A 57,671-nucleotide genomic window follows, 5' to 3' on the forward strand; every position below is an offset into this window, starting at 1 on the left:
GGTTGGGCCTATCCAGGCCGGGCCGTGTATCGAAAGGTTCGGCAATGTAGGCAAAAATGGTATCGCCTACCTGTTCGAAAGCCAGTTTGAACTCCTGCTTCCCCTCTTCCAGTTCCTGCTGGCTCTTTGCCGTCAGTTCCTTGTCAACTTCAATGGTTACTTTACTGCCCGAAGTACCCTCTACCCGGATAAAACCGTTGATGTTATAAATGGCCAGGGTACTGGCTCCGGCGCTACCCGTCAGGGTAAATTCCCGGTTAATTTTCTCTTTGAACTCCTGCTTTTGCGCTCTGGATTGGGCACAGCAAAGTACCAGCCCCCACAGCAGGGGGAAAAATAGCTTTTTCATAGAATGTCTGGGTTTAAAGAATAGTTATACGAATCAGGAAAGGTCCCGAATGGTCTGCTCCAGTTTACTTTTGACCAGGTCGTTGGTATCCTCCCTTCGCAGCAGTTGCCGCATGGGTTTAATGGATTTCTTCTCCTGCAATTGTACCATCACATCCGCCAGGGCCACCTGTACCAGGGGCGACTCCTGTTTCGTGAGCGATTGGACCAGTCCTTCGCGTACGCGGGCGTCGTTGGCCAGCTCGGCCAGGGCTTCCAGCGTCACCAGGCGTACGTTTACGTTCGGGTCGTTGTTGAGGGTCGTGAGCAGGGCGTCTATTACGCGGCCGTCCACGTCCGTAATTTCTTTGGTGTAGCTGACCGCCCGCAGCCGTTCGGTAGCCGAGGGATTTTCCAGGAGTGAGAGCATCATCAGCTGGCGCATTTCCTCTACCTGCGTTGAGAGCGTGTCAATCTGCTGTTTGTAGGCCACTGTGGGTGTTTGCCGGTACTGCAGCCAGTAGCCCGCTACCGCGCCTACCCCCAGCAGCAGCAGGCTGTACGCCAGGCGCATGGCCTGTCGCGGCTCCCACCACTGTTTCAGTTGCTGCACCAGCCCGGCCCAGCTACTGCGATGGCTCGCTTTCTCTTCCTTTTTAAATTCATCCAGCATGGCGTAAAACCGGGTCTGCATTTCGGGCCGGGGCTCCGGTACCGGCAGGGTACCCAGCCGTTGCCACAGTTGCCGCGTAGCGCTCAGTTCCTGCTGACAGTTGGGGCACCGGGCCAGGTGAGCGTCCAGTACGGCCCTTTCGGCGGCCGGTAGCTGTTCGTTCAGCCATTCGGGCAGTTGTTCCTTCACGTTATCGCAGTTCATGCTATTTCTTTTTACTGTTCAATCTTTAAATAAATCTTTTTCAACTCATTCATGGCCCGGTGCACCCGTACTTTCACGGCGCCTTCGGTCGTGTCGAGTATTCTGGCAATCTCCTCATACTTCAACTCCTGAAAGCGGCTAAGTACCAGTACTTCGCGGTACTCGGGGCTCAGGCTTGCCAGCGCGTCCTGCAGGGTGGCCAGGTCCTGCTCTTTTTGCAGCGGCTCGTCAGCCGCTGTTCCGTCACCAATCTTTTCGGCGTATTCGACCAAGTCGTGGTGGTAGGCCAGCCGCTTGTTCTTCTGCGCCGTATCGACCAGTACGTTGCGCGCCAGGTGGTACATCCAGGAACGAAACGCGCCCTCGCCGGTAAAGGTGTGGCGGTACTTCAGCATCCGGTAAAACACCGTCTGCACTATGTCTTCACTTACATCGGGCCGTCCGCTCATGTGGTACAGGTAGCCGAACAACTCGCGGTGGTACCGCTCAAAGAGCAGCCCCATCTTGTCCAGGTCGCCCGCCCTGACCTTTAGCATCAGGGCATTGTCCGTTAGTGAGTTCAAGCGTGTAGTTGGTGGTTTAGGAATTTAGGGTGAAAACCGGCGTAACCGGTGGAGGTTACAGCAAAATCTGAAATTATTTTTTTGGTGGTATCAGAAATAAGTCAACAGGTTGTAGCTGCTACACCACCGACCTGACTAAAAGTAGCACTACCACCCCCAGATGTTGCATCAAAGCGGAAGTTTAACCAGACAGAGACCAATTACAGCGCCAATTGTCATTATAAAATTTATTGCAACATTGTTGCATTATAAATCTTTGGGCTATATTTGCAACATCGTTGCAGCTAATAACAACTACATCTATATGGTCCTGAGAATTTTACTTTCTGCTCTATTTGTCGCTTTTGCCCCAACGCTTTTCGCACAAATAATCCATTACCAGGGACAGGTCAGGTCCTCCGCCAATGCAGTACTACCGGGAGCTACCGTTCAGCTAACGGGACAGAACGAGCTTAGACAAGCTGTTAGTGACCAGTATGGTAGTTTTAGTTTTACAAATTTACAGAAAGGCATCTACAAGTTGACCGTTAGCTCTGTGGGCTTTGCTACCGGTGAGAAAGTCGTTGATTTACAACGTGGCGAATCGCTAACCGAAACGATAGTACTGACCGCTGCCGAACAGCAGCTACAGGCCGTAGAGATACTGGGTCGTCAGGAGCGGGAATACAATAGTACTTACTCTTTTTCCGCCACTAAAATTGCCACCGAAAACAGGAACATTCCGCAGGCTATCTCTACGGTTACCAAAGAACTCATTGCCGACCGGCAGGCTTTCAGACTGGGGGATGTGGTTAAAAATGTAAGCGGGGTGAGTCCCGTCAGTTTTTACAATCACTATGCCATCCGGGGCATTACCCAAAGCTCAAGCAGTATAGAAAACCGGCTGGTGAACGGGATGCGGACTTCCCAGATTTATTTTAACCAGCCATTGAGCAGCAATGTGGAACGGGTGGAGGTGATTAAAGGCCCCGCCAGCCTTACTTTTTCCAATACCGACCCCGGCGGTAGTATCAACATAATTACCAAGAAACCCCTGCCCGTGGACCGGAAAGAGATTAGCCTGTCGGTCGGTAGTTTTAATACCCTCCGCGGTGCGCTGGATTTTACCGGACCCCTGAACGAACAGAAAACCCTGCTTTACCGCCTCAACGCTGGCTACGAGGACGCGCAAAGCTTTCGTGACCTGCAATTTAAAAAGGCGCTTCTGCTCGCACCCTCTTTTTCGTACGTACCCAACGACAAAACCCAGGTCAATATCGAACTTACCGTTAGCCATGATAATTCCCGCCTGGACCGGGGGCAACCTATTTTTGGGGCCACAGCCGGAAAAACAGACCTGAACAGTACTCCGGTCAGCTTTGCCATTGGTGCTCCCAATGATTACAATAAAACCCAGGAAGTGACTCTGATGAGTAGTCTTACCCATGCTTTTAGCCAACAGGTAAGTCTGAACCTTTCTTTTATGAGACAGGCCTGGTTTGAGGATTTATTTGAACATCGTACTTCCAATACTTTTGCGGCTGACTCAAGCAGCAAACCTATTTCTACTCTTGTTCAGATGCAGGCTTACCAAAGACAACAGAAATGGTATACCAATAACCTGAACGCTTATTTTAGCTTTGATTTAAAGACCGGCCCCCTCAATCACCGGCTCGTGGTCGGCCTTGACCATATCCGGTTTGAAATAGTCCGGGGAGCGGCGCAAAGTACGGCGCGCGGCTTTATAAACGCAGCCGGAAACGGAGTCATAAATACCTACAATCCGGCCAACGCGGCTCTTTATCGGTACACAAACTACAATGGACAGAAGATACCAGTGCCTGGTGTTCCCTACTTTGATTTAAAGAATCCTACGTATGTAATTCGTGATAGGGGAGATTACCTCTTCGAGAGAAGCCAGATTCTACCGGCCAGTTACCAGGTGAGCGGGCTGTACCTGATGGACCAGATTTCGCTCGGAAAATTTATTGCTAACATCGGCCTACGGCAGGAATGGTATACTGACCTGGCTAACTATAAACTGGACAATGAAACAAGGGTAGAGCAAACTAAATTTTTACCGAGGCTGGGCTTAACCTTTACCGCTACCAAACATATCAATGTGTACGGCGTATATACAGAAGGGTATCAGCCCCAGAGCATAACCAGCCTTACTAATCCCGAAGCGGGTGGCCCCTTTGACCCGCTGAGCAGCAACATGTATGAGTTGGGGGCAAAAACCGAGTGGCTGAACGGGGGACTTACCCTCAATGCCGCCTACTTTAACATCACCCAGCGTAACATTCTGATTAGTGCCAATGACCCGGTCAACGTAAACCGATTGATACAAAGGGGAGCTGAAAACAGCCGGGGAATGGAGTTGGATATCACCGGTAAAATTCTGCCCTCCTGGCAGGTCAACTTCTCCTATGCGTACATTGACGCAAGAATTACCGATGATGTGGAAACCCTGAAAGGTCTGCGCAAGGAGAATACCCCCCAAAATAGTTTCAGTTTCTGGTCAAGATATGATTTTACTGCTCCTGCCCTGCGTGGATTGGGGGTTGGTTTTGGGGTGAATCATTCGGGCGAAAAAATCCCCTGGTTTACGCGTGACTTTATGATACCGGCCTACACGCTGGCCGATGCGGCGGTGTACTATAAGGTTCGCGATATTCAGTTTGCGGCCAACATCAATAACCTCTTTAACACCTCCTACTGGTTTGGGGCGATTAACTACACCCGGCTGTATCCGGGGACGCCCCGCAATACCATGGTTAATGTTACCTATAGATTTTAAATAACCTGATTTACATGATAAACCTGAAATTTATCAGCCTAAGTGCGAGACAGGAGTGGAACTCTGTCTTCCGGAGTAAAGCGCCGCTGGTCCTGTATTTTATCCTGCTTGTGATGAGCGTGCTGGCTACCTACACGGGCTGGCAGTATGTGAGCAGTTTTAATGAGCGGCAGGCCATAGCCCGGCAGGAAGTGCATGAGCACTGGATGAACCAGCCCGACCGGCATCCGCACCGGGTCGCTCATTACGGTTACCTGGTTTTCCGGAAAAAATCTTCCCTGAGTTTTTTTGACTTTGGGCTGGATAGCTACGTCGGCAACTCGGTATTTCTGGAAGCCCACCGGCAAAACACGGTCAATATGAGTGAGGCCGGTTTTTCCAATGGTATGCTGCGCTTTGGGGAGTTGAGTATGGCTCTGGTGCTGCAGTTACTGGTGCCTTTGTTCATTATTTTTACCGGCTTTCACACGGTAGCGGGTCTGAAACAAAATGGCGTACTCAAAATTCTTTTGTGCCAGCGCGCAACTTATTTCGAGCTACTGGCCGGTAAAACCCTGGGGCTGGCCGCCATTACCTGGGTCTTATTTCTGCCCCTACTGCTCCTGAGCCTCCTGCTCGGTATCAGCACGCTGCCTGCTAGCGATGGTTCGGGTCTACCAGTGCGCATAGGGCTGCTTCTGCTGAGCTATGGACTCTATTTCCTCATCCTGTCCCTGGTGGTAGTGGCTGTATCTGCCATCAGCAAGACCGCCAAAAACGCACTGATGCTGCTGGTAATGGTCTGGATGCTGCTGTTTATTGTTTTACCCAAAAGCGCCCAAACCCTCGGTAACAATCTGTATGAGGCACCAGATAAGATTTCCTTTGAGCAGGCGCTGGAAAAAGACATCAGCCAGGAAGGTGATAGCCACAATCCGAACGACCCGCACTATACTCAACTAAAAATCAATACGCTGAAAAAGTACGGAGTGGATTCCGTTCAACAGCTTCCAGTCAACTACGGAGCGCTGGTGATGCAGGAAGGGGAAAACATTACGTCCCGCATATTTACTACCCACTACAACCGACTGATACAAACCTACAAAGCGCAGAACTCAATCGCTGAGCTGCTGGGCTTTATGGACCCGTACCTGGCCGTACGCAACGTTTCCATGGTTCTGTGCGGGGTGGACTTTGAAACCTTCTCGGAGTTTCAAAGACAAACGGAGAAGTACCGCTTTGAAAAAACAAGAACTCTCAATGAGATTCATGCCACACAAATCAGCTACCAGAACGACCGCAACCAAAAGGTAAGCCAGGCTACCTGGCAAAAGCAACCTGAGTTCCAGTTTAAGCCGGTCGGCCTTGATGAAAGCCTCAGAAATGGTGCCTTTGGCTTTGCTTCGCTGCTGGCCTGGCTGCTGGGTAGCGGCCTGCTCCTACGCTATATTTCCTCCAAACCTCAATTCATGGTATGAGAATCAGTCAGAAGGTACTATATCTGGAACTAAAAAACTTCCTGTCGGGCAAAATGGTCCTGACAGGATTCATCGGGCTGTCGCTGTTTGCTTTATATGGCTACTTTCACGGCAGTCAGGTAATCAGTCGTCAGGAGAATACTATTGCCGTGGTGCCGGAGGTGCAGCAAGACCACCTGAGCCAGGTAGTGAAACAAGGCCGGGGAAAATCGGCCGGGACTACCGCCTACTACCCTTTTTTCTACACGGTTAATCCCCCCACGCCCTGGGCGAAGTTTACCATTGGGCAGCGGGATGTCAATCCTTTTACGCTCAAAACCAAAATGCTGGCCATCGAAGGGCAACTCTACGACGCCGAGCTGACCAACCCCCTGACCTTACTGGTGGGTAATCTGGACGGTGCTTTTGTGTTTGTTTTTCTTTTTCCGCTGCTTATCATTGCTTTTACCTACAATGTCATTTCCGAAGAGCAGGAAAACGGGGTCTGGAGCATGGTGCGCACCAGCACCGCCTACCCGGGTATTATCATTCTTAGCAAGCTCCTCATTCGGCTGGCGGCCATTCTGTTTACGTGTGTTATCCTGTTTCTGGCGGGAGTTATGTGGCTGAACCTACCTTTGTCTACCCCTACCTGGCAGCTGCTGGCTATAGTGCTGACCTATGTCACGTTCTGGTTTATACTCTGTACTGCTGTGCTGTCGCTGGGAAAAAGTTCTTCCTTTAACGCCACTACCCTGGTGGCCATCTGGATTTTTCTGTGCGTGCTGTTTCCCGGAATTGCCAATATTCTAATCAATAAACAGATTCCTATTCCGGAGGCGGCCGAGACGGCTATTAAACAGCGGGAAGGCTACCACGCGAAATGGGACCTACCCAAAAAGCCTACCATGGAACTATTTTATGCCGCTTACCCGGAATACCGGAAGTATGTCATACCGGAAGACCGTTACTCGGCAGGATGGTACTATGCCATGCAGTACGCAGGTGACGCCGAATCGCAGCTTTCCTCCCGTAACCTCTTCGACAAACTAGGTCAGCGACAGCGCCTGTCGGAGGTTTTCGGACTACTCAACCCGGCTGTTGCCACGCAACAATTGATGAACAAAGTAGCCAATACAGACCTGGCCAGCCATGTGCAGTACCTGCAGTCGGTCAGGCAGCACCATAGCCGTATCCGGGAGTATTTCTATCCCTATATTTTTGAGGAAACACTTACCGAAGACATAAACTGGACTGGCTTTGCGCCCTATACCCCCACCGGCTACACCCGGTATTCATTGACAAATGGTATACTGGCGGTACTTGCCTTTGGTTGCCTGCTGCTGCTTTTTTCAATCTTTTCTATTAAAAAGAATCTCATTCATCATACCTGGTAAGAATTATGCTGGAAGCTAAAAATTTAACAAAAAAATATGGCAGCCATACTGCCCTGAACGACCTGAATCTGACCATCCGGGAAGGTGAAATATTTGCCCTGCTGGGCCAGAACGGAGCTGGAAAAACAACTACTATCAACTTATTTCTTGGCTTTATAGAACCTACCAAAGGGGCCGCTTTTATCAATGAGATCCGGGTAGATGAGCAGCCGCAGGAAATAAAGAAACATCTGGCCTACATTCCGGAAACGGTCATGCTGTATCCGAACCTGACGGGTATTGAAAACCTTGACTTTTTTGCTTCCCTGGCTGGATTTGATTATTCTAAAAAGGAACTGGAAGACCTGCTACTTTCGGCGGGTCTGCAACCCCAGGCTTTCGATAAGCGTATGTCGGGGTACTCAAAGGGGATGAGGCAAAAAGTAGGAATAGCCATCGCAGTGGCCAAAAAAGCGAAGGTGCTGCTGCTGGATGAGCCTACCAGCGGACTTGACCCCAAAGCCTCGAATGAATTTTCGGAAATCCTGAAAACTCTTGCCGTGCAGGGGACGGCCATTCTGATGGCTACCCATGATATATTCAGAGCGCGGGAAGTAGCCACCCGGATTGGTATTATGAAGGAGGGCTCCCTGGAATCGGTCCTAAGTGCACGGGATATTTCGGCTAATGAACTGGAAGCCCTGTACCTGCAAACAGTATGAGTTTGAAAGGGGTAGCATCATATCAGCGAATCCAGTTCTTATTTACCAGTAGCAGGTTTGATCGTAAGATTGGCAAAATCACCTTCTGAGTTATTGCCGACCCACAGCCCCACCGAACCCGTCTGCTGGGTACTTAGCTTGTCCACCACCAGGCTGGGCTGTTCGGCTCCGTTGACAAATACGCTTACTTTGGGCGACGCGACCACTACTTTTACGTGGAACCAGCCGTTGGGATCGGGAGCGTTGGCCAGGGGTTGTTCGTACTTATCGGGGAATTCGCTGCGGAGTTTGGGCCAGTCGTAGCCGGGCATGGATATGTACTGCACGCTGTGGCTGCGGCGGACGGGGTCATCGGCCCGGAAATTGAAAGGGCGGAAATAAATGGCATCGTAGGCTTCCAAATCTTTTCCGTGGAAGGCTATCCCCGGAAAGCTCTGCTGCAAAACGTCCTTGCCACGTACATCAAATTCTATTTCGCCGTTGCTAAATTCTACGTCATTGAGCCAGATGATCCCTGCGCCGGGTTTGGCGTCCAGGTGAATGGCTTTCCTGGATTCGCCGGTCAGGAGAGTTGCCTGCCGGTTTTGGGCCTTAAAGCTATTGGAACTAAGTACTTGTGATAAATCCAGTCCTGTCCTTTTTTGGGCGGTGGCGGTCGGGACTGCCACCCATTGAACCAATGTGCAGAGTACTAATGCTGTCAGGAGTTTTTTCATGGCTAAGTAGTATATATGTTTATTTAATAGTTACTCTTTCAAGTACTCACACCTCTCCTTCCGCACGTACCTCCAGCCGGTACCCCACCCCGTGTACCGCTACGAGGCGGAGGCTGGGGTCAGGCTGTAACAGCTTGCGCAGCCGGGACACGAACACATCCACACTCCTACCCACGATGACGCCCTCATCCTCCCAGACCGATTTCAGGATAAAGTTGCGCTCAAGTAGTTGATTAGGACGTTCGGCGAAAAGGTGCAGCAGTTTCGATTCCCGGTAAGTGAGCGACTGGCGGGTACCAGCCACTTCCACCGACTGGTCAGCAGGATAAAAAAGAGTTTGTCCGATCTGTATGCCAGCCGGGCGGCTGTCATCAGAGGTAGAAGGAGCGGTAGCCGGGTCTTTCGTGCGGGTACTTCGGTACCATACCAGCCCAACGGCGGTTGCCAGTAAAAAGCCCAACGCGCCCGCCCACCACCTACCTACGGGTGGGGGCGTTGGCTCGGGCGCGGCGAAGGTTACCTGCAGCAGGTGACAACCGCCTACCTGCTGCCGACCAGTACAGGGTACTTCGCCGGTTTCGGTAAAGTCAATAATGTTGTAGCCCAGTTGTAATTCACCCTTTTCACAATCCAGCACGGCGACATTGTAGCCGGTGTTGATGTGGTGAAGCGTAAGTGACTCCTGCAGCAGGCCCGGAATGCGGTCGTAGTCAAAGGATTCTTCTAACTGAATGATGTAAGTCGTTTTACTGACGTGGCGTACCGGCGCTATGCGGGTGGTAGAGTCGCCTTTTTCCAGCAGCAGGTGGTGGGCTGTGCGCCGCAGGGCCAGGTCTGCTTTCTGCGCAAACTGACGTTCATCCTCCCGTCGATTATCTTCGGGAGCCAGTCCGACAAACTGCGCAAACAACAGCACCGACAGCAACAGCACAGTACCCACCACGACTTTATTCATACCTACGTAGTTATTAGCTATTAGTTTTTTTAAGTACTTACTAGATAGCGTCTTATATACTTATTCAGCTAATCATGTTGCTTGTCCAAAATCACTACCTGCTAGCACCCACCACCGGCGGATACCGGGCCAATCGGGAACCAATGGTAAATTCTATATCCTCCTAACTTTAATACCCGACGCGTTTGTTCGGCGTTCTCTCCGATGGACTTTATGATCAGTTCATCGTCCTTTTTGGCTCCTAGTAACAGCTTCCCGACTTCAACTTCATTTGCCGTCCTGCTGGTCCTAGTAGAAGCCTGATTGATGATCACATCGCCCCGTTTGATGAATGCCTGGAACGGAATCTTTTTAGCATTCACATCCGCCGGATCACCCTCTACCATAGCCAGTACGCCCCTGGCGTCGAGCAGCATGGTAGAGGTAGTTAAGGGCATATTATTAAACATAACCTGGCGTCGGGAAATATCCCCGGCTTCTTTCCTGGTAAAGCTGCTCTGGGCCAGGGTCAAGATACCCACTATCAGCAGGACACCTGCTATTTTTCTGCTAGTTGATTGATTTCTCATTGGACCAGAATTTCGTTGTGAGGTAATGCGTACTGGTTATCCACGGAAAGCAGGACAATGGAGTCGCCGCGCTTGCACCGGGTCAGTACCTGCTGAATATCAACCTGCTTAAAATCCTCTTTCGCGTACATCACCAGCGTTTGGGTCTCTTTATCCCGAATAGCGACTTTGAATGGGATTTCGGCCATTCGGCTGATTTTGTCAGCAGACAAATTAACGGTCTGGACGGTGAGGGTACCTACCGAAGTGGAGGGTAGTACGCACTTGCCTTTGGGGCTGTATTCATTCACTACCAGCCGGGTATCCAGAAAAGCAGCGGTGCAGTGTTTGAAGGGGTCCTGCCCGTAGGTCAGACTGGTCAGCAGCCCGTAGGCCACCAGAAACATAAGTCCGGTTTTGTTTTTCATGTTGAATAACTATTTAGTGTACCAGACAAATGTAACGGCTGCTTTTTCAAAGACTCAACATCGCGCGTAAAAGAGTGTAAAGGAAATGTAAAAGTAAGTAATTATCACACTTCCAGTAATTTATCACCTACGACTTTATTACATTACCACTCCTTATTCTTAATTATACATTCTCCATTATACATTAAATCACTCACTACGTAAGCTCTTCACCGGATTCATCAGGGCTGCCTTGACCGACTGAAACGAGACTGTCAGTAGTGCAATCACGATTACCAGCATGCCCGCTCCGGCGTACATCCACCAGGCTATATCAATTTTATAGGCAAAGCCTTCCAGCCATTGATTCATGCAGTACCACGCCAGCGGCGAAGCAATTAGGATGGCAACCAGGATTAGGAGGATAAAATCTTTGGACAGCAACAGTACTACACTCTGAATACTGGCACCCAGTACCTTACGGATACCAATCTCCTTGGTACGGGTTTCGACGGTGAATGTAATCAGTCCCAGAAGTCCCAGGGCCGCGACCAGCAGCGTCAGCGCCGTAAAGCCATTGATAAGACGGGCGGTCCGTATTTCTTTCTGGTACAGCTGGTTATAGGCGTCGTCCAGGAAGTAGTAGTCGAAAGGGTATTGCGGCTGAAACCTATTGTATATTTTTTCGAGCTGGCTCAGCGCGTCGGGTACATCTGTCCGCGAGGGTAGCTTTACCAGCATGTGTCCGCCGTTCGCTACTAGCGCCCGGCTGGTGTCGCTCATGATGGTCATCCGTACCGGGCTCGCTTCTCCGTGCAGGCTTCGCAAATGAAAATCTTCCATTATACCATCCATAGACTCACCAAAAAATGGGTCGGGCTGGTCAATAGGATTTCCTTTCATACCAGTTTCCAGCATCACAGTCTTATTGAACACCAGTAACTCTTTCGTCACCGCTTTTTGATCCCAAGCCAGGGGCTTGTGTACCCACCCAATCCCCAGCAGGTTGAAGAAAGCTTTATCAGCTAAAACGACATTCACCATCATTTCCTTCTTGGTCTTCTGTACCGTCATGAATGAGGTCATCAGATTAAAGGTATACAAAGCCGTATTGGTCACCGCCACATTCTTATCTCCGGCCCACTGCCGTACATCATCGCGCAGGGCCGGAAAGCGACCAGCCATTTCCGGATCTATTTTGACCGAAACAATCTGGTCGCGGTTTATGCCAATGTTTTTGGTACGCAGCAGCCGCATCTGGCTATAAATAACGATACTGCAAATCAGCAGCCCCACCGAAGCCGTAAACTGGATAGTCGTAAAAATACGCCGCAGCCCCGCCCCGCTGTTCACCGAATGCACGGTACCTTTCAAGATTTCCTGTGGCCGGAACCGGGACAGCATCAGAGCCGGATAGATGCCCGACAGCACCGAGCACCCCAGCCATAGCAGCACTAACAGTAACCAGTAGGAAGGCTGGCTAAGTACCCGGTTGTCCAGGGGAAGCTCGAGGGCGTTTTGAGCCCAGGGAAAGAGCGCCTGCAGCAGCACAAGTGATAGCCCAAAAGCCAGCGTGGTACTTAGAAAAGATTCAAGGAAGAACTGCCAGATAAGCTCGCCGCTTTGCCCACCGACTGTCTTGCGTACCCCTACTTCCCGCGCCCGCTTGGTAGCCCGCGAGGTGGTAAGGCTGACGTAGTTAATCACCGCCAGTACCAGGATGAGCAGCGCGATGGTCAGGAAAATGTTGAGCGTCTTTCGGGCGTCTGATGACCCGATCCGGCTGTCAACGTGGCGGTCAGGCAGCGGGTCCAGCACGTATTTTTCTCCTAACAGGAACTTGGGGCCGGTACTGATACTTTTTAGCTTTTTTTCAAAGGCTTCTATGTCTGTTCCGGGGCGTAGCACCAGATATGTTTCCAAGAAACCTGAATACTCAAACACTCTCTTTGCAACAGGCCCTAAGGTAGGCCAAGTTGGGAGAGAAATCAGCGACTTGAACCCAAACACGCTGTTGGTAGGAAGCTCCTCGAATACCCCAGATACGGTAAGCGGGTACTGCTTGTCGTACAGGAGCGTGCGGCCGACCGGATTCTGGTCGCCGAAGTACCGCTCCGCCACGTCCCTGGTCAGTACAATCTGTCCGGGTCGGCTCAGGGCGGTTCGGTAGTCGCCTTCGGCTAACTTAAAGCCTAGTACCGTTAGTAGGGTACTATCCGCAAAGCCAATTTTATCCTGCTTGAACCGGTGCTCAGCATCGGACTGGAGCACTACGGCGCCAGAGCCTTCGGTGTAGCGTACTACCTGCTCTACTTCAGGTAGCTGTTGTTTCACCTCACGTCCGAAGCTTTCGTGCAGACCATAAGTTATTATATCGTTACCATCAAATTTAGAAACCGATACAGTCAGGTACGTACGCTCCGCAAAGGGATGGAAGCGGTCGTAGTGGAGCTCGTGCCATACGTACATAGCTATGAACATACTTACCGCCAGTCCCACGGTCAGGCCCAGGATAGTAAGCAGACTAAACAGTCGGTTACGCCAAAGCTGGCGCAGCGCGATACGCAGGTAGTTTTTTAACATGACTTTAGGCTGTATGCTTTATGCTGTAGGCATTTAAAGAGACACAAAATCTTGCTTCTCTACGGGATGTACCTCCATTCATTATACATTATAAGTTAAATATTATTCCGTTTTCAATGACTTTACTGGATTCATCAGCGCGGCTTTTATAGATTGAAAACTTACCGTCAGCAACGCAATCACCGTCACCAACAGGCCAGCGGCGGCGAACATCCACCACTTCATGTCGATCTTATATTCAAACTCGGCCAGCCACTTGTCCATGAAGTACCAGGCAATAGGCGAGGCAATGACCATGGCTACCAGTACCAGTAGTACAAAGTCTTTGGAAAGCATCATTACTACACTCCCCACACTCGCGCCCAGTACCTTGCGGATACCGATTTCGCGGGTTTTCTGCTGCGTTACCAGTGATATCAGGCCATACAGGCCGAGGCAGGAAATCAGGATAGCCAGTCCGGCGAAGTAGCTGATGAGAGTACTACGTCGCTGCTCACGGTCGTAGATCTGCGCCAGGTTCTGGTCTACAAACCCATACTCAAAGCTCTTTTCGGGAAAGTACTTGTCCCAGGTAGCCTGTACAGCCTTCAGGGTACTCTCTACCTGGTTGGGCCGGAGCTTCACGGACACCAGCGTCAACTGTGGCTGTATAATACTCATGACCTGGCTGGTGATAGGCCCGTACAACGACTGGTTATGAAAGTCCTTGAGTACCCCTACTACCCGACCGGCCCGACCTTCCACGTTCAGCGTCTTTCCGACCGCCGCCTCGGGCGAAGGCCAGCCAAATTCCTTCACGGCCGTTTCGTTAATCAGGTACCCTTCGGTTTTATCGGTCCCGTACTGTTCCGAAAAATCCCGCCCGGCTACCAGTTGCAGCCCGTAGGTATCGGCGAAGTTGTAGTCTACCGCCAGCACCGACACAAACAGGTTGTCCTCGGCGGTGCGGCCTTCGGGTACTACGTTGCGCCGGACACTGCCGTTGCCCAGCGGCTGACTCGACAGCGTAACCGCTTCTACCTGCGGGTTACGGAGCAGGTTTTCGCGGAAGGTACTCAGTCGCTGATAGCTGCTGTCTGAGGCAGTAGCGAATACATTCGTGATCTTGGGATTACGGATATTGGCCGTAATGATAAAGTCTTTGTTGAAGCCCAGGGGCTGGTTCTGCAGAAAATCCAGCTGCTGCCACATCACCAGCGTACCGATAATCAAAGCCACCGACGTCACAAACTGTACCCCCAGCAAAACCTGACGCAGTACCCCACCCCGCGCTTTGCCACTCAGGAAGTTGCCTTTCAACGTCGTGACCGGCTTGAAGCTTGACACCACCAGGGCCGGGTACATTCCTGATAGCAGACCCGCCCCCAGCGCTACCCCAAAAAACAGCAGTACCAGCAGGCCGTCGTTCAGGAAGTACTGCATGGTTAGTTGCTTGTCGGTCAACTGGTTCAGGAGGGGCAGCAGACCGCCAATCAGGGCCAGCGAAAGTACCAGCGCCAGCGCGCTCAGCAGCAGCGACTCACCCAGGAACTGCATCACCAGCTGCTGCTTCTGACTACCCAGTACCTTCCGGATGCCTACCTCCTTCGCGCGTTTAAGCGAGCGGGCCGTGGACAGATTGATAAAGTTGATACAGGCAATCAGGAGCGTTAGCCCCGCAATACCCAGAAACACGTAAATCCGGGACATACTACCTACCGGCTCGGGTGTGTTGTCCGCTTCGGTGCGCAGGTAGAAGTCCTTTATGGGCTCAAGTTGGTACTCAATGCCATCGGCGACCTGTGCGTCGGCGTGGGCTTTGATAAACTGCGGGAAGCTGGCATCAACCTGCTCGGGCGAGCGACCGGGCCGGAGCAGTACGTAGGTAAAGGAGTGGGAAATCACCCAGTTGAACGGCAGGTTTTGACGCGCCCGCTCGTTTTCGGTGGCGTACATGGTTTCGTAGTTCGCCAGTAGCTCCGGGTGAATGTGGGAGTTATCGGGGAAGTCTTTGACCACACCACTCACCTTCATGGGGTACTTACCTTCGTAGGTGATGGTCTGCCCCAATGGGTCGGCTTCGCCAAAGTACCTCTGCGCGGTTTTCTCGGTCAGTACTATCGAGAATTTGTCCCGCAGCGCCTCCCGTGGATTTCCTTTTACAAACTCAAAGGAGAAAATATCCAGAATAGCGGGGTCCGTAAAAAAGAAGCGCTCCTCGTCGTACTTGGCCGCGGCCTCGCTGTCCGAGCCCTTTACTTCCACCGTAGCCGGACTCCGGAACATGCGGGCGGAGGTTTCTACCTCAGAGAACGTCTCGGCCAGCAGCGGCGACACCGGCGGGGGCGTCAGGGCCAGCGGCTGCTCCAAACCCGCGAAGCGGGGCAGGTACGTAACGCGGTAGATGCGGTCAAAACGCTCCTGAAACTGGTCGTAACTCAGCTCGTGCCGCACAAACAGCCCAATCAAAAAGCAGCAGGTCAGCCCCACCGTCAACCCTATAATATTGATAAAGGAGAACACTTTCTGTCCCCACAGATTCCGCCAGGCTATTTTGAAGTAGTTTGTTAACATAGCAGTAGGCAATACGCTTTTTGAGGTTTGACAGAGACGCAAAACTTTGTGTCGCTACGTCTCGCCCGATTTTTTTGTATTTTTGTTATATATCAAAAAGAGAGAGATGGTATGGAAAATCAAAAACTAAGTTCATTACAACTTGAACTGCTCAATGTCTATTCATTTCAGCCGGACGAAGAGGACCTTTTCGCTATCAGAAAACTATTGGCTGACTATTTCTCTGATAAACTTATCAGTAGAGTAGAACAGGCCGTATCTGAAAAGAACATAACCGAAGAAGACCTGAACCGCTGGCTTAATGAATAGACTAAGGGTTGTTCTGGATACCAATGTCTTTTTAGTTTCTCTTGCTCCTCATTATAAATACCACTGGTTGTATCAGTCGTTAATCCAGGGAAAATATGAGTTGGCTGTGTCTAACGAAATCCTGACGGAGTATCAGGAGCAAGTATCCCTGCGGTACGGCATCCAGCGAACTGATACTACTCTTGATTTCCTCCTAATGCTACCAAATATCCATTTGCACAACCCCTCTTATTTGTGGCAACTTATTGAAAATGATAAAGATGACAATAAATTTATTGATTGCTTCATTGCCAGCCAATCTGATTTTATTATCAGCAATGACCGCCATATACATCAGATAAAAACCATAGGCTTTCCTCCCATTCAGGTACTTCGTTATGAAGAGTTTGAGCAGCAATACAAGTCAATTTTAGCACCGTAGTCTGTTCTTCCTTCTCTATTTCTGAGTACGGTCGCCATTCTTCCTTTACTGCTTTTCTCCTTTCCACCTTACTACTCACTCCTCAGCGACTTCACCGGATTCATCAGCGCGGCTTTCAGCGACTGATAGCTGACAGTTAGCAGGGCAATACCTACGGCCAGTACTCCTGCCACTAGAAATATCCACCACTGGATGTCGGTCTTGTAAGCAAAATCCTGCAACCACCGGCTCATAGCGTACCAGGCAATGGGGGTTGCAATCAGCAGGGCAATGACCACCAGACGGAGGAAGTCGGCCGACAAAAGTGTCAGGATATTGGCCAGGCTGGCTCCCATTACCTTACGCACTCCGATTTCCCTGGTTCGGCGCTCAGCGGCAAAAGTACCTAACCCAAATAAACCCAGGCTGGATATCAAAACGGCTAACACAGCAAACAGGCCAAAAACCTGCCCGGCCTGTCGGTCGGCACGGTAGGTGCGCTGGAAAAAGTCGTCGAGGAACTCGTAGTCGAAGGGCGTAGCCGGGAATGTCTGCTTCCACAGCCGCTCCACCTGCTCCATGCTGGCCGGTACATTGCCCGCTTCGAGCTTCACCGACACCTGATTTTCCCAGCCGTCCAGCAACGAGAAAATCATGGGCGGAATGGTACTTTTCAGATTCTTCTGGTGGTAGTCGGCCACCACACCCACTACCTGTCCCCGCTGGGGTACCTCGCGGTAGCCGCCAGTAGGGTCGTACTCAAAGGTATAGTAACCCGTCATTTTGCCCTCGATGTTGTCCCAGCCAAAGTACTTCATAGCCGCTTCGTTGACCAGGAACACCTTGCGGTCGGTGGGGCGGTCAGCGTCGAGATTGCGACCCTGAATGAGTTTTATACCAAAGGTTTCCAGGAAGTTTTCGTCAATAGACTGGCGGTTGATGGTCAGGTCGGTGGCGCCCTTAGGAGCATAATCCGCTACCAGTTTTTCGCCACGCAGACTGCCGCTGCCCGGTACACTGTAACTCTGCGTGGCCGACACAACGCCCGACAGCTTCTGCACTTCCTGCTTAAACCGCTGCTTGGCCTCCACACTGGCGTCGTGCAGATTCAGCACCAGTACCTGCTCCCGCTGGTAGCCCAGATTCTTGGTCTGTACGTACCGCAGCTGACTGGATACCACCAGCGTCGCCACAATCATCACAATGGATACAGCAAACTGCCCCACCACCAACGCCTGCCGCAACAGGGGCGTACGGGTACCTCCGAGCAATCCGGCCAGACTTCCCTTCAGCACCGCCGCCGGACGAAATGATGACAACACAAAGGCGGGGTACCCTCCGGCCAGAAAGCAAAGGACCGTCAGGCCCAGCAGTAGTCCGGCCATCCGGCCGGTAGTGAACAGCCCTACAAGATTTAGATTTTTATCAGCCAGTTCGTTAAAAGCCGGAAGTACCATGGGTACTACCAGTGCCGTCAGGACCAGGGCTACCCCCACAAAAAGGACAGTTTCGCCAAAAAACTGGCTCCACAATTGCCCCGACGTAGAACCAAGTACCTTGCGAACGCCTACTTCCCTTGCCCGCTTAGTCGCAATAGCCGTGGCCAGATTAACGTAATTGAAAGCCGCCATGGCCATAATCAGCAACGCTACCACCGAGAAGATCGTTACGTACATCAGGCGATTGGGGGCAATGAGGCTGGTACGCAGGTAGAGGTCGGTCAGCGGAATCAGGTTAAATTTCCAGACGGCTGCGTTGGGGTCGTTCAGTGATTTGAGGTAGGCCGGAAACTGTGCCGCCAGAGCCTGCGAACTGGCACCGGGCGCAAGGAGCAGGTAGGTCCAGGTACTGCCGGCCCAGAGGTTGGTGGTGACGTCCCAGCCCAGCAGTTCGTTGGCATTGGCGTAATTGGCCAGAAAATGGATTTTATGGTGCGAGTTGCCTGGCAGTTCACGCATGACGCCCGTTACGCGCAATGTATGTTTGTTGTCGTAGCGCAGGGTTTGGCCCAGGGGGTTTTGCTTTGGAAAGTACTTCTGCGCCATCGTTTCCGACAGTACTACGCCGTAGCGCTCAACCAGAGCCGTTTTCGGATCTCCCTGTATCAGTGGCAGCGTAAATACTTCAAAAGCGCTGCTATCGGCGAAGAAGAAGTTCTCCTCGTACGAACTCAAATTGGGACTGGTCAGCAGAGGAGCCGCCTGTTTGAGCCGCACTACCTGTTCTACCTGAGCAAAGCGTTCCTTAAAATCAGTCGCTAGCTGGCCCCCGCTCACGCCCGATTCTTCAAATTGCTGAAGCAGTACTATGCGGTCTGCATTGGTATGGAAACGGTCGTAGTTGAGTTCGTCCAGTACGTAGGCCGTCATGAGCAGTCCACAGGTGAGTCCGAGGGTAAGGCCCACCACATTCAGCCCGCTGTAGAGCGGGTTACGCCACAGATTTCGAAGCGTTATTTTAAAGTAATTTCTGAGCATAGGCTTCGCAAGCTTGTTAGCTATAAGCTGTTAGTTATTAGATCTTTATGGGTTATAGTGACGCAACACTTTGCATTTCCAGGTGTAGGTACCTTGCCCGTTTTTCGCTTTTAGCTCTTAGCTTTTCACTCGGAACGCAGCGACTTCACCGGGTTCATCAGGGCGGCTTTTATACTCTGGAAGCTGACGGTGGCAAAGGCGATGGTCACGGCCATGACCGCCGCCACCAGGAATACCCACCAGTGAATGTCGGTGCGGTACTCAAAGTTCTGCAACCACTCGGACATGAAGTACCAGGCAACAGGCGCCGCAATGACAAACGCTATGAGTACCAGTTTCAGGAAATCCCTGGAAAGCAGCCCCACAATACTACCAATGGAAGCGCCCATAACTTTTCGTACGCCTATTTCCTTGGTACGCTGCTGGGCAGTGAAGGTAGCAAGGCCGAAGATACCGAGGCAGGAAATAAATAGCGCCAATCCTGCAAACCATTTTGCCAGCGTGCCGACCTGCCGCTCGCTACGGTACATCCAATCATAGCCCTGGTCCAGAAAAATGAAGTTAAAAGGAAAACCTGGATTTAGCTTTTGGTAGGTTTGTTCCAGCGTTTCTATAGTACCAGAGACATTTCGCCCATCAATTCGGGCAAAAAGGAGTTGCGTTTCCAACGGTTGGAACCGAATGATTAGTGGCTCGATACGCGAGTGAATACTGGTTAAGTGAAAATCTTTGACTACCCCAATCACTGTACCGGAAATACCATCTACCGTAATCGGATGACCAACCGGATTTTTAAACCCGAAACGCTTTACGGCTTCTTCGTTGAGTAAAACATTGGCCGAATCGGTGCCAAAGGAAGACGAAAAGTCCCGTCCTGCTTTAAGTTGAATTCCCATTGTAGCGAGCAGGTGCTCATCACCATTCAGTATCCCAGCCAAGGCTCGTGATCTGGAAGTTTGACCAGGCCAATTGGGATAGACTGCCCTGGCTACGCTTAAAAAATCAGTATTAGACCGAGTAAGACCTTGTACACCTGGAATTTGGGCAAAAGATTCCATAATGGGTTCAATATTAGAAATATCTATATTTCCTGTGTTAAAGTAAATCAAATTGTCTTTTTGAAAACCGAGGTTGATGTTTTGAATAAACTGAATTTGCCTATAAATTATCATCGTCCCAATTAGAAGCAGAATAGAAGCAGTAAACTGCACGACGACCAAAGATTTACGCAACCAAATCGTATTTTGGCCATTTTTGTCGTGCAAGCCTTTCAGCACTCGTGCTGGCTGGAAAGACGACATAGTAAAAGCTGGATACAGGCCTGCTGCTAGTCCCAACAGTAACAGAATTCCTACATAAGCAATACAGTAGCGTGGATTGTACCAATCAATGGAAATTAGTAACTCGGCGGGTGCGCCGAAATAGGGTTTTTCAATAAGCTCATTATAAAAGGGGAGAGCCGTCGAAACCAGTCCGATAGCCACTATGCCAGCTACGCCCGTTAGCATAAATGATTCGCTAAGGAACTGGCCAATCAATCGGCTCTGACTTGCTCCGGCTACCTTCCGAACTCCGACTTCTTTGGCTCGCTGAGTAGCCCGAGCGGTAGAAAGATTCACAAAATTGATTCCTGCAATCAATAAAATGAGTACTGCTACAAGGCTAAATAGCCAAACATAGACAATCCGTCCATTGCCACTGTATTTTCCGTTTTTAAAGCTAGAGCGGAGGTACCAATCGTTGAGGGGTTGGAGAAAGTACGTGCGGTCTTTCAAGGTAGGCAGTTGTCGCTGTACTATACGTTGAAGCTGCGCCTGAACCGTGGTCAGGCTAGCTTCTGGGGTTAGCAATGCGAATAGCTGGATGTTGTTTTCTCCCCAATCAGTCGATTGCAATTCTTCGGTTCGAAAGGGACGCAGATACCCAAAATTAAGCGATGAATTGGGGGAAATATCAGCGATCACGCCAACTACCCGGTAGGTCTCGGCTCGCTCTAATTGAATCTGTTTTCCAATCGGATTCGTATCGCCAAAATACTTACGGGCCAGCCGCTGGGTCAACACAAGCGTATTAGGTTCGGTCAATGCTGTCGCGGGGTTGCCCTTCAAAAGTTCAAAACTAAAAATCTTCAAAAAATCGGGCTCCGCGGCTCGTCCTTCCTCTATTATCGATTTGTCGCCAAAGGAAAAAAGTGACCGCTCTCCCCACGAATAACGTGTTGCCCGTTCAATGCCCGGTATATTGGCCTTGATTGCGTCTGCCATAGGCATCGGCACAGCGTCATAAGTTTGCGTTTCATTTGATAGAGATGATAGGTTCAGCATAATCCGATAAATCCGGTCGTGTCGGACATGGAATCGGTCATGACTGACTTCGTAATTCACCCAAAGCAAAATCAACACTGCACTAGCAAGCCCTATAGCCAACCCTGCGATATTTAGTAGCGTATAGTTTCTATGCCGAAATAAATTCCGCCAAGCGATTTTAAGGTAGTTTTTGACCATAGCCTTGGAGTTATTTTAAAGGACATGTAAAAAGCTATACCAACCTATTCATACTATTGTAAATCAGCTATTTATACTCCTACCTCTGAACAGAACCGTCCGATTACGGACGGTTCTGTTCAGAGGCGGACGCATGCCTGAAAGAGCAGGTACGACATAAAGAACCTTCCATCACTCACTCCGCAAGCTTTTCACCGGATTCATCAGGGCCGCCCTGATACTCTGGAAACTGACGGTGGCAAAGGCAATAGTAACGGCCATGACAGCCGCCACCAGGAATATCCACCAGTGAATGTCGGTGCGGTATTCAAAGTTCTGCAACCATTCGGACATGAAGTACCAGGCAATGGGTGAAGCAATAACAAAGGAAATCAGCACCAGCTTCAGGAAATCTTTGGATAGTAGCCCTACGATGCTGCCGATGGAAGCTCCCATTACTTTTCGAACGCCTATTTCCTTGGTACGCTGCAGGGTACTGTACGAAGCCAGCCCCAGCAGACCCAGACAGGAGATAAAAATAGCCAGAATGGCAAAGTTTAGGAATAGCTTCTCAAAACGCTCCTCGCTGCGATATTGCCGGTCAAAGAACTCATCCATGAAGTAGTAGCTGAACGGACGGTTGGGTACCAGTTGGTTCCACCTGGCTTCAATGGCCTTGATGGTTACGGGGAGGTTACCACCCGCTAATTTTACCGATACCAGACTGCTTCCTCCTGGTTCTATACGCATAGTAAGCGGCTTGATCTTTTCCTGCAAGGACCGGAAATGAAAATCCTTTATCACTCCTACAATTTTACCCTCACGTCCCCACTGTTTGAACCGGCGGCCGATGGCTTCCTCCGGTGTGCTATACCCGAATAGCTTGGTAGCCGCTTCATTCATAACCATAGCCTGGGTAGTATCGGTACCAAATTCCCGGGAAAAGGGCCGTCCCGCAGCCATTTTCAGGTTAAAATGCGGGATATAGTCAAAGTCAACAAAGTACAGGTCGAGATTGGCAATCTGCAGGTCGCCACTCTTATTTTCAATTTCTGAATAAGCTCCGGGATTACCTCCACCCGGTACGCTGGACGAAAGCGCGGTGGACATAACTCCGGAAATACTGGCGATGGATTCTTTAAAGGTTTCTTTGGCCGGGTCGCCCTGTGAGTTCACAATCAGCATTTGGTCCTTGCTAAAACCCAGGTCGCGGTCCCGCATGTAGTTCATCTGGGTAAACACCACGATGGTAGCGATGATCAGGGCAATGGAAATAGCAAACTGAGCGGCCACTAACCCTTTGCGGAGCAGGATACCACGGACACTGGTCGCGAAGCGACCTTTCAGTACCACCACCGGCTCAAAAGAGGAAAGTACCAGGGCCGGATAAAAACCCGCCAGCAAACCAATGCCGATGGCCGCTCCAAACATGCCCAGAATGTACCAGCCGTTCTGGAAAATGCCCGTACTGATGATTTTACCGGCCAGCGTATTAAACAGCGGAATCAGCAGGGCGGATAGCAGGATGGACAACACAAAGGCTATCATACACAGCAGAATGGACTCCGCGATAAACTGCCGGGCCAGCAGCGCCCGGGGAGCGCCTACTACTTTCCGGACGCCTACTTCCTTAGCCCGCTCGGCCGAGCGGGCGGTGGTCAGGTTCACAAAGTTGATACAGGCAATAAGGAGGATAAAAATGGCAACGATTGAAAATATGTACACGTTGTTGGCGCTTCCGCTTTCGCCGTCATTCCGGGTCGAGTGCAGGTATACATCTTTTAGCGGTTCCAGAAACAGCGTGTAGTGCATCTGGTTTTCCTTCATTAGTTTTCCGGCCCGGTTTTCCAGAAATGCCGGAAACTTCTTTTCCAGTGCAGCTCCGGTAGTGCCGGGCTTCAGAAGTAAAAACGTAGTGGCCCCGAAGTTACCCCATTGCTCATCAATGCCTTTGTTGAACCGTTCGGTAAAGGTGGTCATGGACACAAACATGTCGGCCTTAATCAGGGAGTTTTCCGGCATATCCTTGATAACGCCGGTTACCGTTGCCACCAGCCCTTCGCCCGTAAGCAGCAGGGTTTGCCCCATTGGGTCTTCTTTACCAAAGTACTTTTCGGCGGCTTTTTCGGTAAATACTATGCTGAGCTGGTCCTTCAGCGCGGTTTTAGGATTTCCTTTTATTAACTCAAAGTCAAATACCTGAAAGAGCGACGAATCGGCATAGAGTGATTTCTCTTCCTGAAACTTTACATCGCCTTTCCTGACCAGCAGACTACCGCCACTCACCCGGGTAAAGGCTTCTACTTCGGGCAAATCATTCTTGATGTTCGGGGCAAAAGCCCAGGAAGTAATTCCGGTATTGATGGTTTCAGAAGGGGTTTTTATATCCGTTGCCAACCGGTAAATACGGTCGACCCGGGAGTGGAAAGCATCGTAGCTCAGCTCAAAATTAACGTACATAAATATCAGGAAGCAGGCCGACATCCCGACCGTTAGCCCCATGATGTTGATAAAAGAGTAAACCTTGTTTTTCAGCAGGTTCCGCCAGGCGATTTTGAGGTAGTTTTTGAACATGGCTTTGGAGTTATTCTCAGGAACAAATAAAAAGCTATACCAACTTAATCATGCTTCTGTATATCAATTATTTATACTTATATACCTGAACAAAACTGTCCGATATCGGACAGTTTTGTTCAGGTACGGACGCAGGCCGGAAAGGGAATTCGGAACAGAAGGTACCCTTTGCTACTCGCTTCGCAACGACTTTACCGGATTCATCAGAGCGGCTTTGATACTCTGGAAACTGACCGTCAGAATGGCGATGATCAGTACTGCCACAAAGGGTAATACAAACAACCAGCCGTTCAGGTCGGCGCGGAAAGCGTAGCTTTCCTGCCAGCTGGTGATGGCGTACCAGGCCAGGGGTGCTGCCAGAAAGAACGCTACTATCACCAGCACGGCAAATTCTCTGTACAGCAATTGCAGAATCTCAGGTACCGAGGCGCCCAGTACCTTACGGATGCCGATCTCCTTGGTCCGTTGCATGGTGGTGAATGAAGCCAGGCCGAACAGCCCCAGGCAGGCTACCAGAATCGCCAGCGTCGTAAAAAAGCCGAATACCTGCCCGAACCGCTGGTCGGCGCGGTACTGCTCGGCAAAATGCTGATCCAGGAAGAAGTAATCAAATGGATTACCGGGAAAAAACTGGTTCCAGGCCGATTGAAGTGTGGCAATGGTTTTCTGAGCTTCGTCGGGGGCCATCTTTACGGAGAAGTACCCACGCACGTCCGGAATGAGCCGCAGAATAAGGGGCTCGTACGCTTCCCGCAGCGACTGCTGATGGAAGTTTTCGACAACGCCTACGACCGTAAAGATATCGCCCCAAAAGAAGATCTCCTTACCAATGGCTTCTTCCGGCTTGTCGAAGCCCAGTTGTTTAATCGCCATTTTGTTGAAGATAACGGCTTTGGGATCGGTGCCGAAATCTTTGGCGAAGTTCCGGCCTGCTACTAGTTTCAGACCGTAGGCGTTGAGGTAGTCATAGTCAACCCCAATAATGCGGTACTGCGTACCCTTGCTTTCATCCATCCCTTTCAGCCGGATGCCCCCGGCGTTCCAGCCCACGGGCTCGCCCGGAATGGCCGTAGACGCCGTAATACTACGGACGCTGGACTGACGCAACAATTCGCCCTTGAAGGCTTCCATTTGCTGCATAAAGGTAGAATCATCCCGGACGATGGGCGGACGAATCACCAGGGTCTGGTCAATGTTCAGCCCCAGTGACTGCTGCCGCATGTACTGGATCTGCTGGTAAACAGCCAGGGTACCCACCAGCAGAAACAACGAAGCCGCAAATTGAAACACTACTAACCCTTTACGCAGGAAGACACCCTGCCGCGTATTGACCATCCGGCCTTTTAGAACCACAACGGGTCGGAAACCGGAAAGTACAAACGCCGGGTAAAGCCCCGAGAAAAACACCCCGATCACAAACAATACCAGCAAAGCCAGCCAGAAACGGGCACTACTCAGCAGGGAAAGCGTCAGATTTTGTCCCGACAAATCATTAAAGACCGGTAGGGCAGTAGCTACCAGCAACAACGCCAGGGCTACCGCCAGGCCATTGAGCAGAAATGATTCAAACATAAACTGCCTGATCAACTGGCTCCGTTGCGAGCCCACTGCCTTGCGAATACCTACTTCCCTGGCCCGGTCAATGGCCCGCGCCGTAGCCAGGTTTACATAATTTACCCAGGCAATAACTACTATAAAGAAGGCTATCGCCAGCAGCAGGTACACGGTCTTGCCGTCGCCGTTGGGCTCTGTTTCGCCTATGTAGTGGGAATACAGGTGGATGTCGCGGAGCGGCTGCAGCAGGTAGATGGCCGCCGAGTTATAGCGCTTATGCTCCTCGCCTGCCAGTCGGTCAACGACCGTCGGGAACTTGGCTTCAAGGGCCCTGGGATCAGTGCCGGGCCGTACCAACAGGTAGGTAATACAGCCGTCCCAGTTCCAGGCGTTTTCCGGGTTGTTGTCGGGTCCCATGTTTTTTACAAAGGTGGCGTAGGCCCCCAGCATGCTGGCCTTAAAATGTGAGTTTACGGGAAAGTCCTTGTAAACACCCGTTACTTTAAAAGTCCGGTCACGGTTGGCCTGTATCGTTTTCCCCAGTACTTCGGTCGTACCAAACAGCTTGCGGGCTACCGATTCGGAGAGAACGACCGTATTGGGTTCGGCCAGGGCCGTGCGCGCGTCACCCACCAGTAACGGATACGAAAACACCTTGAAAAAAGCCTGACTGGCAAAGTATATTTTATCGATCTTCAGCTGCTCGTTGTCCTGACCATTTACCACCAGCGGCCCGGACCCGACAATCTTGACGTACTCCTCTATTTCTTCGAACGCATCCTTGAACGAATTACCGACGGCATAAGCCCCTGACACCCATTGGGTACTTAGTTTTCCGTCGTTGTAGCGGTCCTGCTGAACGCGGTAAATCCGCTTACCCTTCTCGTGAAAGTCGTCGTAGCTCAGTTCAAAAGCGACGAACTGAAGAATGAGCAAACAGGCCGCCATACCAATAGCCAGCCCGACGATGTTGATGCCGGAGAATACTTTGTGCCGGAGCAGGTTTCGCCAGGCGATTTTGAGGTAGTTCTTGATCATTGTTGTTTTAGGTTGCTAGGTAAGGAGGAGTTAGGCATTAGGTAAGGAAAAGCTAAGTACCTACCAGCTAATACCTAACCGCTATCACCTACTCCGTTCGTAAAGACTTCACCGGATTCATTAGCGCTGCTTTGATGGCCTGAAAACTTACCGTCAGCAGCGTAATAACAAGTGCTCCCAGGGCAGAAGCAGCAAAAATCCACCAGGAAATAGTGGTGCGATAATCGTATTTCTGTAGCCAGCCGTCCAAAAAGTAGTAAGCGATTGGAGCGGCCACCAGGCAGGAGATGACGACCAATATTACAAAGTCGCGGGAGAGCAGCGCCCACAGACCTGCTACACTGGCACCCAGTACCTTCCGTATGCCGATTTCCTTGGTACGCTGCTCGGCCACGAAAGAAGCCAGGCCGAATATACCCAGACAGGAAATAAGAATAGCCAGTAGGGCAAAGAAGCTGGCCAGTTTGCCAATGCGTTCCTCCTGTCCGAACTTTTTGGCGTATTCCTGGTCAACAAATCTGTAATCGAAGGGTACCGCAGGATTGTGGGTACTGAAAACCGATTTGATTTCTTCCAGAGATTCACTGCTGCTCTGATCAGGATTAAGTCTGAGCATAACTACGGCTTCTCCTTCACTGGAAATATGAAAAATAGAGGCCCTAACCGGCTGATAGGGTGACTGCATGACCATGTCAGCAATGACTCCTATGATTAAGTGAGTCACCCCATCCTTGGTAACTACTTCTCCCACTGCATGCTCAAAACCCATGAATTTTGCCGCTGCCTCATTGATGACAATAGCGGTGGAATCGGTGGCAAAGTCCCTGGAGAAGTCCCGGCCTTCCTTGAATTTCCAGCCTACTGTTTTTCCGTAATCGAAGGAAACACTTGTATTTGGAAAATCAACCGCCTGCGAGGGGTCCTTTCCCTTCCATTCGAAACCGGTACTGGTACTCCATACATCGGTGGGTGGACCGCTCGATTCGGCCATTTCTACAATAGCGCCTGCGCTTTTCAACTCATTTTTGATGGCATCAAAATGAGTGTGAATATCCTGGTTGGAGAAAATGGTTATTAACCCATCGCGATCGTAGCCAACTGGACGGTTTTTAGCGTATTGAATTTGCTGAAAGACAACGACCGTACCAATGATCAGGGTAACAGAAACCGTAAATTGTGCCACCACCAGTACTTTACGGGGAACCGCCGCAAAACGACCCACTCTGAAAGCGCCCTTTAGTACTCTAAGCGGCTGAAAGGAGGATAAATAAAGGGCAGGATAACTGCCCGCGATCAGGCCCGTCAACAAGCTAAAGCCAATTCCTATTCCCCAGAAAACGGGACTTGACCAGGGAAGGGCTATTTTCTTATCCGCTACTTCGTTGAACCTAGGCAGGGAAAGCTGTACCAGGAGCAGGGATATTACAAAAGCAATAGCTACGACGAGCAGCGATTCACTGAAAAACTGAACAACCAGCTGGCTCCGTACTGAACCTACCGCTTTCCGGATACCTACTTCCTTGGCTCGCTTTTCGCTGCGGGCGGTACTTAGGTTCATAAAGTTGATGCACGCCAGCAGCAGCACAAAAAAACCGATAATGCCAAAAAGCCACACGTACTCGATACGTCCCCCGGCGATTATGCCATTCTCGAATTTCGACTGCAGGTGCCATTTGCTCATAGGATGCAAAAACACTTCCGGCTTCAGTTTCTTTCTTACCGGATCAACCCTATTCAGTCTGACATCTTTTATTTTGGCGGATACTATATCAATAGCTACCTTATCCGTCAGTTGGGCGTAGGTCTGCGTAAAATTGGGTCTCCACGGATCTTCTATCTCCTTAATCCACTGATTCCGGCTGAGGAATAACTCCCAGGGTACAATGAACCCCATATCACTAAAACTTGAATTACGCGGTAAATCAGCATAAACCCCCGTAATCCTTACATCCGTTTCATTATCTAGTTTCAGCGTTTTATCCAGCGGATCTTCTTCGCCAAATAGCGTGTTGGCCAGCGACTCTGACAGCAGGATGGCGTAAGGTTCATTCAGGCCGGCCCGCGTGCCTTTAACCATGTCAAGAGTTAGCATATCGGTAACCTGAGGCTCGAAATATCTGCCTTCTTTACTGAGCTTAGTGTCAGCATACGCCAACAGGCTGTTGGTCCGGGCTGACTGCAAAACGTACTTAAAATCACTACTGTAGTGCGTCCGGATCTCGTCTGCCATCAGATAGGGGTTATCTGCCTGCGTCTCCTTTTTCCCATTGTACTGGATGTGTTGCATGACCTGTACAATGCGGCCGTAGTTCTGGTGGTAGGTATTAAAAGAAACCTCATCCCACACCCATAAGCTTATCAGCAGGGCTACCGCCATGCCAACTGCCAGTCCGGCAATGTTAATGAAGGAGTACACCTTGTTTTTGACAAGGTTCCTGAAGGCGATTTTAAGGTAGTTTCTGAGCATGACAATGGAGTTATACTTATGGACTGAGAAAAAGCCATTCCACCCGCTATACTCTACTGTTAATCAATAACTTAAAAATAAGTACCTGAACAAAACTGTCCGATATCGGACAGTTTTGTTCAGGTACGGACGCGGCATACCTTATCTGAATAAGGCAGGATAAAGTACCTGGTTAGTTCCCGGTCTGCACGTCGTCATTGCGGATGCCCCGCTTGTTTTTCTTGATGGCTTCCTTCAGCTTGCCGAACTTGTAGTTCAGGCTGAACTGATAGGACCGGAAATAATCCAGCCGCTCGTTGGACTGCACAAAGTCAGGACCGAACGATTCACGGTAGTCCCGTCTGAATTTGGTAAAAGGATTATTCACCGAGGCCGATAAGGACAGTTTGTCTTTGACTACATCTTTATTGACGCTGAACGAAGAGCTGATCATACGGTTGGAAGTACCCTGCAGGCTTAGGTTAGGACCGTTGACGTTTAGATTCGCATTGACGCGCCAGTCTTTCTCCAGCCGGTAGCCGGTCGAAAATGACATATTATACATTAGCCCCTGGTTTTTGAGCAGTACTCCGTTCACCAGCCCTTCTACCATGCCGTAGGCCGCCCGGCTGTTCAGGCTCATATTCCATCGTTTGGTAACCGGATAATTTACGTTCAGGCTTGCACTGGGTAATTTGGCCCGACCCGTGTTGCCATAAGTAGTTCGGGTGACCCGGGTACTGGAATCATAGACCGACACCGGAAAGATCAGATCCCGGAAATAGGTAAAACCCAGTCCAATATTGACCGATCCTTTTTTGGACCAGTTATAACCCAGCTGGAGATCATTGACCAGGGCGGGCCGCAGATTGGGATTACCCGTCCGCTCAAAATTCGGGTTCGATTTATCCACAAAGGGATTCAGCTGGTAAATACCCGGCCGCTGTATACGCTGTGAATAGCCCAGGTTCAGCGCCTTATTGCCTTTAAACTTCCGGTTAACGGACAGGGAAGGTATCACGTTGAAATAGTTCTGCCGTACCTTGAGTTCGGTAAACTGAAAGTCCGCGTTGATCACCGTTTGCTCAATGCGAACGCCCCCTTTGAGACCCCAGTTCTTGAAATTGTACTGGTACGTATTGTAAGCGCCAAAGACATTCTGCTCGTTTCGGAACTGATTGCTCAGGCCCGGCTGAATGTCAAACTGCCCCGTTTCGGCGTTATGGTTGCGGTGTTGAAAATCACTTTCATTGGCACGGAGAATGGCCTTGGCTCCCGCTTCAACCGTTAGTTTTTTCACCGGGTACAGGTAGTCAACCTGGTAGGTTTGCTCCGCGAAGCGCTGGTCGTTCAGCTGGCGGTAATCCGGCTGGAAGAAGGCTACTTCATCCGTTATGTCGATCGTGTTTCTTTGCTCATTCCGATACGAAAAATAGCGGTACGAAAAGGTAAGCATCCGGTTTTTATCCGCCCTGAACCCTTTTTGGTAGTTCAGCGCCGCATCCATACCCACGCCCCGGCCCTGGGTACTATTGCTCAGGTTATACCCCTGCAAAACAAGCTCCTCACGCGTGAGTCGGCTTTCCTGCCCGAGCCGCCCGTTTGAGCGGCTGCCGTTTATATTAAATTGTCCGGAAAACAGGTTCAGGCTGTCCAGCTCGTAGCTCAGTTCATATCCCAGATAGGCGCTGTTATTTCTTGCCTGCTGGCTGCCGTTCTGGAAAAGACTCGTTGGTTGCATTCCGGTGGTAGTGCGCTGGGTGGCAATAGAAATACGCGGAGAAGTATAGACACTGGCCCCGCCAAAGGCTGACATACCAAACTTGCCCACTTTGGCCGAAAATGAGCCCCCCAGGCCGGGCCCACCAATCGGGAAGCGCTCGCTGAGATTCACCGAACCATTATAGCCGTTGTCAATCTTTTTATTGGTAATGATGTTGATGATACCCGCCAGGCCTTCGGCATCGTACTTGGCCGGTGGCGTGGTAATGACCTCAATGCGTTGAATGGAAGAAGCCGGCATAGCCCGCAGAATGTCCTTGTAGTTCCTTTCGACCATGCTGGACGGCTTTCCGTTGATCAGAATCTTGAAGTCGGTGTTGCCCTTGAGCAGGATGTTGTCGTCGGCATCCAGCGAAAGCAGAGGTACTTTGCGCATCATTTCCAGTACACTAAATACTTTACTTTCCGGATCAGCCTGCAGGTCATAGGCAATACGGTCTACCTCCTGGACAATAATAGGTTTGGCGGCCTTCACCGTTACCTCCTTCAGTCCGACTGTCCCTTGACTGAGGTAAATCGCCCCCAGATCAAGATGCTGCCGGGTACTATCCGTGAGGTCCGCGGTTAGGGTTTTGGGCTGGTACCCTACCCCTACCAGGCTTACCAGGTACTTACCCGGACGCAAGCCCCTAAAGGTAAAGGTACCATCTGCCCGGGTGTAGTCTACCTTCAGGAGGGTAGTTGGGCTGGTCATTAGGTGGACCGTAATAAAATCCAGTTTCTGTTGGCTGGCGGAGTCGGCCAGAGTGCCGGTAATTGAAGCTGTACCGGAAAGAGTTTGGGCCAGAGCAACCGGACCGGAAAGCAGGAGCCCGCAGGCCACCAGCCAGGACATCAGGATAGTAATTGTCTTGATTTTCATAGTTTTAATTTTCATGGCTAATAGATGATGTAAAGGCATAGGGATTCCGCTGAAAACCATTGCGTTTTTCAGGGTATTTTTGATTGGTACTTCGTATTGGGTTCTGGTTATTCTTTCAGTCGAATGCTGCTTCTCTTTCCGGCCGGTTTCTGATCTTTTATCAGCAATACTACAAGCGAATATATAAAAAGGTACTTTGCTTAGCAAGGTACCTTGCTAATTTTCTTTATTTAAATGATGAGCGGCAACATAGGTGGGCGGGTGGTGAAATGCGCCCAAGGGTTAATCCCCTGGTCCTAAATTCTCTGGTGCTACCTGTTACCCTTCCGGATTGGTTGCAACAAGATTAGGAAGAACCTGGGATAACCTAGACTAGATGGGATGGAAAGCCTGAAAAATGTGACGAAGCGGCTGCTTTATTCAGTTGATAGTATTGGCAGCAGGCGGCTAACCCTTGCCGCGCGGTGGGAGGTTTTTGACGTAGAGACGCCAGATCTGGCGTCTCTACGTGCTGCTTCAATTAGAAAGGTTTGGTTTGAAGCGGGCAGACAAGTACCGCTATTCGCCTGACTTCAAGCTCTTCACCGGATTAACCATCGCGGCTTTGATACTCTGGTACGATACGGTTAGTAAGGTAATAGCCATAGCCCCCAGGCCCGACAGGGCAAACACCCACCACGAAATACCAGTACGATACTCGTAGGTTTCCAGCCAACCGTACATGAAGTAGTAGGTAATGGGCGCAGCAATGAAAAAGGAAATAATAACCAGCAGGGTAAAGTCTTTGGAGAGTAGTCGCCACAGCGTAAACACCGACGCCCCCAGTACCTTCCGGACGCCAATCTCCTTGGTACGCTGTTCGGCCGTGAAGGAGGCCAGACCAAACAAGCCCAGACAACTGATAAATATGGCCAGGCCGGCAAAGGCTCCGGCCAGCTTGCCAATGCGCTCCTCGGCCCGGAACTTGGCATCGTACTCTTCGTCCGCAAATTTGTAATTGAAAGGACTACTGGGACTGTGAATCTTGAATATAGCCTCTACTTTGTTCATGGCACTCTTAACGGGCATACCCGGCTGGAGCTTGATATTGATAACGTTGGCCCAGTCGTAGTTCATGGTAAATATAGTGGGCTTAATGGGCGTATACGGCGACTCCATTACCATGTCTTTAACCACCCCCACTACCTGGTAGGGCGTATCGTTCCACCGGATGGTTTTTCCCACTATGTCAGTTAGTCCGGTCAGTTGAACGGCCGCTTCGTTCAGAATCAGAGCGGAGGTATCGGTTGAGTATTCTCTTGAAAAGTCACGTCCTTCCAGAATTTTCCAGCCGATGGTTTTTCCGAAGTCGTGGGTACAGGCAATGGTACCAAAGAGGGGCAGTGAGTTAGGATCTTTCCCTTCCCAGTCAAAACCGATCTGGTTAGACCACACCCCGGTAGTCGGGCTCGACGACACGCTCATTTCGTATACCGCTCCTGACTTCAGCAGCGCGTCCCGCATTACATCGTACTTGCCATAGAGTTCATTGTTGAGGCTAGTCTGAATCAATCCTTCCCTCGTGTACCCTACCGGGCGATTTTTGGCGTGCTGAATCTGGTTAAATACCAGGATGGTACCAATTATAAGTACAATAGAAACCGTAAACTGAACCACCACCAGTACCTTGCGGGGTACGGCCGCCCAACGCCCCACCCGGAAGGTACCTTTCAGTACACTGAGCGGGTTAAACGACGATAGGTAGATGGCCGGGTAACTACCCGACAGAAAACCAGTAATAGCGGTGAAGGCCAAAATTAATAACCAGAAAACCGGATTACTATAGGGTATACTTACTTCTTTACCGGCCACCTCATTGAACCAGCCCAGCGACAGCAGTACCATGATAATGGAAAGCAGGAAAGCAAAGAACACGACCAGAAACGACTCGCTGTAAAACTGGAATATCAGCTGCTCCCGCTGTGAACCAATGGCTTTACGAACCCCTACCTCCTTGGCGCGCTTCTCGGAGCGGGCGGTACTCAGGTTCATAAAGTTGATACAGGCCAGCGCCAGCACAAAGATGCCGATAATGCCAAACAGCCACACAAAGGTGATGCGGCCACCAATGTTTTTGCCTTCTTTGAAGTCAGAGTATAAGTGCCACTTGCTCATGGGATGCAGGAAGTACTCCGGATTTTCCTGGGGTGTCGAGTGTGGCTTTTCCAGGTCTTTGATTTTGGCCGTTACTTTTTCGAAGTCAGCCTTGTCGTTGATTTGGGCGTACAATTGAAAGGAGTGGTTGCCCCATTGGTCCCTGGCGTTTTTTACCCATTCCTGGTCGGCTTCGTAGGCGGCCCAGGGTATATAGAAGTAGGTTTCGTGGAAATCATTGTTAAAGGGCAGATCTTCAAATATACCCGTTACTTTCAGGTTGGTTTTGTTATCAATCTTCACAATTTTATTCAGGGGGTCGGTATCTCCAAAAAGAGTTTTAGCGACTGATTCAGACAAAATAATAGACGAAGGTTCCCGAAGCGCGCTCTTAGAGGTACCCTTTATCATGTTGAGCGAAAGCATCTCGGGCAGGTCCGGCTCAGCGTACATACCGGCTTTCATGATTTTCGTATCCCCGTTTCCCAGCACATGATCAAAGTTCCAGGAAGCTTGGGCTATGTACTTAAAGTCATCCGCATACTTGTTTTGAATTTCCCCCCGCAGCGGCAACGACACCGCCCGACTGCTGCCGGTTTCGCCGTTGAAAGTCTGGTTGAGCATGACCTGTGCCACGCGGTCGTAGTTCTTGTGGTACTTGTTATAGGAAAGCTCGTCCCATATCCACAGGCCAATAAGGATAGCCACCGCCATGCCCACGGCCAGCCCGAAGATGTTAATAAAGGAGTACACCTTGTTTTTCAACAGGTTCCGCAGGGCAATTTTGAGGTAATTTTTGATCATGGTTGTTTTTGTTAAAGGAGAAAGGGTTAAAAGGAGGAAAGGATAAAAGGCGACCGCAACGGCGGAAAACCTCCTTTCTTCCTCACATCCTCCATCTATTCCGTTCGTAAAGACTTCACCGGATTCATTAACGCTGCTTTGATACTCTGAAAACTTACCGTTAATAGCGCGACACCCACCGAGAGCAGCCCCGCACCGGCAAATACCCACCATCCAATTTCGACCTGATAGGCAAATTTACTCAACCAGTCGTTCATGAGGTACCAGGCGGGATAAGCCGCCAGTAACAACGCAATAAGTACCAGCGCCACAAATTCACGGGAAATCAGGGTAAAAACACTCAGGATCGAAGCGCCCAGTACCTTGCGTACGCCAATCTCTTTGGTACGCCGCTCTACCGTAAAGGAAGCTAGCCCAAACAGACCCAGGCAGGAGATAAATATAGCCAGCCCCGAGAACCAGTTAGCCAGTTGCCCGATCTGCATTTCGCTCTTGTATATTTTATCAAACTCCTGATCCAAAAAATGGTACTCAAACGGATAGCCCGGCAGTAAAGACTTATACGTTTCTTCCAGTTTTGCTAAAGCCGCCGGAACGTTTTGTCCATCCAGCCGCACAAAAGTGATCCAGGTATACTGAGGCTGGTAGGTAATGACGGTAGGTTCAATGGGAGAATGAATCGAAGAAAGGTGAAAATCTTTGACTACCCCGATGATCGTGCCCTTCCAATTCTCCCCGAACTCAACGGGCGTTCCTACCGGATCTTTAAGATTCATCCGTCGGGCCGCTTCTTCGTTAATGATTATGTTGGTTGAATCTGTACCGAAAGTACTTGAAAAATTACGGCCATCTTTAAGCTGCAGGCCCATGGTAGGTAGCATGTCCCGGTCGCCGTTGATGACGGCAAACAGAGTTTTGTCGTCATTTGCCTTGCCCGGCCAGCGGAGGCCGTTTTCGCGGTTGGTGGGTCCGTTGAATACCGTGTTGGCTACCGTTACTGATTCTACCCCCGGTACTTTCCCAAACTCCGAATGAGCCAGTTCGTAGCGTTTGTGGTTAAGGTCGTCGGTCGAAAACCACAGTACATTATCTTTAGTATACCCCAGGTTTTTATTCCGGATAAAGCTGACCTGCTGGTATACCACCAAAGTACCTATAATCAGCAGAATAGACAGCGTAAACTGCATCACCACCAGCGACTGCCGGATTCGGACGGCCCCGCCACCCAGTTGGGTTCGACCGCCTTTCAGAACCCTTACCGGCTGGTAGCCCGACAGTACAAAGGCCGGATACAAGCCCGCCAGCAAGCTAGTTACCAGCAAAATACCCACATACGTAGCTATATAGGTCCCATTTTGCCAGTCAAACTGGATTTGTTTGGAAAGCAGGTCATTGAACAGGGGAAGTACAGTGGCCACCACTACCACCGCCAGAACACCGGAAAAAGCCGTCAGAAGTAACGATTCCCCCAAAAACTGCCAGACCAGCGCCTGCTTGTCAGCTCCCGCTACTTTACGCACCCCTACTTCTTTGGCGCGTTGGGTAGCCCGGGCCGTACTCAGATTCATAAAATTGATACAGGCAATGAGCAGTACAAAAATAGCTACGATACTGAATAAACGAACGTAGGTAATACGGCCGCCGCCTGTATACTGCCCGTTCTTAAAATCATTACGCAGGTACCAGTCCGACGCAGCGTGCAGAAACAGCGTAATATTTTTGCTATCCTTATCATGCTGGCCAACCAGATTTTTAATCTTCCCGTTTACCTTACCTGGCTCCGCACCGGTTTTTAACAGGACGGCCGTTCTGATGTTATTATTTTCCCACGAATCGCCATTCATCTGGTTCTCGCGGATGTAGTCTGCCATGGGCATCAGCCAGTCAAACTTCAGGGTCGAATTAGCCGGTACATTTTTCAGTACCCCCACTACCTTATAGTCCAGCTTTTGACTGACGCGTATTACCTTACCAACCGGGTCTTCGTTGCCAAAGTACTTAGTAGCCAGTTTCTCAGATAGTACTACTGTATTAGGCTCATTTAAAGCCAGATTTGTACTTCCTTTTATAAGCGGAAAGCTGAAGATGGTTAGGAAATCAGGGTCAACGTATAATCCGGGTTCTACAAAGGCTTTGCCCTGATAACCAAAGAGCCGGGTTTCTCCCCAGGATATACGGGTAGCCTGCTGTACTTCAGGAATATCCTGCTTCATAGTAGCCGCCGCCGGCATGGGTACGGAAGAGAAAGTAGCCACCTCAGCACCGTTTGCCTGATTCTCCATGACACTATAGATGCGCTCGTAGTGGGCATGGAAACGATTTACACTCAACTCTTCCTGTACCCAGAGCAGGATCAGCATGGTAGTCGCCAACCCGACGGCCAGTCCGGTGATGTTTATAAAGCTGAAACCTTTATGCTTCGTCAGGTTCCGCCAGGCTATTTTAAAGTAGTTCTTGACCATGGGTGTTACAAAAGGTAAGAAAGGTTCGAAAGGAGGAAAGTTTAGTCGGGTAATCCTCTGTTTTTTGGTTCTTCCCCTGCTTAGTTTATTTTGTTTTTAAACTCTATTAAATACTTCCTGATATAGGAGAAACAGCATACTAACTGCATACAGGTACTTATCCTTTCCTGCTTTCATTCTTTCCTCCGCGTGGCGGCCGCCCTTCCTCCTTTCCCGTTTTACTCCGAGCGCAGCGACTTCACCGGATTCATTAGGGCAGTTGCAATGGTTTTTCCACCTATCGAAATCATTACCAGGAGCAGCACCAGTACAGCGGGCGCGGCGAAAAGCCACCAGTTCAATTCGATGCGGGAAGCATAGTTAGCCAGCCAGTTCTCGACCAGAAAGTAGGTAATTGGGATACCGATCACGACCGACATCAGTACTGTTTTCATAAAGTCCTTCGAGAGCAAAATCATCAAATTGGTAGTACTTGCCCCAATTACCTTGCGGATACCGATTTCCTTGGTGCGCTTCGAGACGGTAAAGGTGGCCAGGCCAAATAAGCCCAGGCAGGAAATCAGAATGGCGAAACCCGTGAGGATACTAAAGACGGTCTGGAAGCGGTCGTCGGCTTTGTATTGCTTATCGTACTCGCTGTCGAGGAAAAAGTAGCTGAACGGCGAGTAGGGAAAATGGGCTTTATATACTTTTTCCAATGTCGCGAGTTGCTCGCTGGAATTTCCTCCCGAAAACTTCACGCTGGCAAACGAATCGAAAGTAGGAGAGTAGAAATGGATTATAGGGATAAAAGCGGCTTTGGGCGACTCGTAATGGTAATTTTTGAGTACCCCTCTGATGGTCCATTGCCTTCCCCAAAAACTCAGTTCCTGACCGACCGCTTCCTTAGGCGTTGGAATGCCCCAAAGCCGGAGGGCTTCTTCATTTACAAGTACTTCATCCTTTTTGGTGGTGTCAGAAAAAACGGGCCAGGAGGTGGCATCGTAGTTATTTCCCGCAACTAACCTGATTCCCATCAGGTTTACGAAGGAACTGTCAATATTGGTCAGGTAGAAGTTGTAGGAGTTTTTCTCGATAGCATTGGACAAGTTGATACCCGTCGTAGTACTCATTTGGGCGGTACCCATGCCCGGTACGGTACCCGAAAGTGACACCGCCCCTACCTGCGACTGCACCAGCAACGCCTGCCGGAAGGAACCGTACTCTTTTTGCGCATTACTGCCTACGGGGGCTTTCACCACGATGGCACGATCTACATCCACGCCCAGGTTTTGCTCCCGCAGGAAATGAACCTGCCGATAGACGGTGAACGTTTGTACCAGCAAAACAATGGTGATGGTAAATTGAAAAACTACCAGCGATTTCCGCAACAACACGCCCTGATTGGAGCGCGAGAAATTGCCTTTGAGTACCTTGACCGGCTCGAAGGAAGACAGCACGAAAGCCGGGTACAAGCCGGAAAGCAGAATGCTCAGCAGCAAAAAGGCTCCCAAACTTTGCCAGAAAAAAAGATCGCTAAAAACAGGAACGCCCCCGGGCAGTCCGGCTATTTCGATGAACAAAGGGTGGACTGCCCCGATCAAGGCCACGGCCAAAAGCCCCGCCGCAAGATTAATGAGCACCGTTTCCGTGAAAATCTGGGTCCTGATCTGGGTTTGGGTCGAGCCGACCACTTTCCTCATCCCCATTTCGCGGGCGCGGTCGAGGGCCTTGGAAGTCGTGAGATTCACGTAGTTGACGAAGGCGCTTATTAATACCAGAATCGCCACGCCCAGCAGAAAAAATACCGACTTAGCCTCACCGTTGGGTTCGGTTTCAAAGGTTTTGTGGGAATATAAGTGAATGTCGCTGATTTTTTGTCCAATCACCCGTTCGTTTTTTATTTTCTCTTCCTTTTCCAGGCGGTCGCTGAAAGCAGCCAGCGACTTCGTGAAGTGGCCATAATCCGCATTTTCAGCCAATTGCAGATAGGTAAGCGTGTTGTTTCCGTTCCAATTATCTTCTTTTTCGCCAAAATCCGAAATCATGGTCGGGTAGGAAAAAAGCATATCAAATTTCAGGTGTGTATTAGCCGGACTATTCGGCACTACCCCAACAACCTCCAAAACTACAGTACCTTCTGACTTCGGCATTTTTATAGTTCTGCCCAGCACATCCAGCGTATTGAAGTACTTCAACGCCATGGCTTCCGTCAGGACGGCCTGTCGGGTTTTGGTCATAATACCTTTTTTATTTCCCCGAATCAAAGGATAATTGAACATGGAGAAGAAAGAAGAATCTACCGCAAAAACCTTCTCCACTAAGTAGTAATTTTCGCCGATCTGCACCGTCACGTTCGGCTCGCCGAAGGGGTAGGCGCGGGTATAATTGACCACTTCGGGCATCTCCCGCATGGCTTTGGGGCCTACCGGCGGGTTGGTTTCGGTATCCTGCGTATCCAGCGTTTCGCCATTCATATAGTCCATTGTGAGCCGGACGATGCGGTCGGCCAGCGGGTGCGTGTTTTCGTAGCTCAGCTCAAAGCGTACATACTGGATAATCAGTAAGGCCACGGCCAAACCCGTTGCCAGGCCTACCAAATTGATAGCCGTGAACGTCTTATCTTTTTTAAAGATTCGGAGTGCTATTTTAAGGTAGTTCCTGATCATTTTTTGAGCTTTTTGTGATAGTAGAGACGCAAACTCTTGCGTCTCTACATGCCTGCTTTGTTCCTTCCCTATTCGCTTTGTAATGACTTCACCGGATTCATTAACGCAGCTTTGATACTTTGGAAACTTATGGTAACCAGGGCTACCCCTACTGCCAGCAGACCCGCCATCGCGAATATCCACCATTCTACATCAATGCGGTACGAGAAACTCTGCAGCCACTGATTCATCAAGTACCAGGCCAGCGGCGAGGCTATGATAATACCGATCAGTACCAGTTTCAGGAAGTCCTTTGAGAGCAGCACCACAATACCCGCCACCGAGGCACCCATTACCTTACGGATGCCAATCTCCTTGGTACGCTGCTGCGCCATGAAGGTAGCCAGTCCCAGCAGACCGAGGCAGGCAATGAAAATGGACAGCGACGTGAACAGCAAAAACAGCTTCTTGAATATCTGCTCACTCTCGTAGAAACTGGCAAACTGCTGGTCAAGGATTTCGTACTCAAACGGAAATTCCGGCGCCCGCTGCTCCCACTCCGTTTTGAGGAAGTCCAGGGCGGCAGCCATTTTCTCGGGCCGTACCTTCGCCACCATCCCCTGGTAGGCTGGCTCGTGAGCGTGCAGCACCAGCGGCTCTATCTTTTGGTGCAATGATTTATAGTGAAAATCCTTCACTACGCCGATCACCTTGCCGCGCTTGAGGGTATCAGCCGGATGGGCAGGTTCCCACTTCGGCCACAGCAGCTCTTTGCCCAACGCCTGCTCCGGACTTCCCCAGCCCATTGATTTTACGGCTGTTTCGTTCAGGATGAAGCCTTCCTCTGCGTCGGTACCGTACTCCTCAGAGAGGTTACGCCCGGCCACCAGTTCCATACCCAGGGTGGGTATGTAATCGGGGTCTATCAGGAACATGTTGATACCGACCTCCTTATCCCGGCCCGGCAGCATCACCCCATCGCCGGCAAATATCCCTCCCGGCAGACCATAGCAAGCCGTGGCCGACACGATAGTGGGATTCTGCAGGATCTCCTGCTTAATGCTCTGGTAGTCACGCCGCATATCGTCAGTATGGAAGGGCAGGATTACGAGCTGCTCTTTGTTAAAGCCCAGGTTTTTCTGCTGAATATAGTTGAGCTGGTAGTACACCACACCCGCCCCGATAATCAGCGTCGTAGAAACGGCAAACTGTACAATCACCAGCGTTTTGCGTAGTCCGTAGCCTCCCTGAGCCTTCGTCTCCAGGGTACCTTTGAGTACCTTGATGGGCTGGAAAGCCGAGAGAAAAAAGGCCGGATAGATTCCTGCTATAAGGCCAACCACCAGCATGGCAGCGGATATCTGCAACACCAGCAGGGGCGACAGCGCATCCAGCAGCGACAGCTCCTTGCCGGCCCAGTTATTGAGGACCGGCAGCGTCACTGCCGTCAGGCCTATGGCCAGTACCATAGCCAGAGCGGTAAGTACCATGGATTCGCCCAGAAACTGCCCTATGAGCTGACTCCGCTGGGCACCGATGGATTTACGCAGTCCTACCTCCTTGGCCCGTTTCATCGAGCGGGCGGTGGAGAGGTTCATGAAGTTGAAGCAGGCGATCAGCAGCGTGAATAAGGCCACTATGGCGAAAGCGTACACATAGCGTATGTTGCCTTTCCGGGCTATATCGTACTCCAGCTCCGCCGAATGCAGGTAGATGTCCTTAAGCGGTTGCAAAGAGGTTTTGTAGGCGTCGTCCCTCTGTTCCGGATTGGCATACCGATCCACCATCGCAGGTATCTTGGCAACTACTTTATCGGGATCAGCACCCGGCGTCAGGAGTACGTAAGTATAGAACTGCTGCCAGCCCCAGTCTTCAAGGCGAGCGGGGGCGTTGACGATTTCGCGCATGGTACTGAACGAGCCAATCGCATTCACTTCCAGGTGGGAGTGGCGCGGCATATCCTTCATCACGCCCGTCACCCGTAACTCCAGATTACCGTCTACCTTCAGGATTTTGTTCAGGGGGTCCTCCTTGCCAAAGTACCGCTCCGCCATGGACTCGCTGATGACCAGCGAGCCTTGTTCTTTGAGTACCTCCTCCTTGTTTCCCCGCACCAGCGGTAGCGTTAGTACATCAAAAATGGTGGAATCGGCCAGAATAATGCCCTTCTCCTTGTACTTGTTGGTATTGTAGGTTACCAGCGGCTCATTGAAGGTAAACACGCGGAACATCTTCTCTACTTCCGGCAGATAGGCCTTCATGGCCGGACCGTAGGCGGGTGCCGTCAAGGCCAGGTGGTTCAGGCGCCCCTCGGAGATCCGGTCGTTTCTGAGGCGGTAGGTTCGGTCGGCTTTTTCGTGGAAGTTGTCGTATTTTAGCTCATCCTTGATGAACAGGTAGATAGTCAGGCAGCAGGCGAGTCCCACCGACAGACCCAATACATTAATGACGGTGTACATCCGCTGACGCAGCAGGCTCCGGAATGCAATTTTGAGGTAGTTCTTTATCATGGCTAAGTTAGGTAGTTAGGGGATTAGGTAGTTAGCTATTAGCTGTCCGGGATTAGCAAATAGTTTATTGAGATGCAAGATGTTGCGTCTCAACGCTAGTTGGGATTTTTCTTATACGGAGTCAGACACATTTTGCCATTCTTCATTTTAATTCTCCGTTATACATTACTCCGAGCGCAGCGATTTGACCGGATTCATGAGAGCGACTTTGATACTCTGAAAACTTACCGTGAGCAGCGCTACACCTACGGCCAGCAAGGCCGCTACCAGGAACACCCACCATGGTATGTCAATGCGGTAGCTAAAGTCCTGCAGCCAGCGGTCCATGGCGTACCAGGCCAGCGGTGAGGCGATGACAATGGCGATAAGTACCAGCTTCAGAAAATCCTGCGAAAGCAAGGCGACAATACTACCAATAGAAGCGCCCAGAACTTTACGGATACCAATTTCCCTGGTACGCAACGCCGTGGTGTAAGCCGACAGGCCGAACAAGCCCAGGCAAGCCAGGAAGACAGATAGAAAAGCAAAAACACTGAAAATGCGGCCGGTGCGGGTTTCGGTGGTATAGAGTTTGTTGAAATCTTCGTCCAGAAAGCGGTACTCAAAAGGTCGGCTGGGTACCAACCCGTTCCACTTGCTTTCGAGGAACTGCAGCGTACTGCTTAGCTGATTTCCCGACAACTTCACCAGCAGTACGTTTCCGTTGGGTTCGGGGAACAGCACCAGCGGGCGGATGGTCTCACGCATGGAGGCAAAGTGAAAATCTTCCACCACGGCCTTTACTTCACCCTTGCGGTTGCCACCCATGTCCATTTTCTGTCCAATGGCCTGCTGTGGTGTCCAGCCCAGGTCTTTGGCGGCGGCTTCGTTAAGAATAAAGTAGTAGTAGTTGGCCGTGTCGCCGTACATGACCGGAGCCAGGTCCATATCGGTTTGGGTCAGGTCGCTACCCGCCAGGATGCGCAGCCCCATGGTCTTTACAAAGTCTTCGTCAATGGGCAGACCCGTTACCATGCGGTACTGGCCCTCCGTCCTATCGGACCGGCGCATCCCGTATTCACCTTTGATAAATAAGGGTGATTCGTACGCCAGCGACACCTGTCGGATGTTCGCGTTCTGTCTGAACTCGTTCTTGATGGTCTTAATTTTCTCCCCTACCTGCCGGTCGGCTGGTAGAAGTACGACGTGCTCCTTGTCGAGCCCCAGCTTCTTGTTCTGAATATAGGAAAGCTGGTTTTGGACAATAAACGTACTGATAATCAGGAAGGCCGTAATAGCAAACTGGAACACAATGAGCGTCCGGCGGAAGTGGGCGGCGCCGGTAGTTTTGAGGTGGCCCTTAAGTACCCGTACCGGCTGGTAGCGCGTAAGCACCAGCGCCGGGTAGCTGCCCGCCAGCAGACTCACCACCAGGCCTATCCCAACTATAATTAGCAGGTTGGATGGCTGTAGCCAGACTTCAATGGAAAATTGCCGGTCAGATAACTGGTTGAACAGCGGCAGGGCCAGGTAGGCAAACAGCACGCCTAGTAGCAGCGCAATAAAAGTAACAATAACCGACTCGCCGATAAACTGTCCAAAAAGCTGCCCAGGCTGCGCTCCCATTACCTTCCGGACACCTACTTCCTGGGCCCGCTCCACCGCCCGGGCCGTAGCCAGGTTGACGTAGTTGACGCAGGCAATAAGCAGGATCAGTAGGGCAATGGAGCCAAAAATGTAGATATAGAGAAGGTCGCCGTTGGGTTCAAAATTGCCTTCCACCTCCGAATGCAGGTGCACCCGAAGGAGCGGCTCGAGGTTGTAGGTAAGGTAGTTGCTGCCCGTCATCTCGGTCTCGGCCGACTTAGACTTCAGGTAGCCAGGTACCTTGGCCTGTAGCCCGGCCAGCGCCTCCGGCGTACGGAGCAGCAGGTAGGTAGCGTAGTTGGCCGACCACCACTCCTCGGTTTTGGAAGCACCCAGCGACGAGAAGGAAGCCAGAATATCGTATTTAATCTGCGAATTGAGCGGGACATCTTCCACTACGCCGGTTACGGTGTAGTCGGTTTCACTCCGGCTGGCATCCACACGTAGTACCTGGCCTATGGGATCTTCGTTGCCAAAGTACTTACGGGCCGTTGATTCGGAGAGTACCAGTTTATTGGGACCCGCCAGTGCGGTCTTTGGGTCGCCTTTCCGGAGTTGGAACGAGAATATCTGAAACAGCGACGAATCGGCATATACGAATTTTTTTTCGCTGTACTGCTGGTCACCCTGACGTACCACGGCCGAGCTGTTCAGCAGCCGGACGCCGACCTCTACTTCCGGAAAGGCCCGTACAAACTCAGGAGCTACTTTGGTGCCGGTTACGGCTGCTTTTCCCACGTTACCATCCAGACTGTACTCCATGGTCACACGTACTGTCCGGTCGGCTTTCTGCTGAAAGCTATCGTAGCTCAGCTCATGCGATACGTACATGAACAGCAGCAGGCAACAGGCCATACCGACGGCCAGTCCCAAAACCGTAATCAGCGAGAATAGGTTATTCCGCCACAGGTTCCGAAAAGCGATATGGAAGTAGTTCCTGATCATGGCTATTTTAGGTATTAGCGATTAGCAGTTAGCTGTTAGCCAGATTTTTACAAGGATGTTTTGGTCTTTATTGAGGGTAAATACTCCTAAATAAATTTCAAAGAATCCCCTATAAAAAGAAAACTAAAAACTAACCACTAACTCCTAACAGCTACTACACATGTACCTTTTCGGTCACGATTTTACCGTCGAACAGGTTCACAATACGGTGGGCGAAACCGGCATCGTAGGGGGAGTGCGTTACCATGATAATGGTGGTACCTCCTTCGTTGAGCTGGCGGAGCAGGTTCATTACCTCTTCACCGTTTTTGGAGTCGAGGTTACCCGTAGGCTCATCCGCCAGGATGGTTTTGGGAGTGGCTACCACGGCGCGGGCAATGGCCGTACGCTGTTGCTGTCCTCCCGATAGCTGCTGCGGGAAGTGGTTGCGGCGGTGCATCATGTTCATGCGGGTCAGCGCTGCTTCTACGCGATCCTTACGCTCAGCCGGAGGCGTCTTCAGGTACAGCAGGGGAAGCTCGACGTTCTCATATACGGTGAGTTCGTCAATAAGGTTAAAGCTCTGGAATACGAAGCCAATGTTACCCTTACGAATCTGGGCCCGCTGCCGCTCCGACATCTTCGACACATCGGTGCCATAAAAGTCGTAGATACCTTCGGAGGGGTTGTCCAGCAGCCCCAGGATGTTCAGGAGCGTAGATTTTCCGCATCCGGAAGGCCCCATAATGGCCACAAACTCACCGTCCTTGATATCCATATCAATGCCGTTCAGGGCGGTGGTTTCCACCTCTTCGGTGGTGAAAACTTTCTGTAAATTGGTAGTTCTGAGCATGGTTTTTTTAGGCGTTAGCTGTTAGGGATTAGCTATTAGTTTTTATTTATTATTCATTTATTTATTTCTTCTCTGATAAATACAGGCTATGAGAAAATTTGAAGATTTACAAATTTGGCAACGTAGTCATGCATTAACATTAGCTATTTATAAGGCTTCCGCTACTTTCCCAAAGGAAGAATTATATAGTCTTACTTCTCAGATACGCCGGTCTGCTTCTTCCATTCCAACCAATATTGCCGAAGGCTGCGGACGAAATACGGAGGCAGATTTCGCACGTTTTTTAGTTATAGCTATGGGCTCTTCTTCTGAATTAGCTTATCAACTTATTTTGGCCAAAGACCTCAATTATATCTCAGAAGAAGCTTTTAATACATTAAATTCAGAGCTTGTCGAAATCAGGAAAATGGTCAACGCCTATATTCAAAAAGTTAAACCGTTTCCCTAAGTAAGCTAACAGCTAACTACTTATAGCTAATAGCTCTTTAAAATTCCAACACCTCATTATCTCCAAAATTCTCGTAGGAAGAGGTGATTACTTTTTCGCCGGGTTCGAGGCCTTCCAGTACTTCAAAGTACTCGGGATTTTTACGGCCCAGGGTAATTTTCCGCTTGGAAGCGCGGTTGCCATCTGCCCCTACTACGTATACCCAGTTGCCACCTGTATCGGAGAAGAATCCGCCCACGGGCAGCAGCGTAGCCTTGGAAGGTTGCCCCAGCTGTACCCGAATCGGCGTTGACTGACCCCGCTTAATGCGTACCGGTGCTCCTTCCGCAAAACCCATATCCACTTCAAAGCGTCCGCTGCGTACTTCCGGATAAATCTTGACAATTTCCAGGGGAAACGACTTTCCGTCGAAGTCCATGGACCCGCGCAGCCCCACAAAGATGCGGGAGATGTAGTGCTCATCAATGCCTACGCGCATTTTGAAGCCGTCGAGGTCATCAATCTGACCGATGTTCTGTCCCTGGCTTATATTGGAACCTACCTCTACGTTCATGGAGGAAAGCAGACCCGACACCGGCGCTTTTACCACCAGGTTATCCAGGGTTTGCCGCCATAAGGCTACGTTTTTCTGCGTATTGGACAGCGTACCTTCCAGCTGGGTAATCTGCATCTTAGCGTTTTCCTCCTGGTACTTCTGCGACTCTACCTCAATTTCGCGCTGCCTGGTCAGGCGGTCATACTCCCGCTTTGTTTTTAGGTAGTCGGCTTCGGGGATTACCTTGTCCCGGAACAGCTGCTCGTTGCGGCGGTGGGCGTCGCGGGCCTGGTCTATCTGAAAATCGAGTTCGCTAAGGGTTTTCTGTAGGTTAAAACGCTCTACCCGCAGGCGCTGGCGGGTGTTCTGCAGGTCGTTTACGAGGCGGCTGGCTTCCGTTTCTGACTGTAGGAAGTTAAGCTTCAGGCTTTGGTTTTCGAGTCGGAGTAAGACCTCCCCCTGCTTTACCATGTTTCCGCCTTCAACGAGCTTCTGGGTTACGTATCCACCCACGATGGCATCTAGCTGGATGGTTTTAAGCGGTTGAACTACCCCCGTTACCACAATAAATTCGTCAAATTCGCCCTGCTTTACCGTCGAAACCGTAAGTTTATCTTTTTCTACGTTTAACTTGCTGCGTTTGTCGGCAAGGAAAAACTGATAGATAAGAAAGCTGGCCAGCAGTACCCCAAAAACAGTACCGCCGATCCGACGGCTATTCCAGAACTTTTTGGGCTTTATGCGGTCCATGGAATTAGAATTGTTTTCGGCGAAGCCGGATTTAGGGTTACCAAAAGGGGGCGTTTTAATTTCCATTGTAAAAGTAATGTCTTGTATGACTTTATAATAATTGTCTTCGTCTTTTGCATAAAGTACCCAATCCCTATGCCAGAAGAACAGCTCATACATAACCCTCTGTATTTCAGTAGAATTAAATTTTCAACCAGCTAATTGACTGTTCATTATCGGACACTTTTGTTCGGCAGCGAACAAAGCCTTTTTGAGTACATTTGTGTAATTTATTTACAGTAAGCCGCTTATGGCAATTACTTAGTATAAGGAATACTTTTTGCTCTTTCCTGCTTGTAACAATAGCCCAACCACCTGATATTGATTACCATTTATACTAACTAACCATGCAACTCTCCCAGGCCAAAATACTTATTATGGACGATGACGTGGACGTACTCAGTGCGGCCAAGCTGCTGCTGAAACGTCACGTCAAACAAGCTGATATTGAAAAGAATCCCGAACGCCTGCCTTTCCTGGTTACGAATGGTGCCTATGACCTGATTCTGCTGGACATGAACTTTACCCGCGATGTGAGCAGTGGCCGCGAGGGTTTTCAGTGGCTGGACCGGGTACTGGACATTGCCCCCCAGATGGTCGTCATTATGATTACTGCTTACGGCGATGTGGAAATGGCCGTTCGGGCTCTGAAGGCTGGTGCCGCCGACTTTGTCCTTAAGCCCTGGGAAAACGATAAACTGTTATCAACGATTGAAAACGCGCTGCAATGCCGCGACGACAAGGCCGGTACCGGCGAAGAGAAAAAACCGGAAAAGAAAGCCGCTGACACTTCTATTATAGGTAGCAGCGCGGCCATGCAGCAGGTACTTGATACCGTAGCAAGAGTAGCGCCTACCGATGCCAATATACTGGTACTGGGTGAAAACGGTACCGGCAAAAGCCAGATAGCCCGGCATATCCACCAGCTTTCCCGGCGGGCCGACAAGCCTTTCGTGACCGTTGATCTGGGCGCCCTGAGCGACTCCCTGTTTGAAAGCGAACTCTTCGGCCACGTGAAGGGTGCCTTCACCGACGCCAAGGAAGACCGTCCCGGACGCTTCGAGGAAGCGCAGGGAGGTACTATATTTCTGGACGAAATTGGCAACCTGCCCCTTCCGCTGCAGTCCAAGCTGCTGACGGTCATTCAGGAGCGCCGTATTACGAGGGTGGGTTCCAACAAGCCGGTACCGGTAGATGTACGGCTTATCTGCGCTACCAACCAGGATGTTGACAAAATGGTGGCCGACCGGCAGTTCCGGCAGGACCTCCTCTACCGCATTAACACCATTGAGCTGGAGCTACCCGCGCTGCGGGAGCGCCCGCAGGACATTGCCCCGCTGGCCGAGCACTACCTGAAGCAGTTCCGTAAGAAGTACAGCCGTCCGGTATCGTCGCTGAGTGCGGCCCTGGTCAAAAAGATGGAACAGTACAACTGGCCCGGTAACATACGCGAGCTGCAGCACGCCATTGAGCGGGCGGTGATTCTGTCGCAGTCAACGGCGCTGCAACCAGATGATCTCTTTCTGAAAAATACGGGTCCGGAGCCGGCCGCCGCTACGGGTTTTGATTTGGAAGAAATGGAAAAAACCATGATCGTCAAAGCCCTCAAACGCTACAACGGCAACATCACCGACACGGCCCGCGAACTGGGCCTGAGCCGGGCGGCCCTTTACCGCAGGATGGAAAAATACGGACTATAAGCCTCTTCTAACTCTGCGCCCCCTTCTATGCGTCATTTTTCTATTGGTATAATATGGCGGGTAAGCCTCCTGATTCTGTGCGGAATGGGCTTGGGTTACCTGGCGGTCCAAACGCCCCAGCCTCTGCTGCTTATTACTTTATTGTCTTTGGTTACCATCCAGGTAGGGCACAGCATTTATTTATACGTTACTTCCTTCAACCGCAAATTTGTCCATTTTCTCGAATCGGTCCGCTACTCTGACTTTGCCATCAAGTTTCGTTCTGACAACGAAATGGGGCCTACTTTTAAAGAGCTCAATCAGCAGTTTAACGAGGTACTTGGGGCTTTTCGACAGGCCCGGGCCGAAAAAGAAACTAACCTGCAGTACCTCAACGCCATTGTGCAGCACATTGGTACCGGACTAATTTCCTTCGACGCCCACGGGCAGGTGAGCCTGATCAACAACGCGGCCCTGCGCATGCTGGGCATTTACCGCCTGCGTCAGCTGATCGAGCTCCGCGACACGCACCCCCGGCTGTATGAACTGCTGTCGAATCTGGAAACGGGCGTTCGTGAGCTTTACAACACGCCGAATGACCAACCCCTGGCCGTACAGGGTACCTCCATGCAGCTGCAGGGTACCTGGGTGCGTATTGTGGCCCTTCAGAATATCCGTACTGAGCTGAATCAGAAGGAGGTAGAAGCCTGGCAGAACCTCACGCGGGTACTTCGCCACGAGATCATGAACTCCATGACGCCCATCCTGTCGCTGGTAGGTACCATGCGCCTGATCGTTAACGAAGACATCGAAAAAAGTACCACCGATCAGGAGGCAGTAGGTGACCTCAAGGAAGCCCTCCAGACCCTTGAAAAGCGTAGCCAGGGTATGATGCAGTTTGTCAATGCCTACCGTGATTTTACGACGCTACCCAAACCCAATCTGGCTCAGGTAGAGGTACGGGAGTTGATACGGGATGTGGTACAGCTACTTCAGGTCAACCTCTCTACGGCCGGGGTACAGTGTCAGGTAGAGGTAACACCCGAAAACCTGTCGGTGCGGGCCGACTGCGACCAGATTCAACAGGTACTTATTAACCTTATAAAAAACGCCCTTGAGGCATTTAGTACCCAACCCGCCCCCCTGATAAAGCTGAATGCCTATACCTCCGAAAATCAGTCGGCGGTAATTGAGGTAATTGACAATGGCGATGGCATTGAACCCGAAGCGCTGGAGAAAATATTTATTCCGTTTTATACTACCAAAAAAACGGGCTCGGGTATTGGTCTGAGTCTTTCGAGGCAGATTCTGCAGCAGCACGGCGGACAACTCACAGCCCACTCGCAGGTAGGGCAGGGTACGGTTTTTTCATTGGTAATTTAAAGGTATTACAAAAAGAATTCCGACCTTTTACAACTACTAAGGAGGGTTTAAGGTCTTCAGTAAAAAAACAGTACTATGAATCATTTAGTCTACTTGTTTCTGGCGGGACTGGGCCTAATGGCCTGTCAGGAAAACTCAATAAACAGGAATGAAGAGGAGGTAATCCGCTACCGGGAAACCGTGACGCTGGCCGAATCGCCCAAAGCCACGCTCACGTTTGCGGAGGTACAGGACAGCCGGTGCCCGGAGGGGGTGCAGTGTATCTGGGCCGGCAACGCTACCGTCGACCTCTCACTTACTTCTGCCATTTCGGCCGCTACCGAGCCGGAAGTGGTTAAGATGTGCCTGGGCGATTGCCGTACGCTTTATCCGAAAAATTCTTACCGTAATGCCGACACGCTGAACTATACCCTGGCCGGACAGTCGTATCGTTTTATTCTGAAAGCCGTTAGTCCGACTCCTAAGGACGGGCAAACGGTCAAAAAGGAAGATTATACCATTACGCTGGGGATTGAGAAGATGTAGTACCTGCTATTATAGACCCATTACCGGTGGCACGGTTTGAAACCGTGCCACGGGTCCTGCTGATTACTCATTCCCTTCTGCCAGCGCGCTCTTCCGGTAGCCATAGCTGAAATAGATTACCAGCCCGATCACCAGCCAGACAACAAAAATCAGCCAGTTGGAAGTACCCAGTTCGGTCATCAGGTAGAGGTTGGTCAGGATACCCAACACCGGCAGCAGCGAGAACTTATAGCGGAAAGCCAAAACCGACAGTACCAGCCAGGTGAGCCAGAAAAAAGCCAAAAGTGGCTTCACCCCTATACTTTCCGGAAGTGTACCGGTAGAAAGGGTATATCCAAAGGCAATAATAAAAAATACCCCTACTACAAGCTGCCCGTTTATATAGGGTACTCTAAACCGCGATTGTTTTGAGATGCCGGTATAGTCCAGGTAAAGTACCCCGGCACACACCAGAATAAAGGCGAAGAAGGTACCTACGCTGGTCAGGTCCACGAAGAAATCCATCTTGAAGAAAAGAGCCGGTACCGCCACTACAATACCAGTAACGGTGGTTGCAAAAGAAGGAGTCTTGTATTTCGGGTGAATCCGGGAAAAACGCTTCCACAGCAGACCATCGCGGCTCATGGTCATCCAGATCCGGGGCTGTCCCAACTGGTACACCAGCAGAGCGCTGGTAATAGCTATGACCGCACTGACCGAAATAATGCCAGCCATAAAGTCCAGACCGATACGCTGAAATACAAAGGCCAGCGGATCGTCTACGTTCAGTTCCTGGTAGTTGACCATACCCGTAAGGACCAGCGTAATAAACACGTAAAGTACCGTACAGATCAGCAGACAGTAAATCATGGCCCGGGGCAGGTCGCGCTGCGGATTTTTACACTCTTCGGCGGTAGTAGAGATGGAATCAAATCCAATGAAGGCAAAAAATACCGCCGCTACCCCGCTTAGTACCCCTTTTACGCCATTGGGAGCAAATGGAATCCAGTTTTCGGGCTTTACGTAAAAGGCTCCGGCAAAAATCACCAGCAGCACTACCCCGATTTTCAGGACAACCATAATATTACTGGCTGTACGCGATTCCCTGATTCCCCGGTACACCAGCGCCGTTACAAGTACCGTAATCAGCCCAGCCGGCAGGTCGAGGATCAGCCGAAAGGTGCCCAGTTGCGGAGCCGTCTGGTACGCCTGTGCCGCTTCGCGCTCGGCAACCGTCAGGGTACCCGTACCACCAGCAACCTGAAATTTTTCATACGCCTCGGCCGCCGAACCCGGATCAATAGTCAGGTAAGCAGGAAGGTGTAGCCCGAAGCCCGCCAGCATACTCACGAAGTACTCCGACCACGAAATGGCCACTACCATGTTGGAAACGGCATATTCCAGAATAAGCGCCCAGCCGATGATCCAGGCGAACAATTCACCAAACGATACGTAGGCGTAGGTATAGGCGCTCCCGGACACGGGAACCGTACTGGCAAACTGGGCGTAGGAAAGGGCCGTAAATACACAGGCTATGGCCGTAAACACAAACAACAGCGACACGGCCGGTCCGCCGTTGAAGCTGGCCAGACCTATAGTACTGAAGATACCCGCTCCGACGATGGCCGCAATTCCCAAAGAAACCAGATCACGAACCCCGAGTACTTTGGCCAAACCAGCTTTTTCATCGGCCTGTTCAGCGTCATGGAGGATTTTATCAACCGATTTTTTACGAAACAGAGAAGAGTTGTTTGTCATGAAGTAGTAGCCTACAGGTTCTAAAATAATTTCGAAATATAAGGATAGTTTCAGGTTTCTGAAAGCAGCGCTGACCGACTATTGGTGGCACTGTTTGAAACAGTGCCACCAATTTAAACTTATATTACGCACAGTTAACCGACAGGTTGTCTATGGCTGTCGTTGGTACAAATTTCTGTACAACCTGGCTCAATTACCGGATTTTTGAGTATACTTGAATACTAGTAAGCGGATTTGGCTCAAAGGTTTTTTCTGAAATACCTTTTATTGAATCTGCCTGTCCGTTTCAGATAACAATCTCCTGATTCATGAATAACAAAACCATTTCCCTGCCGGAGGCCCTTATTCCCATTGTTTTTCTGATCTTCCTGCTTGCTCTGAATGTGTTTACTTTCGAAGATTCACTTGGAGGACCTAACCAGTTTGCGCTGCTGCTGGCGGCAGCCGTAGCGGCTATGGTAGGCTACACCAAGGGCGTTTCGTATAAGGAAATAATCGCTCAGATTGCCCGAAACATTGAAAGTACCTCCGAAGCCATCATCATTCTGCTGCTGGTTGGTTCGCTGGCGGGTACCTGGCTGGTGAGCGGGGTAGTACCGGCTATGGTGTACTATGGTATCCAGATCCTGCACCCAACTATTTTTCTACCGGCCTGTGTGGTTATATGTTCTATTGTGTCGGTAGCTACCGGTAGTTCCTGGACCACCAGCGCCACCATTGGTATTGCGCTCATGGGTATTGGCAACGCCCTGGGCGTTTCCGAAGGCATCGTAGCCGGGGCGGTATTGTCGGGGGCTTATTTCGGGGATAAAATGTCGCCCCTGTCCGACACGACCAACCTGGCACCCGCCATGGCCGGTACCGATCTGTACACGCATATCCGGTACATGGCCCTGACTACCGTTCCCTCCATTGTGGTTACGCTGATCATTTTTGTGATTATTACCTTTAACCTCGATACCGCCAGCGTCCAGAGTACCACCCGGATTCTTGAGGTCATCGATTCCAAATTCTTTATTACGCCCTGGCTGTTTCTGGTACCGGTGGTAGTCATCGGGCTCATCCTGCGCCGCACACCGCCCATTACGGCGCTGCTGGTCGGGGCGCTGCTGGGGGGCGTTTTCGCTGTTATTTTTCAGCCGCAGTTGCTGGCTTCTCTGGCCGGCACCAACTCGCTGAACGCCACCGTTGCTTTCAAAACCGTGATGACCGCCCTGACATCCAGCGTAGCCATCCAGACTACCGACGCTTCTCTCAACGACCTGTTTTCGTCGGGCGGTATGGCCGGTATGCTCAACACCATCTGGCTCATTCTGTGCGCCATGGCGTTTGGGGGAGCCATGGAGGCCAGCGGTGCGCTGGGACGAATTACGCAGAGTATCCTGCGGGTAGCCCACTCTACCACCGGACTTTTTACCAGTACCGTGTCTACCTGTATTCTTTTTAACCTCACCGCTTCGGACCAGTACCTGGCCATCGTAGTACCCGGCAAAATGTTCGCCCGGGCCTACCGGGAGCACGGCCTGGCTCCCGAGAATCTGAGCCGTTCGCTGGAAGACTCCGGTACCGTTACGTCCGTACTGGTACCCTGGAATACCTGCGGGGCTTACCAGAGTGGCGTGTTGGGTGTAGCTACCCTTGACTATGCGCCCTATGCCTTTTTTAATATTATAAGTCCTTTTATGACGTTGATCTTTGCGGGCTTTGGCATAAAAATTCGAAGAATACCAAAAGCGGAGGTAGAACTCGTAGCAGGTCCTGTTCCCGTTCAACCCTGAAACTTATCCGGCAGGTTTAAGGTACTATAGTATAGTCTAATTTCTAAACTCGTATGCTATGTTTTATATAAAACCATTCTTTCAAGGCCTTTTGGCGGCAGTGCTGCTTTCTGTTGGTCCAGCACTGGCTCAATCTCCCACAAAATACACCACGGCGCAGGCGCACTCCCACAACGACTACGCGCAGGATCAGCCTTTCCGGATGGCGTACAACCTGCAGTACGGTTCCATTGAGGCCGACCTGATCTTTAGAAATGATACGCTTTATACCGCGCACGATCTTCAGGATGTCTCCCCCAACCGTACCTTCAGCTCCCTGTACCTTCAGCCCATTCTGGCCGAAATCAAAAAAAACGGCGGCAGCATTTATAAAGATAAAAACAAGCAGCTCCAGCTCCTGATCGACTTTAAGACTCCCGCTGCGCCAACCATGGCCGCTCTGATCAAAGAACTGGCCCCGTATGCGGACCTGCTGGTACCCAATGGTACTGTCAAGATCGTCATCAGCGGGAATACACCTGCCCCGTCCGCGTTTAACCAATACCCCGAATACATTTTTTTCGATGGCCGACCCACGGTAGCCTACTCGCCTGAGCAGCTCGAACGGATCGGGCTCATCAGCCAGACCTTCCAGATGTACTCGCGCTGGACGGGTAGCGGCAACCTGCCGGAAGCGGACCGGATCAAGCTTCAGCAGATCATAGAGCAGGCGCACCGGCAAGGGAAGAAGTTCCGCTTCTGGGCTGCGCCCGATACGCCCGAAGGCTGGAGTACGCTGATGACATTGGGAGCCGACTACATTAATACTGATAAGATAGTGGGGTTGGCAGCATTTCTGAAAAGGTAAATAGGCATATCTTTATTAACCATGTTATTAAGAACAGTATTGGTCGGCCTGTTCCTGTCCACGGCTGCTTTCGGACAAATTGATCTGCAAAAGCCCTTTCAGGATTGTGGCATCGAAGGGAGTACCACTATTTACGACTACAAAAACAAAAAGTGGATCTACAGCAACGAGGCCGACAGCCGGATAGCTACCCTGCCCGCCTCTACCTTCAAGATCATCAATTCGCTGATTGTACTGGAAACCGGCGTGGTGCAGGATGAGAATGAAATAGTACCCTGGGTGGGCAAAACGGACACGGTCTTATACGGCTATCGCCCGGACATCTACCACGACATGCCGATCCGGGAAGCTTTTGAGAAATCGGCAGGTTGGGTGTATGTTGAGCTGGCTAAAAAAGTGGGCAACGAAAGGTACCTGGACTACCTCAAAAAATCCGGCTATGGTAATCAGGACCTGTCGGGGGCCGAAGGAGCCGACTTCTGGAATTTCGGAAAATTTGCTATTTCACCGGCCAACCAGGTCTCTTTCCTGCGGGATTTTTACGAAGAGAAACTCCCCTTCTCCAAACGCACCTACGAGATAGTAAAGCGCATAATGGTACTTGAAAAAACGGATGACTATACCCTCCGGGCCAAAACCGGCTGGACCCGCTACGGCGGCAACGACACCGGCTGGTGGGTAGGGTACGTGGAGCGGAAGGATAACGTGTACTTTTTTGCTACGCGCCTGATCAAACCGAGGACCACTCCTAACCGGAGGTTTACCCAGTGCCGAATTGAAATTACCAAAGCTATTCTGCGTCAGATGCAGGTACTTGACTAGCGGGTACCTGCCTATCTGCTCTGTATGTTAGTCAACAGCAGCAAGCTACTTATCTCTGACAAACCGGAGGTTAAAACGGTACTCGGGGCTATCGATGTTATTGTAAAATGACATATTGTGGTTAAGCCCATTGGCACTTTCCATGATACTCATGGTTTGTCCACCGGCGGTCCAGTATTCGCTGATATCACCATCCTGCGGGGCCGACTTCTGGAAACAGTAGCCACCGGGAAAAGCGTTGAAGCCAGAGGCATTGGTACCAGCCACTTTCCTCCAGTTGGTAACAGAAACCAGTTTCTTGAGAGCATCCTGGTTCGTAGCCCGGTCGCCGGTAAAGACTACCCCCTGCGATTGAGCTAGCTTCTGGTAGTCTGCGACGGTTGGGATTCTCCATCCGGCGGGCAAGGGCACCGCTTTTGCTTCTTCAAATGTGTAGTAGCGCCCATATTCCGGCTTTTCGTTACTACTGTTATAGGCTACTCCACCCGTACCAGTATGGTTGGCCGCCGTCCAGGTCAGATCTCCGATCGTAACAATCGGGTAGGTTTTTCCGTCAATAAGGACCGAGCCTGGCTGGGGTTGTGGCTGTGGGTCTGCCTCATTTCGGCAAGATGTAAACAGAATTGCCAGCAGGAAAACAGCTAGTACAGTACTACTTAATATGTAATTTTTCATGGCTAATGGTAATAATAGTATTACCTCTAAGATCCACGGCTGCACAAATGGTTGGATAGTAGTGAAACAATGCAATTAAACCTTAATAAACAACAATAAAGTACAAAACAGAATTAGTCGTGGGCAGCTTTTTGGATCAGGAAGTCAGCTTGATCGAAAACAGATCGCGCGAGCGGTAGTAGATCCAGGACACTACCCCGATGGTGAAAACGCCACCCAGCACTACCGAAGGTACGGTACCCATTAACTTAGCGGCCAGCCCCGACTCAAAGGCGCCCAGCTCGTTGGATGAACTTACAAACATACCATTGACCGAAGCCACCCGGCCCCGCATTTCGTCGGGCGGGAATAGCTGTAGAATAGTTTGCCGGATAATAACGCTGACACTATCGCAGGCACCGGTCATAAACAGGGCCAGGCACGACAGCCAGAAATTGGTAGAAAGCGCAAATAGAATGGTAAACACCCCAAAACCAGCCACGGCTATGAGTATGTTGCGCCAGGCGTTGTGCGTAGGCGGATAGTACGCCATGGTAAACATAGTCAGTAGCGCCCCCACCGACGGAGCCGCCCGCAGTACCCCCAGCCCCTCGGGCCCCACCCGCAGTATGTCTTCCGCAAAAACGGGAAGAATAGCGACGACCCCGCCAAAAAGCACCGAAAACAAATCCAGCGAAATAGCGTAGAGAACGATGCGCGTTTTGAACACAAACCGAAAACCTTCCTTCAGACTTTCCAGCAGGGGCG

At 50.7% G+C, this 57,671-nt stretch carries 38 protein-coding genes (2 of these 38 running past the window's edge); 13 read left to right on the top strand and 25 right to left on the bottom strand.

What is annotated here, in order from left to right; all coding sequences use genetic code 11:
• The 3 genes in view from VGN67_RS05460 to VGN67_RS05470 are tightly spaced (at most 33 nt apart) and all read right to left on the bottom strand, a layout consistent with a single transcriptional unit that may run on beyond the window.
• Positions 1-349, bottom strand: partial view of a DUF4097 family beta strand repeat-containing protein gene (locus VGN67_RS05460; RefSeq protein WP_327485769.1) — the 5' end (the start) only. The gene continues 530 nt to the left of window position 1, outside the view; 349 of the gene's 879 nt are visible here — the first part of the coding sequence; it begins with the start codon at positions 347-349; its stop codon lies beyond the left edge, outside the window.
• Positions 350-382: 33 nt separating this feature from the next.
• The gene (locus VGN67_RS05465; RefSeq protein WP_327485770.1) at positions 383-1,204 is read right to left on the bottom strand and encodes a zf-HC2 domain-containing protein; all 822 of its coding nucleotides are present in this window, start codon (positions 1,202-1,204) and stop codon (positions 383-385) included.
• 11 nt (positions 1,205-1,215) lie between these two features.
• The gene (locus tag VGN67_RS05470) at positions 1,216-1,740 is read right to left on the bottom strand and encodes an RNA polymerase sigma factor (RefSeq protein ID WP_327486019.1); all 525 of its coding nucleotides are present in this window, start codon (positions 1,738-1,740) and stop codon (positions 1,216-1,218) included.
• 331 nt (positions 1,741-2,071) lie between these two features.
• On the opposite strand from VGN67_RS05470, the gene VGN67_RS05475 reads away from it, so the two are divergent.
• The 4 genes from VGN67_RS05475 to VGN67_RS05490 are packed head-to-tail and all read left to right on the top strand — an operon-like array spanning position 2,072 to position 8,080.
• Positions 2,072-4,546, top strand: coding sequence for a TonB-dependent receptor (locus tag VGN67_RS05475; RefSeq protein WP_327485771.1), 2,475 nt, complete (start codon positions 2,072-2,074; stop codon positions 4,544-4,546).
• A gap of 14 nt (positions 4,547-4,560) precedes the next feature.
• Positions 4,561-6,003 (top strand): ABC transporter permease, encoded by a 1,443-nt coding sequence (locus VGN67_RS05480; RefSeq protein WP_327485772.1) that lies wholly within the window; start codon positions 4,561-4,563, stop codon positions 6,001-6,003.
• Positions 6,000-7,379 carry an ABC transporter permease gene (locus VGN67_RS05485; protein WP_327485773.1) on the top strand — a complete coding sequence of 460 codons (1,380 nt, stop codon included), beginning with the start codon at positions 6,000-6,002 and terminating at the stop codon, positions 7,377-7,379. Before VGN67_RS05480 ends, VGN67_RS05485 begins: the two co-directional genes overlap by 4 nt.
• A 5-nt stretch (positions 7,380-7,384) precedes the next feature.
• Entirely contained in the window at positions 7,385-8,080 is a 696-nt protein-coding gene (locus VGN67_RS05490; protein ID WP_327485774.1) for an ABC transporter ATP-binding protein, read from the top strand.
• A 38-nt stretch (positions 8,081-8,118) separates the two neighbouring features.
• Here VGN67_RS05490 and VGN67_RS05495 read toward each other — a convergent pair whose 3' ends face one another.
• The 6 genes from VGN67_RS05495 to VGN67_RS05520 form a co-directional block, all read right to left on the bottom strand.
• Entirely contained in the window at positions 8,119-8,796 is a 678-nt protein-coding gene (locus VGN67_RS05495; RefSeq protein ID WP_327485775.1) for a family 16 glycoside hydrolase, read from the bottom strand.
• Positions 8,797-8,842: 46 nt separating this feature from the next.
• Positions 8,843-9,751: a winged helix-turn-helix domain-containing protein gene (locus tag VGN67_RS05500; protein ID WP_327485776.1), complete on the bottom strand. Its 909-nt coding sequence runs from the start codon at positions 9,749-9,751 to the stop codon at positions 8,843-8,845.
• A gap of 101 nt (positions 9,752-9,852) precedes the next feature.
• The gene (locus VGN67_RS05505) at positions 9,853-10,320 is read right to left on the bottom strand and encodes a hypothetical protein (protein ID WP_327485777.1); all 468 of its coding nucleotides are present in this window, start codon (positions 10,318-10,320) and stop codon (positions 9,853-9,855) included.
• Entirely contained in the window at positions 10,317-10,727 is a 411-nt protein-coding gene (locus tag VGN67_RS05510; protein ID WP_327485778.1) for a hypothetical protein, read from the bottom strand. Before VGN67_RS05510 ends, VGN67_RS05505 begins: the two co-directional genes overlap by 4 nt.
• A 189-nt stretch (positions 10,728-10,916) precedes the next feature.
• On the bottom strand, positions 10,917-13,289 hold the full coding sequence (locus tag VGN67_RS05515; protein WP_327485779.1) for an ABC transporter permease: 2,373 nt from the start codon (positions 13,287-13,289) through the stop codon (positions 10,917-10,919).
• A gap of 102 nt (positions 13,290-13,391) precedes the next feature.
• Positions 13,392-15,842, bottom strand: coding sequence for an ABC transporter permease (locus tag VGN67_RS05520; protein WP_327485780.1), 2,451 nt, complete (start codon positions 15,840-15,842; stop codon positions 13,392-13,394).
• Positions 15,843-15,953: 111 nt separating this feature from the next.
• Between VGN67_RS05520 and VGN67_RS05525 the strand changes: the two genes are divergently transcribed.
• Complete coding sequence (locus VGN67_RS05525; protein ID WP_327485781.1) at positions 15,954-16,151, top strand: hypothetical protein; 198 nt, start codon at positions 15,954-15,956, stop codon at positions 16,149-16,151.
• A complete protein-coding gene (locus VGN67_RS05530) occupies positions 16,144-16,572 on the top strand; it encodes a putative toxin-antitoxin system toxin component, PIN family (protein ID WP_327485782.1) in 429 nt (142 codons plus the stop codon). Before VGN67_RS05525 ends, VGN67_RS05530 begins: the two co-directional genes overlap by 8 nt.
• A 71-nt stretch (positions 16,573-16,643) precedes the next feature.
• On the opposite strand, the gene VGN67_RS05535 is transcribed toward VGN67_RS05530, so the two are convergent.
• The 12 genes from VGN67_RS05535 to VGN67_RS05590 all read right to left on the bottom strand — a co-directional run bounded on the left by VGN67_RS05535 (position 16,644) and on the right by VGN67_RS05590 (position 45,706).
• On the bottom strand, positions 16,644-19,028 hold the full coding sequence (locus VGN67_RS05535; protein ID WP_327485783.1) for an ABC transporter permease: 2,385 nt from the start codon (positions 19,026-19,028) through the stop codon (positions 16,644-16,646).
• Between the two features lie 125 nt (positions 19,029-19,153).
• Positions 19,154-21,532 (bottom strand): ABC transporter permease, encoded by a 2,379-nt coding sequence (locus VGN67_RS05540; protein ID WP_327485784.1) that lies wholly within the window; start codon positions 21,530-21,532, stop codon positions 19,154-19,156.
• A gap of 171 nt (positions 21,533-21,703) precedes the next feature.
• Complete coding sequence (locus VGN67_RS05545; protein ID WP_327485785.1) at positions 21,704-24,085, bottom strand: ABC transporter permease; 2,382 nt, start codon at positions 24,083-24,085, stop codon at positions 21,704-21,706.
• Positions 24,086-24,256: 171 nt separating this feature from the next.
• Positions 24,257-26,677: an ABC transporter permease gene (locus tag VGN67_RS05550; RefSeq protein WP_327485786.1), complete on the bottom strand. Its 2,421-nt coding sequence runs from the start codon at positions 26,675-26,677 to the stop codon at positions 24,257-24,259.
• Between the two features lie 88 nt (positions 26,678-26,765).
• On the bottom strand, positions 26,766-29,144 hold the full coding sequence (locus VGN67_RS05555; protein WP_327485787.1) for an ABC transporter permease: 2,379 nt from the start codon (positions 29,142-29,144) through the stop codon (positions 26,766-26,768).
• Between the two features lie 172 nt (positions 29,145-29,316).
• Complete coding sequence (locus VGN67_RS05560; protein WP_327485788.1) at positions 29,317-31,767, bottom strand: outer membrane beta-barrel family protein; 2,451 nt, start codon at positions 31,765-31,767, stop codon at positions 29,317-29,319.
• Between the two features lie 558 nt (positions 31,768-32,325).
• Complete coding sequence (locus VGN67_RS05565) at positions 32,326-34,704, bottom strand: ABC transporter permease (RefSeq protein ID WP_327485789.1); 2,379 nt, start codon at positions 34,702-34,704, stop codon at positions 32,326-32,328.
• Positions 34,705-34,799: 95 nt separating this feature from the next.
• A complete protein-coding gene (locus tag VGN67_RS05570) occupies positions 34,800-37,166 on the bottom strand; it encodes an ABC transporter permease (protein WP_327485790.1) in 2,367 nt (788 codons plus the stop codon).
• 218 nt (positions 37,167-37,384) lie between these two features.
• Positions 37,385-39,814, bottom strand: coding sequence for an ABC transporter permease (locus VGN67_RS05575; protein ID WP_327485791.1), 2,430 nt, complete (start codon positions 39,812-39,814; stop codon positions 37,385-37,387).
• A gap of 68 nt (positions 39,815-39,882) precedes the next feature.
• Complete coding sequence (locus VGN67_RS05580) at positions 39,883-42,303, bottom strand: ABC transporter permease (protein ID WP_327485792.1); 2,421 nt, start codon at positions 42,301-42,303, stop codon at positions 39,883-39,885.
• Positions 42,304-42,468: 165 nt separating this feature from the next.
• Positions 42,469-44,874 (bottom strand): FtsX-like permease family protein, encoded by a 2,406-nt coding sequence (locus VGN67_RS05585; protein WP_327485793.1) that lies wholly within the window; start codon positions 44,872-44,874, stop codon positions 42,469-42,471.
• Positions 44,875-45,028: 154 nt separating this feature from the next.
• Entirely contained in the window at positions 45,029-45,706 is a 678-nt protein-coding gene (locus VGN67_RS05590; protein ID WP_327485794.1) for an ABC transporter ATP-binding protein, read from the bottom strand.
• Between the two features lie 88 nt (positions 45,707-45,794).
• Between VGN67_RS05590 and VGN67_RS05595 the strand changes: the two genes are divergently transcribed.
• The gene (locus tag VGN67_RS05595) at positions 45,795-46,154 is read left to right on the top strand and encodes a four helix bundle protein (protein WP_327485795.1); all 360 of its coding nucleotides are present in this window, start codon (positions 45,795-45,797) and stop codon (positions 46,152-46,154) included.
• A gap of 37 nt (positions 46,155-46,191) precedes the next feature.
• Here the strand turns inward: VGN67_RS05595 and VGN67_RS05600 are convergent, their stop codons facing one another.
• Positions 46,192-47,439, bottom strand: a complete 1,248-nt coding sequence (locus VGN67_RS05600) for an efflux RND transporter periplasmic adaptor subunit (protein WP_327486020.1) — start codon at positions 47,437-47,439, stop codon at positions 46,192-46,194.
• Positions 47,440-47,825: 386 nt separating this feature from the next.
• Between VGN67_RS05600 and VGN67_RS05605 the strand changes: the two genes are divergently transcribed.
• The 3 genes from VGN67_RS05605 to VGN67_RS05615 all read left to right on the top strand — a co-directional run bounded on the left by VGN67_RS05605 (position 47,826) and on the right by VGN67_RS05615 (position 51,065).
• Positions 47,826-49,178 (top strand): sigma-54 dependent transcriptional regulator, encoded by a 1,353-nt coding sequence (locus VGN67_RS05605; protein WP_327485796.1) that lies wholly within the window; start codon positions 47,826-47,828, stop codon positions 49,176-49,178.
• A gap of 27 nt (positions 49,179-49,205) precedes the next feature.
• Positions 49,206-50,540: a sensor histidine kinase gene (locus tag VGN67_RS05610; RefSeq protein WP_327485797.1), complete on the top strand. Its 1,335-nt coding sequence runs from the start codon at positions 49,206-49,208 to the stop codon at positions 50,538-50,540.
• A gap of 75 nt (positions 50,541-50,615) precedes the next feature.
• A complete protein-coding gene (locus tag VGN67_RS05615; RefSeq protein ID WP_327485798.1) occupies positions 50,616-51,065 on the top strand; it encodes a hypothetical protein in 450 nt (149 codons plus the stop codon).
• A gap of 63 nt (positions 51,066-51,128) precedes the next feature.
• Here VGN67_RS05615 and VGN67_RS05620 read toward each other — a convergent pair whose 3' ends face one another.
• Complete coding sequence (locus tag VGN67_RS05620) at positions 51,129-52,802, bottom strand: amino acid permease (protein WP_327485799.1); 1,674 nt, start codon at positions 52,800-52,802, stop codon at positions 51,129-51,131.
• Between the two features lie 308 nt (positions 52,803-53,110).
• On the opposite strand from VGN67_RS05620, the gene nhaC reads away from it, so the two are divergent.
• The 3 genes from nhaC to VGN67_RS05635 are packed head-to-tail and all read left to right on the top strand — an operon-like array spanning position 53,111 to position 56,249.
• Positions 53,111-54,580: a Na+/H+ antiporter NhaC gene (nhaC, locus tag VGN67_RS05625; protein ID WP_327485800.1), complete on the top strand. Its 1,470-nt coding sequence runs from the start codon at positions 53,111-53,113 to the stop codon at positions 54,578-54,580.
• Between the two features lie 58 nt (positions 54,581-54,638).
• Positions 54,639-55,427, top strand: coding sequence for a phosphatidylinositol-specific phospholipase C/glycerophosphodiester phosphodiesterase family protein (locus VGN67_RS05630; RefSeq protein WP_327485801.1), 789 nt, complete (start codon positions 54,639-54,641; stop codon positions 55,425-55,427).
• A 21-nt stretch (positions 55,428-55,448) separates the two neighbouring features.
• Entirely contained in the window at positions 55,449-56,249 is an 801-nt protein-coding gene (locus VGN67_RS05635) for a penicillin-binding transpeptidase domain-containing protein (protein WP_327485802.1), read from the top strand.
• Between the two features lie 45 nt (positions 56,250-56,294).
• Here VGN67_RS05635 and VGN67_RS05640 read toward each other — a convergent pair whose 3' ends face one another.
• Positions 56,295-56,924, bottom strand: a complete 630-nt coding sequence (locus VGN67_RS05640; protein ID WP_327485803.1) for an FISUMP domain-containing protein — start codon at positions 56,922-56,924, stop codon at positions 56,295-56,297.
• 136 nt (positions 56,925-57,060) lie between these two features.
• On the bottom strand, positions 57,061-57,671 hold the 3' portion of the coding sequence (locus VGN67_RS05645) for an MFS transporter (protein WP_327485804.1). The gene runs 637 nt beyond the window's last position; only the last 611 of its 1,248 coding nucleotides appear in the window; the start codon falls outside the window, past its right edge — the gene reads right to left on this strand; the stop codon is at positions 57,061-57,063.

It is taken from the genome of Telluribacter sp., from assembly GCF_035998675.1.
Lineage (GTDB): Bacteria > Bacteroidota > Bacteroidia > Cytophagales > Spirosomataceae > Telluribacter.

Excerpts from the sequence above, each read along its gene's own strand:
- VGN67_RS05465 (WP_327485770.1), bottom strand. The coding sequence starts at position 1,204 with ATGAACTGCGATAACGTGAAGGAACAACTGCCCGAATGGCTGAACGAA.
- VGN67_RS05470 (WP_327486019.1), bottom strand. The coding sequence starts at position 1,740 with ATGCTAAAGGTCAGGGCGGGCGACCTGGACAAGATGGGGCTGCTCTTT.
- VGN67_RS05475 (WP_327485771.1), top strand. The coding sequence starts at position 2,072 with ATGGTCCTGAGAATTTTACTTTCTGCTCTATTTGTCGCTTTTGCCCCA.
- VGN67_RS05480 (WP_327485772.1), top strand. The coding sequence starts at position 4,561 with ATGATAAACCTGAAATTTATCAGCCTAAGTGCGAGACAGGAGTGGAAC.
- VGN67_RS05485 (WP_327485773.1), top strand. The coding sequence starts at position 6,000 with ATGAGAATCAGTCAGAAGGTACTATATCTGGAACTAAAAAACTTCCTG.
- VGN67_RS05490 (WP_327485774.1), top strand. The coding sequence starts at position 7,385 with ATGCTGGAAGCTAAAAATTTAACAAAAAAATATGGCAGCCATACTGCC.
- VGN67_RS05495 (WP_327485775.1), bottom strand. The coding sequence starts at position 8,796 with ATGAAAAAACTCCTGACAGCATTAGTACTCTGCACATTGGTTCAATGG.
- VGN67_RS05500 (WP_327485776.1), bottom strand. The coding sequence starts at position 9,751 with ATGAATAAAGTCGTGGTGGGTACTGTGCTGTTGCTGTCGGTGCTGTTG.
- VGN67_RS05505 (WP_327485777.1), bottom strand. The coding sequence starts at position 10,320 with ATGAGAAATCAATCAACTAGCAGAAAAATAGCAGGTGTCCTGCTGATA.
- VGN67_RS05510 (WP_327485778.1), bottom strand. The coding sequence starts at position 10,727 with ATGAAAAACAAAACCGGACTTATGTTTCTGGTGGCCTACGGGCTGCTG.
- VGN67_RS05515 (WP_327485779.1), bottom strand. The coding sequence starts at position 13,289 with ATGTTAAAAAACTACCTGCGTATCGCGCTGCGCCAGCTTTGGCGTAAC.
- VGN67_RS05520 (WP_327485780.1), bottom strand. The coding sequence starts at position 15,842 with ATGTTAACAAACTACTTCAAAATAGCCTGGCGGAATCTGTGGGGACAG.
- VGN67_RS05525 (WP_327485781.1), top strand. The coding sequence starts at position 15,954 with ATGGAAAATCAAAAACTAAGTTCATTACAACTTGAACTGCTCAATGTC.
- VGN67_RS05530 (WP_327485782.1), top strand. The coding sequence starts at position 16,144 with ATGAATAGACTAAGGGTTGTTCTGGATACCAATGTCTTTTTAGTTTCT.
- VGN67_RS05535 (WP_327485783.1), bottom strand. The coding sequence starts at position 19,028 with ATGCTCAGAAATTACTTTAAAATAACGCTTCGAAATCTGTGGCGTAAC.
- VGN67_RS05540 (WP_327485784.1), bottom strand. The coding sequence starts at position 21,532 with ATGGTCAAAAACTACCTTAAAATCGCTTGGCGGAATTTATTTCGGCAT.
- VGN67_RS05545 (WP_327485785.1), bottom strand. The coding sequence starts at position 24,085 with ATGTTCAAAAACTACCTCAAAATCGCCTGGCGGAACCTGCTGAAAAAC.
- VGN67_RS05550 (WP_327485786.1), bottom strand. The coding sequence starts at position 26,677 with ATGATCAAGAACTACCTCAAAATCGCCTGGCGAAACCTGCTCCGGCAC.
- VGN67_RS05555 (WP_327485787.1), bottom strand. The coding sequence starts at position 29,144 with ATGCTCAGAAACTACCTTAAAATCGCCTTCAGGAACCTTGTCAAAAAC.
- VGN67_RS05560 (WP_327485788.1), bottom strand. The coding sequence starts at position 31,767 with ATGAAAATCAAGACAATTACTATCCTGATGTCCTGGCTGGTGGCCTGC.
- VGN67_RS05565 (WP_327485789.1), bottom strand. The coding sequence starts at position 34,704 with ATGATCAAAAATTACCTCAAAATTGCCCTGCGGAACCTGTTGAAAAAC.
- VGN67_RS05570 (WP_327485790.1), bottom strand. The coding sequence starts at position 37,166 with ATGGTCAAGAACTACTTTAAAATAGCCTGGCGGAACCTGACGAAGCAT.
- VGN67_RS05575 (WP_327485791.1), bottom strand. The coding sequence starts at position 39,814 with ATGATCAGGAACTACCTTAAAATAGCACTCCGAATCTTTAAAAAAGAT.
- VGN67_RS05580 (WP_327485792.1), bottom strand. The coding sequence starts at position 42,303 with ATGATAAAGAACTACCTCAAAATTGCATTCCGGAGCCTGCTGCGTCAG.
- VGN67_RS05585 (WP_327485793.1), bottom strand. The coding sequence starts at position 44,874 with ATGATCAGGAACTACTTCCATATCGCTTTTCGGAACCTGTGGCGGAAT.
- VGN67_RS05590 (WP_327485794.1), bottom strand. The coding sequence starts at position 45,706 with ATGCTCAGAACTACCAATTTACAGAAAGTTTTCACCACCGAAGAGGTG.
- VGN67_RS05595 (WP_327485795.1), top strand. The coding sequence starts at position 45,795 with ATGAGAAAATTTGAAGATTTACAAATTTGGCAACGTAGTCATGCATTA.
- VGN67_RS05600 (WP_327486020.1), bottom strand. The coding sequence starts at position 47,439 with ATGGACCGCATAAAGCCCAAAAAGTTCTGGAATAGCCGTCGGATCGGC.
- VGN67_RS05605 (WP_327485796.1), top strand. The coding sequence starts at position 47,826 with ATGCAACTCTCCCAGGCCAAAATACTTATTATGGACGATGACGTGGAC.
- VGN67_RS05610 (WP_327485797.1), top strand. The coding sequence starts at position 49,206 with ATGCGTCATTTTTCTATTGGTATAATATGGCGGGTAAGCCTCCTGATT.
- VGN67_RS05615 (WP_327485798.1), top strand. The coding sequence starts at position 50,616 with ATGAATCATTTAGTCTACTTGTTTCTGGCGGGACTGGGCCTAATGGCC.
- VGN67_RS05620 (WP_327485799.1), bottom strand. The coding sequence starts at position 52,802 with ATGACAAACAACTCTTCTCTGTTTCGTAAAAAATCGGTTGATAAAATC.
- nhaC (WP_327485800.1), top strand. The coding sequence starts at position 53,111 with ATGAATAACAAAACCATTTCCCTGCCGGAGGCCCTTATTCCCATTGTT.
- VGN67_RS05630 (WP_327485801.1), top strand. The coding sequence starts at position 54,639 with ATGTTTTATATAAAACCATTCTTTCAAGGCCTTTTGGCGGCAGTGCTG.
- VGN67_RS05635 (WP_327485802.1), top strand. The coding sequence starts at position 55,449 with ATGTTATTAAGAACAGTATTGGTCGGCCTGTTCCTGTCCACGGCTGCT.
- VGN67_RS05640 (WP_327485803.1), bottom strand. The coding sequence starts at position 56,924 with ATGAAAAATTACATATTAAGTAGTACTGTACTAGCTGTTTTCCTGCTG.